We start from the raw sequence: 56211 nt of genomic DNA on the forward strand, positions 1-56211 counted from the left end.
CGCAGAAGGTCGCCGCGGGCCTGACCACCATCGAGGAAGTACTGCGGGTGACGCCGCAGAGCGAGCAGAAATAGGAAATCTCCGAGCCCGACAGGGCTCGCGGGATGACACGGGAAAGGGTTAGCTTTTCCCGCCGCCCTGCTCCTTTGGGAGCCGGGCGCCACGGAAGTCCCAATCGACCAAGGAGTGCAGCAAATGGAAACCGGCAGTGTCCTGATCCTCTTCGTCATCCTCGCGGTGGCGATCGTGTTCATGGGCTTCAAGGTGGTACCCCAGGGCAACGAGTGGACGGTGGAACGCTTCGGCCGCTACACCGGCACCCTCAAGCCGGGGCTGAACATCATCGTCCCGGTGATGGACCGCATCGGGCAGAAGATCAACATGATGGAGCGGGTGCTGGACATCCCCCCGCAGGAGGCCATCAGCGCCGACAACGCCATCGTGCAGATCGACGCGGTGTGCTTCTACCAGGTGGTCGACGCGGCGCGCGCGGCCTACGAGGTCAGCGGCCTGGAGAACGCCATCCGCAACCTGGTGATGACCAATATCCGCACCGTGCTCGGCTCCATGGAGCTGGACCACATGCTCAGCCAGCGCGACGCGATCAACGAGCGCCTGCTGCGCACCGTCGACGAGGCCACCGCGCCCTGGGGCCTGAAGGTCACCCGCATCGAGATCAAGGACATCAGCCCGCCGGCCGACCTGGTGGAAGCCATGGCCAGCCAGATGAAGGCCGAGCGCCTCAAGCGCGCGCAGATTCTCGATGCCGAGGGCAAGCGCGCCGCGGAAATCCTCACCGCCGAGGGCGAGAAGCAGGCGCAGATCCTCAAGGCCGAGGGCCAGCGCCAGGCCGCCTTCCTCGAAGCCGAGGCCCGCGAGCGCCAGGCCGAAGCCGAGGCGCGGGCGACCCAGGTGGTCTCCGAGGCCATCGCCAGCGGCAACGTGCAGGCGGTGAACTACTTCGTCGCGCAGAAATACGTCGACGCCCTCGGCCAGCTGGCCGCCTCGAACAACAGCAAGATAGTGCTGATGCCGCTGGAGGCCAGCCAGGTGATAGGCGCGGTGGGCGGCATCGGCGAGATCGTCAAGGCCACCTTCGGCGATGGCGCCCCGGGCGCCAAGGGCCGGGGCTGAGCCATGTGGGGCTATCTGCAACACCTGAGCTTCTGGGACTGGCTGGCCTTCGGCACCCTGCTGCTGATCCTCGAGGTGTTCGGCGCCGGCGGCTACCTGCTGTGGATCGGCATCGCCGCCGCGGCCACCGGCGTGCTCGCCTTCTTCGCCCCGGCCCTGGCCTGGACCTGGCAGTTCCTCGCCTTCGGCATCCTGGCGCTGCTCACCGTGGTGTTCTGGTGGCGCTACCAGCACCGCGCGGGCGCCGGCGAAGCCGCCAGCGGCCTGAACCGCCGCGGCAGCGAGCTGGTCGGACGGCAGTTCGCCCTGCACGACGCCATCATCGGCGGCCGCGGCAAGATCCGCGTCGGCGACAGCCTGTGGCTGGTCAGCGGCCCCGACCTGCCGGCCGGCGCCCAGGTGAAGGTCACCGGGCAGGATGGCGCGGTGCTGTTGGTCGAGCCGGCCTGAGGTAACGCGGCAGGTCGGCCGGGCGTTTCGGCCGACCCCGAAGCGCGCGCCAAACGGCGGATAACCTCATAGGTGTCTGCGCCCCGGCGACGGTGGGCAAGGCCCCGGGCAAGGCCTAAGATGGGCGCCTCTATCCCATGGAATGGATGTCCTCCGACGATGCTGCGCCTGCTCAAAGACGAGAAATTCCTCCTCCTCGCCCTGCTCCTGGCGGTGCTGGTCTACCCCCTGGAACACAGCCTGCTCGAAGGCGGCAAGGCCCTGGCCGGGGTAGTCGCCAGCGTCCTGCTGGCCTCGATCATCAGCGTCTCGCTGCGCGTGGCGCACCATGCCGAGATTCTTGCGGAGAAGGTCGGCGAGCCCTACGGCACCATGATCCTGACCCTCGCCGCGGTGCTGGTGGAGGTGGTCATCCTGGCCATCATGATGGGCCACAACCACTCCCCCACCCTGGCCCGCGACACCATCTACGCCGCGGTGATGCTGGACATGAACGGCATCCTCGGCCTGGCCGCGCTGCTCGGCGGCCTGAAGCACGGCGAGCAGTCGTACAACGACGACTCGGGCAAGACCTACGTGACCATGATCCTCACCGCGGTGGGCATCTCCATGGTGGTCCCGGAGCTGATCCCGGCGGCGCAGTGGAAGCTCTACTCGCTGTTCACCATCGGCTGCATGGTCATGCTCTACGGCCTGTTCCTGCGCATGCAGACCGGCCAGCACAGCTACTTCTTCGCCTACAACTACGCGGTACACGGCGAGCAGCAGCACGGCCACGAGGCCCACGGCAGCACGCGCCAGTCCATGGCCCTGCTGGTGGCCGGGGTGGTGCTGATCGGCGCACTGGCCGAGGTCATGTCCAAGGCCCTGGACGTCAGCCTGGAAGGCAGCGGCGTGCCGCCGATCGTCCCGGCGCTGCTGGTGGCGGCCATCTCCGCCAGCCCGGAAATCCTCACCGCGCTGCGCGCCGCGCTGGCCAACCGCATGCAACCGGTGGTCAATATCGCCCTGGGCGCCTCGCTGTCCACGGTGATCCTCACCGTGCCGGTGATCGAGGCCCTGGCGCTGTTCAAGGGCCAGCCGATCCAGATGGCCATGACGCCGCTGCAGACCGGCATGATGTTCATCACCCTGATGGTGGCCGGCTTCAACCTGCACGACGGCAAGACCAACGCCATCGAGGGCATGACTCACTTCGTGCTCTTCGCCACCTTCCTGATGCTGTCGTTCATGGGATTGTGACCATGCTGAAGATCTACCTCGCCGGCCCCGACGTGTTCCGCCCCGACGCCGCCGGGCACGGCGCGCAGCTCAAGGCACTGTGCGCGGAATACGGGTTCGAGGGGCTGTTCCCGCTGGACGTCCAGGTGCCGGCGGAAATCAGCGAGCCGCACCAGCAGGCGATCTGGATCTACCGCGCCAACCTGCGCCTGATCGCCGAGGCCGACTGCGTGCTGGCCAACCTGGCATCGTTCCGCGGTAGCGAGCCGGACAGCGGCACCTGCTTCGAGGTCGGCTACGCCGCGGCCCTGGGCAAGCCGCTGTACGGCTACCTGCCGGACGCCGGCAGCTACCTCGAGCGCATGCGCCGCAAGTACCCGGAATGGCTCGGCCAGCAGCCCGGCCGCGACCGCGACGGCAACGTCCTGGAAGCCTTTGGCCTGCCGCTGAACCTGATGCTGGCAGTGCCCACCCAGATCGTCTCCGGTGGCCCGCGCGAAGCCCTGGAACTGCTGCGCCAGGACCTGCAGCCGGCGGAGTAGCGCGCGCGCTGCGCGCGATTCGCGGGCAGGGCCCGCTCCTACGCGACTGCGCCGCGGCGCTTTTTCGTAGGATGGCGTTGAGCGAAGCGATACCCATCACCGTGACCGCATGGGTTTCGCAAGCTCAACCCATCCTACGAAAAGCCGTGCATCCTGGAACCGTAGGAGCGGACTCCGTCCGCGATCGGCCGGGCCCGTGCGCGGCGATCGCGGATGAATCCGCGCCTACAAAAGCCGAGGTGGCTCAGACCTTCTTCACGAACTCCGACTTCAGCTTCATGGCGCCGATGCCGTCGATCTTGCAGTCGATGTCGTGGTCGCCGTCCACCAGGCGGATGTTCTTCACCTTGGTGCCGACCTTGACCACCAGGGACGAGCCCTTGACCTTCAGGTCCTTGATCACGCTGACGGTGTCGCCGTCCTGCAGCACGTTGCCGACGGCGTCCTTGATCACCTTGGCATCGCCCTCGCCTTCGACGGCGGCATCGGCCGACCATTCATGGGCGCATTCCGGGCAGACCAGCAGCGCGCCGTCCTCGTAGGTGTATTCGGAATTGCATTTGGGGCAGGGTGGCAGGCTCATGGTCGCTATCACTGACGGTGGGAAAAGACCGTGCATTATATAAGGATTTGCCCGCCTCAGGGGTGCAATTGCTGCAGGTAGGCCGCCAGCGCCTCGATATCCCCGGCCTGCAGCTGCGACGCCACCGCCAGCATGGTCGAGCCGGCGCGGCGCGGATCCTTGTCGCGGTAGGCCTCCAGCGTCCGCTGCAGGTAGGTCGCCGGCTGCCCGGCGATGCGCGGCACGCCCTGCTGGCCGAGCCCCTGCGGACCATGGCAGGCCACGCAGACCTGCCCGAACAGCGCCTCGCCCCTGGCGCGCAGCGCATCGTCCACCGTGCCCTGGCGCGGCCGCACCGTCTGCTGGCTGTAGTACACGGCGATGTTCACCCGCTCGTCGAGGCTCAGCATCCGGGCCGCCTGGTTCATCACGAAGTCGCTGCGCTGCCCGCTGGCGTAGCGCTCGAAGGCAGTGAACAGGTAGCCCGGGGCCTGCGCGGCCAGGTTCGGGATGTAGTCGCGCCGGCTGTTGCCGTCGTCGCCGTGGCAGTTGCGGCACAGCACGATGCGCTCGTGGCCGGCGGCATAGGCCTGCTCGCGCTTGGCGGGGTCGGCCATGATGGCGTCGAAGCGCGCCTGGGCGGCCTCGTCGCCCAGGGCGGTACAACTGACGGTCAACAGCAGAGCAATCGCGAAACGCATCGCCTCCTCCCCGGAACTCGGCCTGCGGCCTGCCGTTTATAGGCGTGCGCGCGGCGAAGGGCCTGGATGCAGGTCAATGAAGCGGCGAGCCGGCCGCGCCGGAAGGTGATGGCTTTCGCAAAGGCAAAAAAAGGGGGAGCATCGTGCTCCCCCGGGGACTGAACCTTGAGACCCGTCTGTCCGTCGGTCAGCCTTCAATCTCGATCAGCACCTCGCCCGGGTTGACGCGGTCACCCTTGGCTACGTGGATCGCCTTGACGGTGCCGGCGATGGGCGCCTGCACCTCGGTTTCCATCTTCATGGCTTCGGTGATCAGCACGGCCTGGCCGGCCTTCACGCTGTCGCCTTCCTTCACCAGCACGTCGACGATGTTGCCCGGCATGGTGGTGCTGACGTCGCCCGGCGCGCTGGCGTGCTTGCGCTTGTTGCCGCCGCCGCCGATGAACTCGTTGAGCGGCTCGAACACCACCTCTTCGGGCATGCCGTCGATGGACAGGTAGAAGTGGCGCTTGCCGTCGGTCTTCACGCCGACGCCGGTGATGTCCACGCGGTAGCTCTCGCCGTGCACGTCGACCACGAACTCGGTCGGCACGCCTTCGCCGCCGGCCGCGGCCACGCCGTTGCCGGTGGGGATCGGCAGCAGTTCCTCGGGCTTCAGCGCGCCGGCCTCGCGTTCCTCGAGGAACTTGCGGCCGATGTCCGGGAACATGGCGTAGGTCAGCACGTCCTCTTCGGACTTGGCCAGCGCGCCGATCTCGCCGCGCAGCTTGTCCAGCTCGGGCTTGATCAGGTCGGCCGGGCGCACGTCGATGACTTCCTCGTTGCCGATGGCCTGGCGCCGCAGTTGCTCGTTGATCTGCCCCGGGGCCTTGCCGTAGCGGCCCTGCAGGTACAGCTTCACCTCGTTGGTGATGGTCTTGTAGCGCTCGCCGGCCAGCACGTTGAAGAACGCCTGGGTGCCGACGATCTGCGAGGTCGGGGTGACCAGGGGCGGGAAGCCCAGGTCCTCGCGCACCCGCGGGATCTCTTCGAGCACTTCGGCCATGCGGTTGAGGGCGCCCTGCTCCTTCAGCTGGTTGGCCAGGTTGGAGATCATGCCGCCGGGCACCTGGTTGACCTGCACCCGGGTGTCCACGCCGGTGAATTCGCTCTCGAACTGGTGGTACTTCTTGCGCACGGCGTGGAAGTACATGCCGACTTCCTGGATCAGCTCCAGGTCCAGGCCGGTGTCGTAGGGGGTGTTGCGCAGCGCCGCGACCATCGACTCGGTGCCCGGGTGGCTGGTGCCCCAGGCCATGCTGGAGATGGCGGTGTCGATGCGGTCGGCGCCGTTCTCCACGGCCTTGAGCTGGCACATGCTGGCCACGCCGGCGGTGTCGTGGGAGTGCACCACCACTTCCAGGGGCAGGGCGTCCTTCAGGGCCTTGACCAGGTCGCCGGTGGCGTAGGGGGTCAGCAGGCCGGCCATGTCCTTGATGGCGATGGAATCCACGCCCATGGCCGCCATGGCCTTGGCCTGGGCGACGAAGGCGTCGATGGTGTGCACCGGGCTGGTGGTGTAGCAGATGGTGCCCTGGGCGTGCTTGCCGGCGGCCTTCACCGCCTCGATGGAGACGCGCAGGTTACGCACGTCGTTCATCGCGTCGAAGATGCGGAACACGTCGATGCCGTTGACCGCGGCCTTGGCCACGAAGGCGCGCACCACGTCGTCGCTGTAGTGGCGGTAGCCCAGCAGGTTCTGCCCGCGCAGGAGCATCTGCAGGCGGGTGTTGGGCAGCGCGGCCTTGAGCTTGCGCAGGCGCTCCCACGGATCTTCCTTGAGGAAGCGCACGCAGGCGTCGAAGGTGGCGCCGCCCCAGACCTCCAGCGACCAGTAGCCGACCTTGTCGAGCTTGTCGCAGATCGGCAGCATGTCCTCGGTGCGCATGCGGGTGGCCAGCAGCGACTGGTGCGCGTCGCGCAGGATGGTATCGGTAACGGAAATTTTCTTGCTCATGTTCTGAATCCTTCCCCTACAGGCCAGCGTGGGCGGCAATGGCGGTAGCGATGGCGATGGCCAGGTGCGACGGGTTGCGCTTGATCGAGTACTGGGTCAGCTCCGGGTGGCTTTCGACGAAGCTGGTATTGAACTGGGCGCTGCGGAACTCCGGGTTCTTGAGGATTTCCTGGTAGTAGGGCGCGGTGGTCTTCACGCCTTGCACGCGCATGTCGTCCAGGGCGCGCAGGCCGCGGTCCAGGGCCTCTTCCCAGGTCAGCGCCCAGACGATCAGCTTCAGGCACATGGAGTCGTAGTACGGCGGGATGGTGTAGCCGGTGTAGATCGCCGTATCGGTGCGCACGCCGGGGCCGCCGGGCGCGTAGTAGCGGGTGATCTTGCCGAACGAGGGCAGGAAGTTGTTCTTCGGGTCCTCGGCGTTGATGCGGAACTGCAGGGCATAGCCGCGGTGCTGGATGTCTTCCTGCTTGACCGAGAGCGGCAGGCCGGAGGCCACGCGGATCTGCTCGCGGACGATGTCGATGCCGGTGATTTCCTCGGTGATGGTGTGCTCCACCTGCACCCGGGTGTTCATCTCCATGAAGTACACCTCGCCATCGGCGAGCAGGAACTCCACGGTGCCGGCGTTCTCGTAGCCCACGGCCTTGGCCGCGCGCACCGCCAGGTCGCCGATGTAGGCGCGCTGCTCGGGGGTCAGCTGCGGGCTGGGGGCGATCTCGATGAGCTTCTGGTTGCGGCGCTGGATCGAGCAGTCGCGCTCGAACAGGTGCACGGTGTTGCCGAAGGAATCGGCGAGTATCTGCGCCTCGATGTGCTTCGGGTTGACGATGCACTTCTCGAGGAAGACTTCCGCGCTGCCGAAGGCCTTGGTGGCCTCGGAGATGACGCGGGGGAAGTTCTGCTCCAGCTCCTCGCGGCTGTTGCAGCGGCGGATGCCGCGGCCGCCGCCGCCGGAGGTGGCCTTGAGCATCACCGGGTAGCCGATGCGCTCGGCCTCGGACAGCGCCTCGGCGAGGTCGGCGACGTTGCCCTCGGTGCCCGGGGTGCAGGGCACGTCGGCGGCGATCATGCTGCGCCGCGCCTCGGTCTTGTCGCCCATGCGGCGGATCACTTCCGCCGACGGGCCGATGAACTTGATCCCGCGCTCGGCGCAGATTTCCGCAAGCTCGGCGTTCTCGGAGAGGAAGCCGTAGCCCGGGTGCAGGGCGTCGCAGCCGGTTTCCACCGCCAGGTTCACCAGGGCGCGCGGGTTGAGGTAGCCGGCCAGCGGGTCGGCGCCGATGCTGTGCGCCTCGTCGGCGCGCTTCACGTGCAGGGCGTGGCGGTCGGCGTCGGAGTAGACGGCCACCGAACGGATGCCCATCTCGGCGCAGGCACGCACGATGCGGACAGCGATCTCCCCACGGTTGGCGATCAGGATTTTCTTGATCACTTGCGGTTTCCCTCGACCGGGGCTCGTGGACCCGGCACTTGAACCAATCGGCAATCCGCCGCGGAGCGATCCGCGGCGGTTCGGCGCAATGCCGGAGCAGGGTTCCGGCGTTTTTTTACCCTACGCGGGATCGAGGATTACCCAAAATCAATATTTATTGGGATAGCCATAATTTTTGACTTATAGTCGAGCGAACTGACCCGTGCGGGAGCCGGTGCGAATGCGTAAGTCCTTGATGCGAATGACACTTCGCCAACTGCAGGTGTTCCGTGCGGTGTGCGAGAGCCGTTCCTACAGCCGCGCCGCGGAGGAAATGGCGCTGACCCAGCCGGCGGTCAGCCTGCAGATCCGCCAGTTGGAGGAGCTGGTCGGCCAGCCGCTGTTCGAGTACATCGGCAAGAAGCTCTACCAGACCGACGCCGCCGACGCCCTGCTGCGCGCCAGCACCGACATCTTCCAACGCCTGGAAGTGCTGGACATGCAGCTCTCCGACCTCAAGGGCTCGCTGCAGGGCCAGCTGCGCCTGGCGGTGGAGTCCAGCGCCAAGTACATCACCCCGCACCTGTTCGCCGCCTTCCAGAAGCAGCACCCGGACGTCAGCCTGCACCTCACCGTGGTCAACCGCGCCCAGGTCATCAAGCGCCTGTCGGACAACCGCGACGACCTGGTGATCATGTCCCTGGTGCCGCAGGACATGGCCCTGGAGTTCCTGCCCTTCCTGAACAACCCGATAGTCGCGGTGGCGCCGCCCGACCACCCGCTGTGCAGCGCCGCCAAGCTGTCGCTGAAGGACCTGGAATCCTGGCCGCTGCTGATCCGCGAGCCCGGTTCGGGCACGCGCAAGGCCTGCGAGGAACACTTCCAGCAGAAGCGCGCGCACTTCCCGCAGACGCTGGAATTCGCCTCGCTGGAAGGCTCACGGGAAGGGGTATTGGCCGGCCTCGGCCTGGCCCTGCTGCCGCGCCACGCAGTGAGCCGCGAACTGCGCGCCGGGCTGCTGCGCGAACTGCCGGTGGAGGAGTTGCCGCTCTACCGCAGCTGGTGTCTGGTGCACGCCCGCGGCAAGCGCCTGAGCCCGGTGGCCCAGGCGTTCGTCGCCTTCATCCGCGAGGAGCGCGCGCTGATCAGCCAGCTGGCCGAGCGCTTTTCACCGACGCCCGCGCAGAATTGAGGTAGTTGGCGGCGATCAGGTCGGGATAATCGGACATCTCGCGGTCGAGGCGTTGCGCTTCGAGGCGCTCCTCGATGGCCCGGCGGAACTGCATGCGGCGCTGGTCCTCGAGCTTGCGGCGGGTCTTGCTGTCCAGGTGCTGGGTGTCGTCGATATGGCGTTGCATCTCGCATCTCCCAAGGCCGAAGGGCTGGAGACGCCAGGATGCGGACGACGGATGACAGTTTGAGGGCGCGGCGGTGAAGCCGCGGTGACGCCGACGAGCGGTCGGCGGCGCCTCAGGACGCCTCTTCCGGGCGCGGTTCCTCGTGGCTCTTCACCACCTTGGGCGACAGGCGCAGGCTGCGCAGGCTGCGCTTGACGCTCTTGAGGTGGTTGACCAGGTCCGGGCCGCGGGCCATGGCCACGCCCATGGCCAGCACGTCGATCACCACCAGGTGGGCGATGCGCGAGGTCAGCGGGGTGTAGATGTCGGTGTCTTCGTGGACGTCCACCGCCAGGTTCACCGTGGCCAGGTCGGCCAGCGGGGTCTGGCTGGGGCACAGGGTGATCAGGGTGGCGCCGGCCTCGCGGACCAGGTTGGCGGTCACCAGCAGGTCCTTGGAGCGGCCGGACTGCGAGATGCAGATGGCCACGTCGCTGGGCTTCAAGGTCACCGCCGACATCGCCTGCATGTGCGGGTCGGAATAGGCCGCGGCCGAGAGCAGTAGGCGGAAGAACTTGTGCTGGGCGTCCGCGGCCACCGCACCGGAGGCGCCGAAGCCGTAGAACTCCACGCGCTGGGCGTGGGCGATGGCAGCGATGGCGCGCTCCAGGGCGTGGGTGTCGAGCTTCTCGCGCACTTCCATCAGCGAATGCAGGGTGGTGTCGAAGATCTTCAGGCTGAAGTCGGTGACCGAGTCGCTTTCGCTGATCGCGAACTGGCCGAAGCTGGCGCCGGCGGCCAGGCTCTGCGCCAGCTTCAGCTTGAGGTCCTGGAAGCCGGTGCAGCCGATGGCGCGGCAGAAGCGCACGATGGTCGGCTCGCTGACGCCCACCCCGTGGGCGAGGTCGGCCATGGAGCTGTGCATGACCGAGGCGGGGTCCTGCATCACGTGATCGGCGACCTTGAGTTCCGACTTGCGAAGCAGATGACGCGACTGGGCAATGTGCTGCAACAGGTTCACTGGGCTGGACTCGGCTATGATCGGCGGAAGGGATGTAGTCTGCTTGTAGTTATACTACAAGTCAGGTGGTCACGCCCAGGCAATAAGTGGTGGAGCAGTACCTGATGATGTCCGAAACTTCCGCATTTCCCCTTTCCTGCGACATTCTGGTGTTCGGTGGCACCGGCGACCTGGCGCTGCACAAGCTGCTGCCGGCGCTCTACCACCTGCACCGCGAGGAGCGCCTGCCGGCCGACACCCGCATCCTCGCCCTGGCCCGCAGCCAGCGCTCGCAGGAGGCCTACCTGGCGCTGGCCGAGCGGCACTGCCGGGCGCAGGTCGCGCGGGCCGACTTCAGCGTCGCCGACTGGCAGAGCTTCGCCACGCGCCTGGACTACCTGGCCATGGACGCCGCGCAGAGCGCCGACTTCAGCCGCCTGCGCCAGCGCCTGAAGTTCGGCCACGAGCGCGTGCTGGTGCATTACCTGGCCACTGCCCCGGACCTCTTCGCGCCCATCGCGCAGAACCTCAAGGTCGCAGGCCTGGCCGGGCCGAACACGCGCATCGTGCTGGAGAAGCCGCTGGGCCATTCGCTGGAATCGGCGCGGGCGATCAACCAGGCCATCGGCCAGGTGTTCGACGAGTCGCGGGTGTTCCGCATCGATCACTACCTGGGCAAGGAGACGGTGCAGAACCTGCTGGCCCTGCGCTTCGCCAACACCCTGTTCGAGCCGCTGTGGCGCAGCGCCTACGTCGACCACGTGCAGATCAGCGTCAACGAGACCCTCGGCGTGGAGAACCGCGGCGCCTACTACGACCACGCCGGGGCCATGCGCGACATGGTGCAGAACCACCTGTTGCAGCTGCTGTGCCTGGTGGCCATGGAGGTGCCGGTGCACTTCGACGCCGAGTCGGTGCGCGACGAGAAGCTGAAGATCCTCCAGGCCCTGCGCCCGATCGGCGGCCTCGACGTGCAGGACCGCACCGTGCGCGGCCAGTACGGCGCCGGGCGGATCGGCGGGCAGGAGGTGCCGGCCTACTGGTTCGAGAAGAACGTGGACAACGACAGCGACACCGAGACCTTCGTCGCCCTGCGCGCCGAGATCGACAACTGGCGCTGGGCCGGCGTGCCCTTCTACCTGCGCACCGGCAAGCGCATGGCGAAGAAATGCTCGGAGATCGTCATCCAGTTCAAGCCGGTGCCCCATGCGCTGATAGGCGACGGCAGCGGCCCGGCCAACCGCCTGTGGATAAGGTTGCAGCCGGAGGAGCGCATCAGCCTGCAACTGATGACCAAGACCCCCGGCAAGGGCATGCGCCTGGAGCCGGCCGAGCTGGACCTGAACCTGGCGCAGACGGCCAGCCCCGGCAAGCGCCGCTGGGACGCCTACGAACGCCTGCTGCTGGACGTGATCCAGGGCGACTCGACGCTGTTCATGCGCCGCGACGAGGTGGAGGCCGCCTGGCGCTGGATCGACCCGATCATCGCCGGCTGGCAGGAGCACTACCAGCGCCCAAGGCCCTATCCCGCCGGAAGCAATGGCCCGGAGCAGGCGCAGATGTTGCTGGAGTTGCAGGGGCGGCGGTGGTTGGAGTGAGGTTGCTTGCGAATGGGGGTTCGCCGGCAATTTCGGTGCTTGACCTGAAGAGCGCCCTCTCCCTAACCCTCTCCCTGAAGGGAGAGGGGACTGTCCGTGCCAAGCGTCATACCGGCGCTCGCCGGCAGCCTCGGCGTTGCAATGAGCTTCGACATTACGCTTCACGCCATACGGCCCCCTCTCCCTTCAGGGCGGGGCGCGCAGCCGAGGGCTGGGGAGAGGGAACGGAGTCAATCCAAAGCTCCGCTGCAGCCTGGAAACTCCATTCGCGAGCAAGCTCGCTCCTACGAAAAACACCCGGGCATTGACCCCGCGCAGGGCACCAAACCCCCGCCCCCGCTAGAGTGCGGCGTTTTATCCACAACCGTCCCCACGCCATGCTCCAAGCCCCCGAACTGCTCTCCCCCGCCGGCTCGCTGAAAGCCATGCGCCACGCCTTCGCCTACGGCGCCGATGCCGTCTATGCCGGGCAACCGCGCTACAGCCTGCGGGTACGCAACAACGAATTCGACCTGGCCAACCTGGCCATCGGCATCGCCGAGGCCCATGCCCTGGGCAAGCGTTTCTACCTGGTGGTGAACATCGCCCCGCACAACGCCAAGCTGAAAACCTTCCTGGCCGACCTGGAACCGGTGCTGGCCCTGGGGCCGGATGCGCTGATCATGTCCGACCCGGGGATGATCATGCTGGTGCGCCAGCACTTCCCCACGGCGAACATCCACCTCTCGGTGCAGGCCAACGCGGTGAACTGGGCCAGCGTGGCCTTCTGGCGCGACCAGGGGCTGAGCCGGGTGATCCTCTCCCGCGAGCTGTCGCTGGAGGAGATCGGCGAGATCCGCGAGAAGGTCCCGGACATGGAGCTGGAGGTGTTCGTCCACGGCGCCCTGTGCATGGCCTACTCCGGGCGCTGCCTGCTGTCGGGCTACATCAATCGCCGCGACCCCAACCAGGGCACCTGCACCAACGCCTGCCGCTGGCAGTACCAGGCGCACCCGGCGCGGGAGGACGAACTGGGCCAACTGGTGCGCGAAGCCACTCTCGGCGAAGGCGCGCCCAGCGACGCGGTGTTCCTGCTGGAAGAAGGCAACCGCCCCGGCGAGTTGATGGAAGCCCACGAGGACGAGCACGGCACCTACATCATGAATTCCAAGGACCTGCGCGCCATCCAGCACGTGCAGCGCCTGGCCGAGATGGGCGTGCACTCGCTGAAGATCGAGGGCCGCACCAAGTCGCACTACTACGTGGCGCGCACCGCCCAGGCCTACCGCAAGGCCATCGACGACGCCGTGGCCGGCCGGCCCTTCGACCGTGGCCTGATGGACGAGCTGGAGTCCCTGGCCCACCGTGGCTACACCGAGGGTTTCCTGCGCCGCCATGTGCATGACGAGTATCAGAACTACCAGTACGGCAGCTCGCGGGCGGAACGGCAGCAGTTCGTCGGGGAGTTCACTGGCGGGCGGCGTGGCGACCTCGCCGAGATAAGGGTGAAGAACCGCTTCGCGGTGGGCGACAGCCTCGAACTCATGACGCCGGGTGGGAACCATACGCTGCGGCTGGAACGTCTGGAGAATGTTCGTGGTGAAGCCATCGAGGTCGCGCCGGGCGATGGGCACGTCGTGTATCTGCCGGTGCCAGAGGGGGTGGGGCTGGATTATGGGTTGCTGATGCGGGATCTGCTGGAGCGGCCGGCTAAGGCGGGATGTGGGGGGAGTTGTGGTTGCGGAGGCTCTTCGTAGGAACGAGGGGGACGCCTAGTTCTTGCTCGCGAACGGGGCTTCGGCGGCAATCTCGGCGCTTGAGCAGAAGAGCGCCCTCTCCCTAACCCTCTCCCTGAAGGGAGAGGGGACTGTTCGGCGTGCTTGGGTATTCCTGAGTCAGCCGGCAACACCGAAGGTTTCCGACTGAAACCATCACTTCTCTCGGCACGGACTAGCCCCCTCTCCCTTCAGGGAGAGGGCTGGGGAGAGGGAAAAGAGTCAACCCGAAACACTGCAGCCACCGACAAACTCCGTTCGCGAGCAAGCTCGCTCCTACAAAATCCCCCCCGACCACCAACTCACGGATTCTGCAAAAACACCACATACCCCCGGAACCACGGACTGCGCTCCAGATACTCCGGCGCCTGCCACTGCCCGTACTGCGCCAGGCCGATGCGGAACGGCAGCTGCAGGCGCGCCACCCTTGGCAGGTAACGCTGGTAGTCGGGAATCGTCCGCCGCCCCTGGTAGGTCTGCACCACCACCTCGTCCACCACGTCCTTGAGTTCATTGATGGTCGCCGGCTCCGCGTTGCTGCTCCAGTCCAGCAGGCCGGTGATGCTCAGGCGGTATTCGATCGGCAGGCGCCGGCGGAAGTCGCGCAGGAAGGCCACGTACTCGTGGAGGTAGCGGGTGCGGGCGTCGAAGTCGATCTGCACGCCCAGCAGCGGGTTGCCGGCGCGCTGCCAGCGGCGCAGCTGGGCCAGCAGGGTAGCGTAGCTGTCCTCGCTCCAGCGCAGGCTGTGGGCGCGGTATACCAGCCACACCTGGCCCGTGCGCAGGCGCGGCATGGCGATGCCCTGGGCGTGCAGGCGCGCCGGTTGTTCGGGGGCGCCGCGCGGGGCGCTGACCTGGCCTTGCAACACATACAGCGTGCGCGCCTGGCGCAGCACCGGCTGGGCCTGCACGCCGCCCCACAGCCAGAAGGCGTCGTAGTCGGCGGCGTCCACCACTCCGGCGCGGGCCGTGGCGCCCCATAGCAGCAGGCCCAGCGCCAGGCTCTTCGCGGCCAGGCCCATGGCCGCGCTACCAGTAGTACTTCAGCGATTTCGCCCAGGGCGTATCGGCGTACTGCGTCTTCAGCGTGCGGAACCAACGCTTGCGCTGCGCCGGGGCGATGTCCTGCTTGCCGCAGCCGTTGTAGCCGCTGGGCGCGTAGCAGTTGATCGCGCGGTACAGCGCGTAGGCCTTGTCGTCGCTGCCGGCCTGGTCGTCGGCTATCACCTTCAGGTAGCCGTCCAGGCGCGAGTAGGGCTCGCCCTCGAACAGCGACGGGCTGCCGCCCAGTTCGCGCACGCCGGGCTGGTTGTCCAGCGGGAAGCTGTCGAGGTTGTTGCGCAGGATGAACTCGCCGAAGCAGTTCAGCGCCTGCGGCGGCTGCGGCTCCTGCTGCAGGGCCAGGGCGAGGTCGCGGATGGCCGGGCAGTCGTAGCCGGAGCTGCCCTTGCCGCCCGGCCACTGGAACAGGCTCAGCGGCTGCCCACCGCCGTAGACGAAGCCGAGGCTGGCGCTCAGCGGCTTGGTCGAGGGCTCGGCCGGCAGCAGCACGAGGTCGTTGACGAAGTTGGCATAGCGGCCGTGCAGCAGGTCCTTGTACAGCAGGGTGAAGAGCGCGGTGTCGCGCTCCTCGGCCGGCGCCGTCTCGGACTTCACCTGCTGGCGCAGCAGTTCGGGGCCGGCGATGTGGCGCAGCAGCAGCTCGCGGATGGCCGGGGTGCGCACCGGCGAGTTCTCCGCATAGACCTTCACCAGGCGGTCGCTGCGCTCGTAGTTGAAGGCCAGCGCCAGTTCCAGCTGCTCGCGCTGCAGCGGCTGGCGGGCCAGCGGCAGCAGCTGCAGCCAGAGTTTCTCCGCGCCCAGCCAGTCGTTGCCGGCCTCCAGGGCGAAGCCGCGCAGGGTCTGCTGGCTGAAGGCGAGGTAGTCGAGCTTCTGCGGCAGGGCCTTCGGCAGCTGTTCGGCCGCCTTGGCCGGCTGTTCCTCGACGTACAGCTGCCAGGCGGCCAGCAGGTAGTCGTGCAGCCCCGGCAGCTCGGCGAACAGCGGCTTCTGCGCCTGCAGCCCGGGCAGGTCGAGGGCGCGGCCCTCGCCGGCTTCGTGGTGACGCATCTGCATCAGGTCGAGCACCGCCAGCAGGCGCGGGTCCTTGACCTCGGCCGGGTGCGCGCTGACCAGCAGCTTGTTGTCCACCTCGGCGATCAGCTGGGCCTGGTCGGCGTTGCCCTGGGCCGCTTCCGGCTGGGCGAACAGCCAGGCGTACTCCGCGGCCAGGCGCCCGGGGTCGTTCATCAGCCAGTACACGCGGCGCATCAGGCCCTTGGCCGAGGTGGCGTAGCGGCCCTGTGGATAAGCCTGCAGGTAGGCCTTGAAGTCGCTTTCGGCGACCTTCAGCGCAGCCTGGTCGACCTTGCGCAGGTCGGGGTAGCCCATGTCGTCGAAGGCGTTCTGCTGCGCCTGGTTGAGCTGGCTGCGGCCGAGCATGTAGCGCGCCGTCTCGCGCAGCCACGGCAGCCGGCTGTCGTGCAGGGCCTGGAAGCTCTTGCGCGCGGCCGGAAAGTGGCCGCTGTAGAAGGCGGCGACGCCTTGCAGGTAGCCGGCGAAGTCGCGCCCGGCGGGGGAATCCACGTCCTTGGGCAGCAGACCGGCGAGCTGCGCGTCGTCCCACTGGCAGCCCTGCAACAGGGCCAGGCGCGCCCGCGCCAGGCCCTGCCGCTCGGCGGGCGGCAGGTCGGCGGCCAGCAGCTGGGCGAGGAAGTCCTGGGCGGTGGCCGGGTTGTTGCTGCGGCAGCGGCTGCCCTCGCCGCTGGCGAAGCGCTCGCCCTCGGCCGGCACCGCGTCCGCCGGCAGGCCGATGCGCACCGCAAGCTCCGCCAGGGGCGCCGCCGGCTTGGCCGCGGCGGCCGCTGCGGGCTCCACGGTCATGGGTTCGTCGAACAGCCGCGTCAGCGGGAAGGGCACCAGGCCGTAGCCCAGCTGCTGCTCGTCATCGGACAGCGCCTTGACCGGCAGGCTGGCGCGGCCGGCATCGGCCAGCAGCAGCTGCAGGTTGACCCGGCTGTCGTTGCCGGGGCTGAGGAACGGCAGGCTGTTGCACACGTCCAGGGTGTCGCGCTTGAGGTTCCAGCTCGGGTAGCAGGAATCGTCGCTGCTGGCGTAGGCCTGCTGCGCGGCAAGCACGCCGAAGGTGAGGGCCAGGAGGGGGAGTCCACGCGGGCGCATGCAAGGTCCTTGTCCGTTGGGGCCCGCGCCTTGGCGCGGGGAATTCGCTCTTTGGGCTGGAATCTTACCTCGGCGCACAGGCACTTGCCGCATTCACACAGGCGCCGTAGGAAAAACCAGACGGCGCGCTGCGGCAGATTGTCCAGCTGCGCCGCTATTTGCTGCGGCGCAAAGAAGGTTTTCGCCCAAGGGGTTTCCCTGTGGACAACGCAATCTCGTCCATTAGGAGAAGTACCCATGGCTGACCTGGAAAAAACGCCTTTCTCGCGCCGTAGCCTGCTCGCCGGAGCCGTCGCGCTCGGCGTCGCCGGCTCGGTCCTCGGCAGCGGTCTGGCCTTCGCCAAGGAGTCGGCGCCGCTGCAGACCGGGCCGGCGCCGGACCTGTCGAAGCTGGCCAGGAGCAAGGTCGAGCTGCTCGCCCCGCCCTTCGTCCATGCCCACGAACAACGCACCAGCGCCAAGCCGCGGGTAGTGGAGTTCCGCATGGTCATCCAGGAGAAGGACCTGATCATCGACGACGACGAAACCCACGTCCACGCCATGACCTTCGACGGCTCGGTGCCCGGCCCGCTGATGGTGGTGCACCAGGACGACTACGTCGAGCTCACCCTGGTCAACCCGGCCAGCAACAGCATGGCCCACAACATCGACTTCCACGCCGCCACCGGCGCCCTGGGCGGCGGCTCGCTGACCATCGTCAACCCCGGCGAGCAGGTCAAGCTGCGCTTCAAGGCCACCCGCCCCGGCGTGTTCGTCTACCACTGCGCGCCCGGCGGGATGATGATCCCCTGGCACGTGGTCTCGGGCATGAACGGCGCGATCATGGTGCTGCCGCGCGACGGCCTGAAGGACCGCGACGGCCGCCCGCTGAAGTACGACAAGGTGTTCTACATCGGCGAGCAGGACTTCTACGTGCCGCGCGACAAGGACGGCAAGTTCAAGCGCTACGCTACGCCCGCCGAGAGCTTCAACGACACCATGCAGACCATGAAGGGGCTGATCCCCAGCCACGTGGTGTTCAACGGCCGGGTCGGCGCCCTGACCGGCAAGAACGCGCTGACCGCCAAGGTCGGCGAGACCGTGCTGATCGTCCACTCCCAGGCCAACCGCGACACCCGCCCGCACCTGATCGGCGGCCACGGCGACCACGTCTGGGCCACCGGCAAGTTCGGCAACCCGCCGGAGGAAGGCCTGGAGACCTGGTTCATCCCCGGCGGCGCCGCCGGCGCTGCGCTGTACACCTTCCGCCAGCCGGGCCTGTACGCCTACCTCAACCACAACCTGATCGAGGGCGTGGCCCTGGGCGCCACCGCGCACTTCCAGGTCGAGGGGCAATGGGACTCCGACCTGATGAGCCAGGTCGAACCGCCCTCGCCCATCAAGTGACGCCACCGGCCGGCCCGCGAGGGCCGGCCCCGCCACGAGGGAACGCCGATGCGCAAGGCGCTGATCATCGCCCTTCCGCTGCTGTTGCTGGCCATCGCCCTGGGCGCCTGGCTGCCGCGCAGCGACCCGAGCCTGGCGCCGGAGACCGTCAGCCTGACGCCGCGGGAATACCGCTTCCGCCCCGCCGGCGACTACTGGCGCGACGCCCGCCCGGTGGACGCGCCGCTGCGCAGCGAACGCCTGGTTCCGCGCTTCGCGGTGATGAAATACCAGGTCAGCCGGGCCGAATACGCCCGCTGCGTGGACGCCGGCGCCTGCCTGGCGCTGGATGGCCAGGCCGCCACGCCCGGCGCCGACCTGCCGCTCACCGGCGCCAGCCTGCTGGACGCGCAGCTCTATGCCGAGTGGCTGTCCAAGCGCACCGGCCAGCGCTGGCGCCTGCCCAGCGATGAGGAATGGGCGTTCTTCGCCGGCTCGCGCTGGGCCGACGACGCCCTGCGCATCGACGACGGCCGCAACCCGGCGCGCCGCTGGCTGGCGCGCTACCGCTTCGAGGCCGCGGCAGCCGGCGAAGGCCCGGCCCGGGCACAGCCGCGCGGCAGCCATGGCCTCAACGAACTGGGCGTGGCAGACCTTGCGGGCAACGTCTGGGAGTGGACGCAGAGCTGCCACACGCGGGTCAGCCTGGACGCCGATGGCGCGGAAAAGAGCCGCGTCGAGGCCTGCTCGATCCGCATCGCCGAGGGCCGCCACCGCGCCGCCATCAACGAATTCGTCCGCGACGCCCGCGGCGGCGGCTGCAGCGCCGGGCAACCGCCGGACAACCTGGGTTTCCGCCTGGTCAGAGAGCTGCCTTGACTTGATCCCACTCAAGTTTCGCCACCCCGCGAAACGGGTATGCTGCGGCGGGCCCCAGGGAATCCCGAGCGTGAGCGACAAGCCGACGATCAACCGCGCCTGGCTGGCGAACCTGCCACCCTTTGCCAACTGCACCCGCGAGGAACAGGACGACATCCTCCGCCCGGCCAGCGTGCTGCCGCTGCACTGCGGCGCCACTGTGTTCGAGCAGGGCGAGCCGGCCGAGCACTTCTACCTGCTGGTGCACGGCCGCCTCAAGGCCACCCAGCTGACCTGCGACGGCCAGCGCGTGCTGGTGCGCCTGGTCAACCCCGGCGACCTGTTCGGCTTCGTCCGCGCCCTGGGCCGCGAGGACTACCCCGCCAGCGCGACCGCCACCCAGGAAAGCCTGGCGCTGGCCTGGCCCACCGCGCTGTGGGAACCGCTGCTGGCGCGCCACCCCGGCTTCGCCCTGAACACCGTGCAGGCCATCGGCGTGCGCCTGCAGGAAGCCCACGTGCGCTTCTGCGAACTGGCCACCGAGGAAGTCGAACGCCGCGTCGCCCACGCCGTGCTGCGCCTGGTGCGCAGCAGCGGCCGCGCGGAATCCGAAGGCGTGCGCATCGACTTCCCGGTCAGCCGCCAGGACATCGCCGAGATGACCGGCACCACCCTGCACACCGTCTCGCGCATCCTCTGCGCCTGGGAAGGCCGCGGCCTGGTGCGCGGCGGCCGGCAGAAGCTGCTGGTGCGCAACCCGCAGCAGCTGCTGCACATCGCCGAGGGCGACGACGAACGGGAAACCGCGCACTGCGACGCTTGACCGCAATCAAGGAGCCCGGAGCACCGCCCTTCCTAGACTGGCGCCTGCCTACCGCACCGACTCCCGAGGCCCGCCGCCATGCACGACAACCTGACCGAACGCACCCTCAGCGACCTGGCCTGCAGCCTGCCCGGCAGCACCAGCCTGTTGCGCGACTACAAGCTGGACTTCTGCTGCGCCGGCCAGCGCAGCCTGCGCGAAGCCGCCAGCGAACTGGGCCTGGACGCCGAGCGCATCGCCAACGAACTGCGCGCCCTGCGCCCGGCCAGCGAAGAGCGCGACTGGCGCCAGGCGAGCAACGCCGAACTGATCGAGCACATCCTCGAGCGCTACCACCAGCGCCACCGCCAGCAGTTCCCCGCGCTGCTGCCGCTGGCCCAGCGCGTGGAGCGCACCCACGCCGCGCACCCGCACTGCCCCCACGGCCTGGTGGCGCTGCTGGAACGGATGCAGGAAGAACTCGAGTCGCACATGTGCAAGGAAGAGCACATCCTGTTCCCCTGGCTGAACCAGGGCGTGCCGCTGCTGCACGTGCAGGGGCCGATCGGGGTGATGCGCCACGAGCACGACGAACACGCCCAGTCCCTGGCCACGCTGGCCGAGCTGACCGACGACCTGACCGCCCCGGCCAACGCCTGCACCACCTGGCGCGCGCTCTACGCCGGGCTGGAGGAGCTGCGCCGCGACCTGATGCAGCACATCCACCTGGAAAACAACCTGCTGTTCGTCGGCGCCAACCGGCCGCAATGACCATTCATCGGCCGGAGGCCGGCGTGACAGCATGCCTCACCCCCCAACCCGCGCATGGCGAGCATACTGGGCGGATGTCCCCTGCCCAGGAAAGCTCCGCCATGCAGTCCCAGCGCGTCCACCAGCAGATCCTGCGCGGGCATCACCTGTTCGATGCCCTCGACGAGGCGCAGCTGGAACAGCTGCTCGCCACCTGCCAACTGCTCAACCTCGACAAGGGCGACAAGCTGTTCCACCAGGGCGAGCCGGCGCATGCGTTCTTCTTCGTGATATCCGGCGCGGTGAAGATCTTCCGGCTGACCCCGGAGGGCCAGGAGAAGGTCCTGGAAGTGGTGGTCGGCCGGCAGACCTTCGCCGAGGCCATGATGTTCATGGACACCCCCGACTACGTCGCCTCGGCCCAGGCGCTGGAGCCGACGCAGGTCTACCGCTTCGCCAACCGCACCTACCTGGAGCTGCTGCACAGCAACCCGCAGCTGCCCTTCGCCCTGCTCGGCACCCTGTGCATCCGCCTGCACCGGCGGATCAACGAGATCGAGACGCTGTCGCTGAAGAACTCCACCCACCGGGTGGTGCGCTACCTGCTGACGCTGCTCAACCGCCACGGCGACGCCGACCTGCGCTTCGACCTGCCGATGGCCAAGCAACTGGTGGCCGGGCATTTGTCGATCCAGCCGGAAACCTTCTCCCGCGTGCTGCGCCGGCTGATCGACGAACGCATCATCGACCTGCAGGGCCGCACCGTGCAGGTCCTCGACCCGCTGCGCCTGGAGCAGTTCGAATAGGCATGCGCCAGTGCCTGTACTGCCAGCAGGCCAGTCCCGACGACCAGGCCGACTGCCCGCACTGCGGCATGCCGCTGCCGGCCGAACAGGCGCTGGCCCGGCAGAAGCGGCTGCGTCGGTTCAAGCTGTTCTGCGTCGTCCTCGCGGTGTTCTGCGTGGCCATGGCGGTCTGGTTGCCGCGCTAGGCGTCCCGAAACCGGCCTGCCGGCCGGATCGCGGATGAATCCGCTCCTACAGGTAGGTTCGAAGCCCCGTAGGATGGGTTGAGCGAAGCGATACCCATCGCCACCACCGCATGGGTTTCGCAAGCTCAACCCATCCTACGAAAAGCACTCCGGCGCAGCCGGCAAGACGCTTGCTCCTACGCTGTTTCCGGGTTCGCACTGCGCCGAGGTGCTTTTCGTAGGAGCGAGCTTGCTCGCGAACGGGGTTTCCGGTGGCGCAGGTGTTGGGCTCAAGAGCGCCCTCTCCCCAACCCTCTCCCGCAAGCGGGAGAGGGGGCTGTCCTGAGTGGCCGGTAAATCGGTCGCGAACGGGTCTCGCTGCGGGGGTTGGTTCGCGAGCAAGAACTGGGCGTCCCCCTCGCTCCTACAAAGGGCTGTCCACCGCCTCACTCGCCACATCGTCCCCCTGTAGGAGCGCGCCCTGCGCGCGATTCGCGGGCAGGGCCCGCTCCAATGGCGCACGGCCTCACTCGCGGCGGCGGGTCAGCTGGCGGTACAGCTGCGGCAGGCGCAGCGGCAGCTGGGCCGGGTCGTGCAGCATCTGGTAGCCCTGGTGGCCGAACAGGTGCGGCAGGTAGTCCGCCGCCTCGCGGTCGATGGTCAGGCAGAACGGCAGCACCCCGGCGCGGCGGGCTTCCAGCACCGCCTGGCGGGTGTCCTCGATGCCGTAGCGGCCCTCGTAGCAATCCAGGTCGTTGGGCTTGCCGTCGGTGAGGATCAGCAGCAGGCGCTGGCGCTCGCCGCGTTCGAGCAGCAGTTGCGTGGCCCGGCGGATCGCCGCGCCCATGCGTGTGTAGTAGCCCGGGCGCAAGGCGCGGATGCGGCCGCGCACGGCGTCGCCGTGGCGTTCCTCGAAGCTCTTCAGCTGGGTCAGGCGCACGTGGTGCCGGCGCAGCGAGGAAAAGCCGTACAGCGCGAAACGATCGCCCACCGCCTGCAATGCTTCGCCGAACAGCAGCAGGCTGTCGCCGATCAGGTCGATGACGCGGTGGCGGTCGTCCAGGTGCGCATCGGTGGACATCGACAGGTCGGCCAGCAGCAGGCAGGCCAGGTCGCGGCGGGTTTGCCGGCGTTCGAGGAACAGGCCGGTCTCGGCGCAGGCGCCCAGGCGCCGTTCGACGCTGAAGTCCAGCCAGGCCTGCAGGTCCGGCTCGCTGCCCTGGGGCTGGCGGCGCAGCCACTGCGGTTGCTGGCGCAGGCCCTCGAACTGGCGGCGCAGGCGCCGGGCGATGGGCGCCAGGGCATCCGGCAAGGGCGCCGGCGCGGCGTCGCGCGGCAGCATCGGCTGCAGGCAGACGTGGCCGGGCAGCAGGCACTGGCGCCGGTAGTCCCACTCCGGCAGGCGGATGCCCTCGCCCAGCGGCAGGTCGTCGTATTCGGCCGCCGGCAGGTCGAGGTCCAGGCGCAGGCCGCCGCCCTTGCGCTGGCGTTGCCGAGACAGGCTCAGGTGGTCGAGGTCCTCGGCCACCCGTGCGGCGTCCAGGTCCTCGCTGTCGTCGCCGGCGCGGTCCAGCTCGACGTGCTCGGACCAGCTGAACAGGTTCTCCAGACGGAACAGCAGCAGGCCGCCGCGCCCCGGGTCCTGTTCGGTGCGCTCGCCGCGCTTGCGGGCGATGCCGTTGCGGGCGTCGCCCGTCGGCCTGCCCTGCTCGTCGCCGTCGACCAGTTCGGTGCGCTGCGGTGCCGCCAACTGCTGCGGTGGATACAGCCACAACGGCAGCGGCCAGGGCGCGCGCTCGCTGCGCGGCAGGCGGAGTACGCTGCCCGGCTCGCGCAGGGCCTGGCGCAGCGCGCGCTCCAGCACCGCCTCGGCCGGCGGCAACTGGGCCGGGTCCGGGCGCAGCGGCAGCAGCGCCTCCACCAGCCGTTCATAGCGCGGGCGCAGCAGCGGGTAGCGCTGCAACACGGCGAGGGTCCAGGCCTGGTTGTCGCCGGCCCAGTGCCGCAGCGGCTGGCTGTGCGCCGCGAGCAGCGCCAGCCAGCGGTAGAGTTCACGATTCAGTTGCGCATCGGGGTACACCGCCAGGCTGGGCGGCAGGCGCAGGGAGTCGGCGTCGAACCAGGCCACCGGCAGTTGCTGGCAGGTGCCGGCCACCTGTTGCAACAGGCTGCGGCGCACCAGCAGTTCGCGCGGGCTGGCCGCCTCCACGCCGACGCCGGCCTCGCCGCCGGTGCCGCGGAACAGCAGCAGCAGGCTGCGGCGGACCTCGTCCAGGCTCACCGCCGCGTCCTCGAAGGTCGGGCTCGCGCGGCGGGTGATGAAGCGGTGCCAGGCGCGGCCGAAGCCTTCCTCCAGTTCCAGGTGAATGGTCATCGCGGCCTCGCGAAAAAAAGGGCCCGCTGCCAGGCAGAGGGGCCCCGGGGGAGGGAACTCAACCGGCCTGCTGCGCCACGCCCACCGCGATGCGGCCGCGCTGGCGGAAGCTCAGCAGGTAGCAGATCAGCCCGATGAGGAAGCCGAAGCCGGCGTACAGGCGCAGCCAGAAGAACACCTTCAGCTGCTCCACCGTGGCCATGAACGGCATGGCCGCGCCGTCGGCCGGCATCCGCTGCAGCCACACCTGCACCACGCCGGCGGCGGTCAGCAGCAGGGTGATCAGCAGCATGGAGATGGTCATCAGCCAGAAGGCCCAGATCTCCAGGCTCTGCGCCCGGGCGTCGGCCGCCTCGCCGATCCCGCGCAGGCGCGGCATGGCGTAGCTGATCAGGGTGATCACGATCATCACGTAGGCGCCGTAGAACGCCAGGTGGCCGTGGGCCGCGGTCAGCTGGGTGCCGTGGGTGTAGTAGTTCACCGGGGCCAGGGTGTGCAGGAAGCCCCACACGCCGGCGCCGAGGAACGCGGTCACCGTGGTGCCCAGGGCCCAGAGCGAGGCGGCCTTGTTCGGGTGCTCGCGGCGACGGCGGCGCACCATGTTGAAGGCGAACAGCACCATGGCGAAGAACGGCAGCGGTTCAAGGGCCGAGAAGATCGAGCCGAGCCACAGCCACACGCCCGGCGCGCCGATCCAGAAGTAGTGGTGGCCGGTGCCGATGATGCCGGTGATCAGGGCCATGGCGATGATCACGTAGAGCCACTTCTCCACCACCTCGCGGTCGACGCCGGTGACCTTGATCAGCACGAAGGCCAGCATCGAGCCCATGATCAGCTCCCACACGCCTTCCACCCACAGGTGCACCACCCACCACCAGTAGTACTTGTCGCGGGCCAGGTTCTCCGGGTTGTAGAAGGAGAACAGGAAGAACACCGCCAGGCCCACCAGGCCGGTCATCATCACCACGCTGACCACCGTCTTGCGGCCCTTCAGCAAGGTCATGCCGATGTTGTAGAGGAAGCCCAGGGCGACCACGACTATGCCCAGCTTGGTGATGGTCGGCTGTTCGAGGAACTCCCGGCCCATGGTCGGCAGCAGCTCGTTGTGGGTCAGCCTGGCCAGCCCCGCGTAGGGCACCAGCAGGTAGCCGAGGATGGTCAGCACGCCGGCGATGGCGAACACCCAGAACAGCACGATCGCCAGTTTCGGGCTGTGCAGTTCGCGGTCGGCCTCCTCCGGCACCAGGTAGTAGGCCGCGCCCATGAAGCCGAACAGCAGCCAGACGATCAGCAGGTTGGTGTGCACCATGCGCGCGACGTTGAACGGGATGGCCGGGAACAGGAAGTCACCGACCACGTACTGCATGCCCATGACCAGGCCGAAGACGATCTGCCCGACGAACAGCATCAGGGCGAACACGAAGTACGGCTTGGCCACCGCTTGCGAAGCGAATTTCAGATGGGGATTGCCCGGGTTCATGCTCAACCCTCCTTGTTCGGCGGCCATTTGTTGGTATCGATCTTCGAGGTCCAGCGCAGGAAGGCCGCCAGGTCCGTCACCTCCTGGTCGCTGAGGTGGAACTGCGGCATCTGCCGGCGCCCGGGGATGCCCAGCGGCTGCATCTTCATCCAGGCGGCGAGGAAGCTGTCGAAGGCGGCGTCACCGCCGCGGCGGCCGATCACGTTGCCCAGCTCCGGCGCGAAGTAGGCGCCCTCGCCCAGCAGCGAATGGCAGCCGACGCAGTTGTTCTGCTCCCACACCAGCTTGCCGCGCACCACCGACTCGGTCAGCTCGGCCTGGTTGGTGCGTTTGGGGAAGGTGGTTTCGGTGTGATAGGTCAGGGCGAGAAACACCAGGAAGAAGAAAACGCCTCCCCCCAGGTATATGTTCCTCGCCATGCCCTTGGTGAAGGTGTCTGACATGGGGTCCTCCTCGGTCTCGATTTGCGGCCATTCTAGGAAGGCCCCCGGGCCGATCCGCTTGATGGCGATCAAGAAAGACCAATGCTTCCTGTCAGGTATTTATTTTCAGGGAAATCAGTAGCTTGCATGGACGGCCAGGAGGAGCACGGCGAGCGCCAGCGGCCAGCCGAGCAGCAGCCGGCGCCACAGCGCCGGGCCGTGGCCCAGCTCCATGAAGCGCAGCACGATGAGCCAGGCCTTGCCCAGCGCCAGCAGCAGGATGCTCGCCACCGGCAGCAGCGCGCTGGCGGCGTGGTTGCCGAGCCAGATGCCGGCCAGCGCCAGCGGCACCAGCAACGCCCAGGCCAGGGCCAGCGACCTCATGGCAGCGGCGCCAGCACGTAGACCAACGGGAACAGCATCACCCACACCAGGTCGACCATGTGCCAGTACAGCGCCCCGGACTCCAGCCCGCCGAGGGCGCCCTGGGCATAGGCGCCGCGCAGGCAGCGCAGGGCCATCCAGCCGAGGATCACCAGGCCCAGCCAGACGTGCAGGAAGTGGAAGCCGGTGACCAGCCAGAACAGCGTGAAGAAGGTGCTGTGCTCCAGGTCCAGCCCGCGCTGCGCCAGGTGCAGGTATTCGCCGGCCTTCAGCCAGACGTGCAGCAGCCCGAGCGCCAGCGCCGCCAGCAGCAGGAAGCCGGCGCGGCGCTGGTAGCCGCGGCGCACCAGCTCCACCGCGGCGGCGGCGAGGAAGCCGGCGGTCAGCAGGCTCAGCGTCAGGGCCAGGCCCAGGGACAGGTCCAGCGCCGCGCGGCCGGCGCGGAAGCCCTCGGCATCCAGGCGCTGGGCCACGGCGAAGACCAGGATGAGGATGGCGAAGACGCTCAGCTCGGCGAGGATGAACAGCCACATCGCCAGGTCTCCCGGCAGGCGCCGGGTGCCGGCCAGGGCCTCAGGCGAAGTGGACATCGACCAGGTCCATCAGCGCGGCGACGGTGCCCTCGTCGTCGGACAGCGGCTCGGCCAGCCCGGCGCGGCAGGCCTCGCGCGGCGCCAGCCCGGCGTGGATCAGCCGCGCGGTGAGCACCAGCAGGCGCGTCGAACAGACTTCCTCCAGCTCCTGCCGCCCCAGGCGGCGCAGGGCCACGCCCAGCTGCGCCAGGCGCTGGGCCAGCTCGCGGTCGACGTTGGCCTCGCGGGCGATGATGCCCGCCTCCACCTCCGCCGCCGGGTAATCGAAGCGCAGCGCCACGAAGCGCTGGCGGGTGCTCGGCTTCATGCCCTTGAGCAGGTTCTGGTAGCCGGGGTTGTAGGACACCACCAGCATGAAGCCGGGCGGCGCCACCAGCGACTCGCCGGTGCGCTCGATGAACAGCTCGCGGCGGTCGTCCGCCAGCGGGTGCAGTACCACCACCGTGTCCTGGCGCGCCTCGACCACCTCGTCGAGGTAGCAGATGCCGCCCTCGCGCACCGCGCGGGTCAGCGGGCCGTCCTGCCACCAGGTGCCGTCGCTGCCGATCAGGTGGCGGCCGACCAGGTCCGCCGCCGACAGGTCGTCGTGGCAGGCCACGGTGTACAACGGCCGGCCCAGGCGCTGCGCCATGTGCTGGACGAAGCGCGTCTTGCCGCAGCCGGTGGGGCCCTTGATCAGCACCGGCATGCCTTGCGCCGCGGCTTCGCCGAACAGCGTCACCTCGTTGCCGCTGGGCTGGTAGAAGAGCGGAAGTTCCTGGGCGGGGGCGTTCATGGGCGGGGGTTCTCCATCGGGTTCCACGGCTTGGCACGCTAGCCAGCGCGACGATCCGCCTCAAGCGCCGCGCCGGAAGTTCTTGATCCCCATCAAGCGTTTGCGCCACGGGCCCCTCCTAGAATCGCAGCCACCGCCGGGGGGACGCCGGCACCTGGATCCGGCGCTGCGGCGCCAAGCCTGCGAGGAAAGAGAACCATGAACAAAGCAATGGCCGTACTGCTGGCCGCCGGGTTGCTGGCACAGGCGCCAGCCTTCGCCAGCAGCGCCGAGGACCTGTTCAAGGCCAAGGCCTGCGTGGCCTGCCACACGCTGGACAAGAAACTGGTGGGCCCGGCCTTCCATGACGTGGCGAAGAAGTACGGCGACCAGTCCGACGGCGTGGCCCATGTGATGCACAGCATCCGCAAGGGCAGCCAGGGCGTCTGGGGCGCGATGCCGATGCCGCCCAACGCCGTCAGCGAGGACGAGGCCAAGACCCTTGCCGAGTGGATAGTCACGCTCAAGTAGTAGTTGTTGCGCAGGGGAGGAAACCCGATGGCCGCCGACCAGGATGCCCACTGTAGTACGGAGCCCGACGCCGGCCGCAAAGGCGCCGTCCGGTGCCTCCATCTGCTGCTGGGCTGGCTGTTGCTACTGGTCGGCCTGGCCGCCCAAGGCGCCGAACTCAGCGACCTGGAGCGCACGCGCATCACCCAGGTGTTCCCCGGCGTAGAACGCATCGGCGATGCCGAGGGCGAGTTCGGCGTGCGCCGCCTGTTCAAGGGCGACGAGCTGCTCGGCTACGCCTTCCAGAGCATCCGCGTCACCCAGATGCCGGCCTATTCCGGCAAGCCGATCAACCTGCAGGTGATCCTCGATCCCCATGCGGTGATCCGCGATGCCTATGTGCTGGAACACCACGAGCCGATCCTGCTGATCGGCATTCCCGTCGAGAAACTGCACGCCTTCACCGCCGGCTATGCCGGCGTGCGGGCCGACCAGCGCGTGGTGGTCGGCCGCTCCAGCGACGCCCGGACGACTACCATCGATGCCGTCGCCGGCGCCACTGTCACAGTCATGGTGGTCAACGAAATCGTCATGCGCGCCGCCCATACCGTGGCGGTGTCCCTGGGGCTGATCGAGGACGGCGGCAGCGTCCGGCCCAAACCCGCGCAGGTGCGCCTGGAGGCGTTCCAGCCAGCGACCTGGGCCGAGCTGACCGGCAACGGCGCGATCCGCCGCCTGCAACTGAACCGCGGGCAGATCGACGACGCCTTCAAGGGCACCGAGGCCGCCAGCGTCGGCGCGGCCGATGCGGCGCACCGGGCGGACGACTTCATCGACCTCTACACCGCCCTGCTCAACCCGCCAACCATCGGCCGCAACCTGCTGGGCGAGCGCCAGTACCAGGAGCTGATGGACTCGCTGAAGCCCGGCGAGTACGCCATCGCCGTGCTGGGCAACGGCCAGTATTCGTTCAAGGGCTCCGGCTACGTGCGCGGCGGCATCTTCGACCGGGTGCAGCTGCGCCAGTTCGGCGACATCCTCAGCTTCCGCGACCTCGACTACCAGCGCCTGTCCGACGTCTATGCCGAGGGCATGCCGGCCTTCGCCGAGATGGCCATCTTCATCGTCCGCGCCCAGCACCGCTTCGACCCCGGCACGCCGTGGAACCTGGAGCTGCTGGTGCGCCGCCAGACCGGCCCGGTGGCCAGCCTGTTCACCAGCTTCGCCCTGCCCTACCAGACGCCCGAGGCCTACCTGCTGCGGCCGCAGCCCAGCGCCGAGGAACTGGCGGCCCTGGAAGAGGCCAAGCGCCCCCTGTGGCTGCGCATCTGGTACCAGAAGAGCTTCCAGATCGGCGTGCTGCTCGGCGCCCTGGCGCTGCTCGCCACCATCCTCTTCCTGCAGGACGCCCTGACCCGCCGGCCGCACCTGCTGCACTGGGTGCGCCGCGGCTACCTGGCCTTCACCCTGGTGTTCATCGGCTGGTACTGCCTGGGCCAGCTGTCGGTGGTCAACGTGCTGACCTTCGTCCACGCGTTGTTCGAAGGCTTCCGCTGGGAGCTGTTCCTCAGCGACCCCATCCTGTTCATCCTCTGGACCTTCACCGCCGCCAGCGTGCTGCTCTGGGGACGTGGCGTGTTCTGCGGCTGGCTGTGCCCGTTCGGCGCCCTGCAGGAGCTGCTCAACGAGGCCGCGCGCAAGCTGCGGGTGCCGCAGTTCGAGTTGCCCTTCGCGGTCCACGAGCGGCTCTGGGCGATCAAGTACATCATCCTGCTGGCGCTGTTCGGCCTGTCCCTCGAATCGCTCGCCACCGCCGAGCGCGCCGCCGAGGTGGAGCCGTTCAAGACCGCCATCACCCTGGGCTTCGCCCGCCAGTGGGGCTTCGTCGCCTACGCCGGCGGCCTGCTGCTGGTCAACCTGTTCACCCGCAAGGTCTATTGCCGCTACCTCTGCCCGCTCGGCGCGGCCCTGGCCATCCCCGGCAAGGCGCGCCTGTTCGACTGGCTCAAGCGGCGCAAGGAATGCGGCCAGCCCTGCCAACTGTGCGCCCGCGAGTGCGAGATCCAGGCCATTCACCCGGACGGCCGGATCAACGCCAACGAGTGCCACTACTGCCTCGACTGCCAGCTCACCTACCACGACCAGAACAAGTGCCCACCGCTGGTGAACAAGCGCAAGAAACGTAGCAAGCCGGAACCGGCGGACGACGGCGAGCGGATTGCCGTGCGCCAACTCTGAAGCGCCAATTCTGAATAGCAACTTGGGAGGAACGGACATGAACGAGAAGAAACACCCGCAGCCCGAAGACGCCAGCGGCTTCAGCCGCCGCGACTTCCTCGGCGCCTCGGCGGTCACCGGCGCCGCGGCGCTGGTCGGCGCCAGCGCCCTGGGCGGCGCGGTGATCCCGCGCGAGGCCTGGGCCGACACGGTCAAGGCGGCGCAGGCCAAGGCCCACGTCGGCCCCGGCGAGCTGGACGAGTACTACGGCTTCTGGAGCGGCGGCCACTCCGGCGAGGTTCGGGTGATCGGCGTCCCGTCGATGCGCGAGCTGATGCGCATCCCGGTGTTCAACGTCGACTCGGCCACCGGCTGGGGCCTGACCAACGAGAGCAAGCACATCCTCGGCGACAGCGCGCGCTTCCACAACGGCGACTGCCACCACCCGCACATCTCGATGACCGACGGCAAGTACGACGGCAAGTACCTGTTCATCAACGACAAGGCCAACAGCCGTGTCGCGCGCATCCGCCTGGACATCATGAAGTGCGACAGGATCGTCACCATCCCCAACGTCCAGGCCATCCACGGCCTGCGCCTGCAGAAGGTGCCGCACACCAAGTACGTGTTCTGCAACGCCGAGTTCATCATTCCCCACCCCAACGACGGCTCCAGCTTCGACCCCGGCGCGGACAACGCCTTCACCATGTACAACGCCATCGATGCCGAGACCATGGAGGTGGCCTGGCAGGTGATAGTCGACGGCAACCTCGACAACACCGACATGGACTACACCGGCCGCTTCGCCGCCTCCACCTGCTACAACTCGGAGAAGGCGGTGGACCTGGCCGGCATGATGCGCAACGAGCGCGACTGGGTGGTGGTGTTCGACATCCCGCGCATCGAGGCCGAGATCAAGGCCAAGCGCTTCGTCACCCTGGGCGACTCCAAGGTCCCGGTGGTCGACGGCCGCAGGAAAGACGGCAAGGACAGCGTGGTGACGCGCTACATCCCGGTGCCGAAGAACCCCCACGGCCTGAACACCTCGCCGGACGGCAAGTACTTCATCGCCAACGGCAAGCTGTCGCCGACCTGCAGCATGATCGCCATCGACAAACTGCCGGACCTCTTCGCCGGCAAGCTCAAGGACCCGCGCGAGGTCGTAGTCGCCGAGCCGGAGCTGGGCCTGGGCCCGCTGCACACCACCTTCGACGGCCGCGGCAACGCCTACACCACGCTGTTCATCGACAGCCAGCTGGTGAAGTGGAACCTGGAGGACGCGGTGCGCGCCTACAAGGGCGAGAAGGTCGACTACATCCGCCAGAAGCTCGACGTGCACTACCAGCCGGGGCACAACCACGCCTCGCTCTGCGAGACCCGCGAGGCCGACGGCAAGTGGGTGGTGGTGCTGAGCAAGTTCTCCAAGGACCGCTTCCTGCTCACCGGCCCGCTGCACCCGGAGAACGACCAGCTGATCGACATCTCCGGCGACGAGATGCAACTGGTCCACGACGGCCCCACCTTCGCCGAGCCGCACGACTGCATCCTCGCCCGCCGCGACCAGATCAAGCCGCGCAAGATCTGGTCGCGCGACGACCCCTTCTTCGCCCCGACCGTGGCCCGGGCGAAGAAGGACGGCATCGACCTGCTCAAGGACAACAAGGTCATCCGCGACGGCAAGCAGGTGCGCGTGTACATGACTTCCATGGCGCCCACCTACGGGATCACCGAGTTCACCGTGAAGCAGGGCGACGAGGTCACGGTGACCATCACCAACCTCGACGAGATCGAGGACGTGACCCACGGCTTCGTCATGGTCAACCACGGCGTGAGCATGGAGATCAGCCCGCAGCAGACCTCGTCCATCACCTTCGTCGCCGACAGGCCCGGGGTGCACTGGTACTACTGCAGCTGGTTCTGCCATGCCCTGCACATGGAAATGGTCGGCCGCATGCTGGTGGAAAAGGCCTGATACGGGCCGCTGGCGCTGCCGGGCTCGGGGGCCCGGCAGCCGCCACCTGCAAACGCCCCCGGAGGATGCTTCCGCGTGCCCACTTCCCGCGCCTGCCTCGCCCTGCTGCTGACGCTGGCCAGCCCCGCGCTGGCCGCGCTGCAGCCGATCGACGAGCTGCCCCTGCGCGCGGCCGGCGAAGGACAGTGGACGCTGGCGGCCGGCACCTACGCCGGCCGCTTCCTCATCGACCGGCCCATGCGCCTGCGCTGTGAAGACGGCGCCACTTTCGACGGCCAGGGCGAGGGCAGCACCCTCACCGTGCGTAGCGCCGACGTCAGCGTCGAAGGCTGCCGGGTGCGCAACTGGGGCCGCAACCTGACCGACATGGACTCGGCGATCTTCGTCGAGAAGCGCGCCCGCGGCGTGGTCCTGCGCAACAACCGGCTGCAGGGCCCGGGCTTCGGCATCTGGCTCGACGCCAGCGAAGACGCCCAGGTGCTGGACAACCGCATCGAGGGCGATGCGCGGCTGCGCTCCCAGGACCGCGGCAACGGCATCCACCTCTACGCGGTGCGCAACGCCCTGGTGCGCGGCAACCGGGTGCGCCACACCCGCGACGGCGTCTACATCGATACCGCCAACGACAGCGCCATCGAGCACAACCGCCTGGAAGACCTGCGCTACGGCGTGCACTACATGTTCACCAACGACAGCCGGGTGATCGGCAACCTGACCCGCCACACCCGCACCGGCTACGCGCTGATGCAGAGCCGCAAGCTCAGCGTGATCGGCAACCGCTCGGTGGACGACGAGAACTACGGCATCCTGATGAACTACATCACCTATTCGACCCTCGAAGGCAACCGCGTCGAGGGCGTGCGCAGCGGCAGCGGCGTGACCGGCGAAGGCATGATCGCCGGCGCCGAGGGCAAGGCCCTGTTCATCTACAACTCGCTGTACAACCGCATCGAGGGCAACCGCCTGGCCGGCAGCGCCCTGGGCATCCACCTGACCGCGGGCTCGGAGGACAACCGCATCGCCGGCAACGCCTTCGTCGGCAACCGCCGGCAGGTGCTCTACGTGGCCAACCGCACCCAGGAATGGTCGGCCGACGGCCGCGGCAACTACTGGAGCGACTACCTGGGCTGGGACCGCGACGACGACGGCCTGGGCGACGTCTTCTACGAGCCCAACGACAACGTCGACCGCCTGCTGTGGCTGTACCCGCAGGTGCGCCTGCTGCTCGCCAGCCCATCCATCGAACTGCTGCGCTGGGTGCAGCGCGCCTTCCCGGTGACGCGCTCGCCGGGGGTGCGCGACAGCCACCCGCTGATGCGCGAACCGCAAGCGGAGGCGAGCCCATGAAGCTGCTGCAAATAGAAGGCGCGAGCCTGCGCTACGGGGCCTTCACCGCCCTGCACGGGCTCGACCTGGACCTGGCCGCCGGCGAGGTGCTCGGCCTGCTCGGCCACAACGGCGCCGGCAAGACCACCAGCATCAAGCTGATGCTCGGCCTGCTGCGCCCCGACGAAGGCCAGGTGCGGGTGTTCGGGCGCGCCGCCGACGACCCCGCGGTGCGCCGCCAGCTCGGTTTCCTCCCGGAGAACGTCACCTTCTACCCGCAGCTGACCGGCCGAGAAACCCTGCGCCACTTCGCCCGCCTGAAGGGCGCGGCCCCCGCCGAGGTGGACGCGCTGCTGGAACAGGTGGGCCTGGCCCAGGCCGCCGACCGGCGCCTGAAGACCTACTCCAAGGGCATGCGCCAGCGCCTCGGCCTGGCCCAGGCGATCCTCGGCCGGCCGCGCCTGCTGCTGCTCGACGAGCCCAGCGTGGGCCTCGACCCGCTGGCCACAGTCGAGCTCTACCGCCTGCTCGACCGCCTGCGCAACCAGGGCACCGGGGTCATCCTCTGCTCCCACGTGCTGCCCGGCGTCGAATCCCACATCGACCGCGCCGCCATCCTCGCCAACGGCCGCCTGCTGACCTGCGGCAGCCTCGCCGAGCTGCGCCGCGAAGCCGGGCTGCCGACGCGCATCCGCCTCGCCGGGCCGCGCAACGAACGCTGGCTGGCCCACTGGCGCGACAGCGGCTACAGCGTGCGCGCCCTGGACGGCGGGCGCATCGAACTGCTGGCCGCCGCAGAACGGCAGCGCCGCCTGCTGCAGGCGCTGCTGGAAGAACAGCCCGAGGGCCTGGAGGTGCTGCCGCCCTCGCTGGAGGACCTCTACCTGCACCACATGCAGGGCGCCGCGCGCGCCTGCGGAGAAACAGCATGACGCCGGTCTGGCACATCGCCCGCAAGGAACTGGCCGACGGCCTGCGCAACCGCTGGCTGCTGGCGATCAGCCTGCTGTTCGCCCTGCTCGCCGTGGGCATCGCCTGGTTCGGCGCGGCCACCGCCGGGCAGGTGGGCTTCACCTCGATCCCGGCGACCATGGCCAGCCTCGCAAGCCTGGCCACCATCCTCATGCCGCTGATCGCCCTGCTGCTGGCCTACGACGCCATCGTCGGCGAGGAGGAAGGCGGCACCCTGCTGCTCCTGCTGGCCTACCCGCTGAGCCGCGGCCAGCTGCTGCTGGGCAAGTTCCTCGGCCACGGGCTGATCCTCGCCCTGGCCACCCTGCTCGGCTTCGCCGCCGCCGCGCTGTCCATCGCCGTGCTGGTGGCGGACATCCAGCTGTCGCAGCTGCTGTGGGCCTTCGCCCGCTTCATCCTGTCCTCCACCCTGCTCGGCTGGGCCTTCCTGGCCATGGCCTACGCGCTGAGCAGCCGCGTGAGCGAGAAGTCCACCGCCGCCGGCCTGGCGCTGGGCCTGTGGTTCTTCTTCGTGCTGCTCTTCGACCTCGCCCTGCTGGCCCTGCTGGTGCTCGGCAAGGGCCGCATCAGCCCCGAACTGCTGCCCTGGCTGCTGCTGCTCAACCCCACCGACATCTACCGCCTGATCAACCTCTCCGGCCTCGGCCCGGAGATCGACGGCGTGCTGGTCCTGGGCCGCGACCTGCCGGTGCCCGGCGCCGTGCTCTGGCTGGCCCTGGCGGCCTGGACGCCGGCGGCGCTGGCCCTGGCCTACCGGCTCTTCCGGCGCCGCCCGGCCTGAACCCCCACTCCAAGGAGCCCCCGATGCCGCTGCCCCGCCTCTATCTCGCCGCCGCCCTGTTCAGCCTGCTGCTCGCCGGTTGCGGCGACGGCCGCCAGGACGCCGCCGACCTCGCCCCGGTGCCCTTCCACAACGGCGACGAATGCCACGTCTGCGGCATGCTCATCGACGGCTTCCCTGGGCCCAAGGGCGAGGCCGTGAGCGCCGGCAAGGTGCGCAAGTTCTGCTCCACCGCCGAGCTGCTCGGCTGGTGGCTGCAACCGGAGAACCGCCACGACGGCCAGCGCCTGTACGTGCACGACATGGCCCGCAGCGACTGGAACCACCCGGACGACCGCCACCTGATCGACGCCACCAGCGCCTACTACGTGGTGGGCATCCAGCGCCCCGGGGCGATGGGCGCCACCCTCGCCTCCTTCGGCAACCAGGCCGACGCCGAGCGCCTGGCCAAGGCCGAAGGCGGCCGCGTGCTGCGCTTCAGCGAGATCGACCAGGCCGTGCTGCAGGGCGTGAGCGGCGACCACGCGCACCGCTGAGCGGCCTAGCCCGGCCGCTGGCCGTGGGCCTCGAGGAAGGCGGTGAAGGCCGCCGGCGCCAGCGGCGGGCTGATCAGGTAGCCCTGGATCTCGTCGCAGCGGTGCTGGCGCAGGAAGTCCAGCTGCTCCTGGCGCTCCACGCCCTCGGCCACCACCTTCAGCTCCAGGCTGTGGACCATGGCGATGATGGCGCGGGTGATGGCGGCGTCCTCGCCCTGGGCGGACAGGTCGCGGATGAAGGTCTGGTCGATCTTCACGTAGTCCACCGGGAAGCGCTTGAGGTAGCTGAGCGAGGAATAGCCGGTGCCGAAGTCGTCGATGGCCAGCTTCACGCCCATCTCGCGCAGCTGGCGGAAGGTGGTGCTGACGCTCTCGACGTTCTCCAGCAGCTGGCTCTCGGTGATCTCCAGCTCCAGCAGCCGCGGCTCCAGGCCGGTTTCGTCGAGCACGGTGCGCACCAGGCTGACCAGGTTGCCCTGGCGCAGCTGGTGCACCGAGAGGTTCACCGACACCCGCAGCTCGGCCAGGCCGCGGGCCTGCCAGGTGCGCCCCTGGTGGCAGGCGCGGCGCAGCACGAACTCGCCGATGGCGCCGATCAGCCCGGTTTCCTCGGCCAGGGGGATGAAGTCGCCGGGCGGGATCATGCCCTGCAGCGGGTGGCGCCAGCGCACCAGGGCCTCGGCGCTGTCCAGGCGGCCGTTGGCCAGGTTCAGCTTGGGCTGGTAGTGCACCTCCAGCTGGCCGTCCTCGACGGCCTTGCGTAGCTGCACTTCCAGCTGCAGGCGCTCCAGGGTGCAGGCCTGGAGGTTGTCGGTGAAGAACTGGAAGGTGTTGCCGCCCAGGTGCTTGGCGTGCTGCATGGCCATGTTCGCCTGGCTCATCAGCGCGGAAATCTCCCGCGCGTTCTCCGGCAGCAGGCTGATGCCCAGGGAGGCGCTGAGCATCAGCTCCTCGCCGGCGACGCTCATCGGCATGCGCAGGCGCGTCAGCAGGCGGCTGGACAGGCGCGCCAGGGCCGAGAGGCTGGAATAGGAATCCACCAGCACGGCGAACTCGTCGGCCGACAGCCGGGCGATGGTGTCCGCCTCCGGCACCGCCTGGGTCAGGCGCCGGGCGATCTGCCGCAGCAACTGGTCGCCGACCTCGTGGCCGAGGCTGTCGTTGAGCAGCTTGAAGCGGTCCAGGTCGATCAGCAGCAGGGCCAGGCTGCGCCCGCTGTGCCGCGCGCGCTGGCCGGCATCGTGCAGGCGCTGCTTGAACAGGCCGCGGTTGGCCAGGCCGGTGAGCTCGTCGTAGTGCGACAGGTAGCGCAGGCGCTCCTCGGCGTCGCGGCGCGCGGTGAGGTCGGCGAAAAAGCCCACCACGTGGGACAGCTGGCCGCGGTTGTCGCGCACCATGTTCAGCTGCAGCCATTGCGGGTAGGGCTCGCCGTTCTTGCGCGTCTCCAGCAGCTCGCCCTGCCAACTGCCGGCGCGCTCCAGCTCCTCGCGGATCAGCAGGTACTGGCGGCGCGTCTCGGGGTTGCCGGAAAGGCTGGTGGCGACCTGGCCGATCACCTCTTCCGGGCGGTGCCCGGTGACGCGGCTGAAGGCCTGGTTGACCGCCAGCAGGCGGTAGTCGGCGTCGAGGATGACGATGCCCTCGCTGGCCGCCTCGAACACCGTGGCGGCCAGGCGCTGCTCCTCCTCGCGGCGCTTGCGCGCGCTGACGTCGCAGCGGGTGCCGACCATCCGCGTGACCTTGCCACGGGCGTCGCGGGCCATCACCCGGCCGCGGTCCTCGACCCACACCCAGTGGCCGTCGGCGTGGCGCACGCGGTATTCGACGCGGTAGCCGTCGGTGCGCCCGCGCAGGTGGTCGGCCAGGGCCCGGCGCAGCAGCGGCACGTCGTCCGGATGCAGCAGCGGGCGCAGGTCGGCGCGCATGCTGCGCACCGCGTCCTGGTCCAGGCCGAAGATTTCCCGCAGGCGCGAGTGGTGCACCTCGTCGGTGCGCAGGTTCCAGTCCCACAGCCCCAGCTCGCTGGCCTCCAGGGCCATGGCCAGGCGCGCCTGGCTGTCGCTCAGCTCGACGCTGCCGGCCTCGACCCGCACCTGCAGCTGGTCGCGCGCCTCGCGTAGGGCGCGTTCGGCGCTGCGGCGCTGCTCGACCTCGCGGCCCAGGTCCTGGTTGAGGGCTTCCGCGCGGCCCTTGGCCTGCTCCAGGTGGTCTACCAGCGCAAGGGTCTGGAAGCGCCGCAGCAGGCTGCCCTGGACCAGCCGGTTGACCTGCCAGGCCACCACCAGCAGGGCCGACAGCAGGATCACGCCGAGCACGCCCCAGCCCTGCTGCAGGTCGCTGCCCTTGAGCAGCAGGTAGCCGATGGAGGGCAGCAGGCAGGGCAAGGCGAAGGTCAGGAAGGCCGGCAGGCTCACGGCGTAGGCGACGCTGGCGGAGAGGATGGCCGCGGCGATCAGGCCGAACACCAGGGCCTGCTGCAGGAAGGCGTCGGGCGGCACCAGGGCGATGGCGGCGAAGGCCAGGGTCAGCCCCGAGGCGCCGGCGCCGAAGAGGAACGCCCGCTGCCAGTGCGCTTCGGCCTGGCGCTGCGGCTCGGCGTTGTGGAAGGCGGCGACCTGGATCAGCCGCATCACCGCCAGCAGCACCAGCCACACCAGCCAGCCGGACAGCAGCAGGCCGTCCTGGCTGTGCCAGAGCAGGCCGGCGCAGGCCAGGCCGTTGAGCAGCATGAGCAGGGTCGGCACCCGCGAGCCCTGGTAGAGCAGGCGGGTGCGCTCGATGGCCAGTTCGTGGGCGTATTGCTGGCGGATCTCGGCCTGGCTGAAAGGCGCGGCCGAGGTATCCAGGTATGCGGTCATAGGCGGCTTTTTCTTGTAGTGGTCGGCCTTGGCGTGGCCCGAGCATAACCGAGGCGGCAGGGTCGCCCAAGCTCGGGAAAGCGGCAATATGCCAGCAAATCGCTGAACTTTCGTCGGGCAGGTGCCGGACGGCGCTTTGGTTTGCCGGGCTTTCCCCGCCATCGGTAGAATGCCGCCCCATGAACGACGACCTCTCCCTCCTGCTCAACTCCCTCAACGACCCGCAGCGCCAGGCCGTGGCCGCGCCGCTGGGCCACCAGCGCGTGCTCGCCGGCGCCGGCTCGGGCAAGACCCGCGTGCTGGTGCACCGCATCGCCTGGCTGATCCAGGTGGAGCACGCCTCGCCCCACAGCATCCTGGCGGTGACCTTCACCAACAAGGCAGCGGCGGAGATGCGCGCGCGCATCGAGCAGTTGCTGGGCATCAACCCGGCGGGCATGTGGGTCGGCACCTTCCACGGCCTGGCCCACCGCCTGCTGCGCGCCCACTGGCGCGAGGCCGGGCTGCCCGAGGGCTTCCAGATCCTCGACAGCGACGACCAACTGCGCCTGGTCAAGCGCGTGGTGCGCGAACTGGGCCTGGACGAGCAGCGCTGGCCGCCGCGCCAGGCGCAGTGGTTCATCAACGCGCAGAAGGACGAGGGCAACCGCCCGCAGAACATCCAGGCCAGCGGCGACCTCTACCTGGCCACCATGGTCAGCGTCTACCAGGCCTACGAAGAGGCCTGCGCCCGCGCCGGGGTGGTCGACTTCGCCGAGCTGCTGCTGCGCTCGCTGGACCTGTGGCGCAACGACCCCGGCCTGCTGGCGCACTACCAGCGGCGCTTCCGGCACATCCTGGTGGACGAGTTCCAGGACACCAACGCCGTGCAATACGCCTGGCTGCGCCTGCTCGCCAAGGGCGGCGAGAGCCTGATGGTGGTGGGCGACGACGACCAGTCGATCTACGGCTGGCGCGGCGCCAAGATCGAGAACATCCAGCAGTTCGCCGACGACTTCGCCGGCACCGAGGACATCCGCCTGGAGCAGAACTACCGCTCCACCGCCACCATCCTCAAGGCCGCCAACGCCCTGATCGCCAACAACCACGGGCGCCTGGGCAAGGAACTCTGGACCGACGGGGTGGATGGCGAGCCCATCACCCTCTACGCCGGCTTCAACGAGCACGACGAGGCCCGCTACATCGTCGAGACCATCGAGGACGCCCTGCGCAAGGACGGCCTCAAGCGCAGCGAGATCGCCATCCTCTACCGCTCCAACGCACAGTCGCGGGTGCTGGAAGAGGCCCTGCTGCGGGAGAAGATCCCCTACCGCATCTACGGCGGCCAGCGCTTCTTCGAGCGCGCCGAGATCAAGAACGCCCTGGCCTACCTGCGCCTGATCCGCCTGCGCGACGACGACGCCGCGCTGGAACGGGTGGTCAACATCCCGCCGCGCGGCATCGGCGAGAAGACCGTCGAAGCCATCCGCAACGCCGCGCGGCTCAACGGCACCTCCATGTGGCGCGCGATCAACGACGTGATCGCCGCGAAAGCCGTGACCGGCCGCGCCGCCAGCGCGCTCAACGGCTTCCTCGAGACCGTCGACCTGCTGGCCCAGCAGGTCGAGGGCATGCCGCTGCACCGGATGACCCAGACGGTCATCGAGCAGTCCGGGCTGATCAGCTACCACAAGGAAGAAAAGGGCGAGAAGGGCCAGGCCCGGGTGGAGAACCTGGAGGAACTGGTCAGCGCCGCCCGCGCCTTCGAGAACCCCGAGGACGAGGACATCCCGCCGCTGGTGGCCTTCCTCGACCACACCGCGCTGGAGGCCGGCGACACCCAGGCCGACGCCTTCGAGGACAGCGTGCAGCTGATGACCCTGCACAGCGCCAAGGGCCTGGAATTCCCCCTGGTGTTCCTGGCCGGCATGGAAGAAGGCCTGTTCCCGCACAAGATGAGCCTGGAAGAGCCCGGCCGCCTGGAAGAGGAACGCCGCCTGGCCTACGTCGGCATCACCCGCGCCATGCAGCGCCTGGTGCTGACCTACGCCGAGACGCGCCGCCTGTACGGCAGCGAGACCTACAACAAGGTCTCGCGCTTCGTCCGCGAAATCCCGCCGGGCCTGATCCAGGAAGTGCGCCTGTCCAACTCGGTGAGCCGGCCGCTGTCCGGCAACCAGCGCAGCGGCAGCCTGTTCAGCGGCGCCGGCGTGCCGGAAACCCCCTTCGCCCTCGGCCAGTCGGTACGCCACCCGTTGTTCGGCGACGGGGTGATCCTCAACTTCGAAGGCTCCGGCGCCCAGGCCCGGGTGCAGGTGAACTTCGACAGCGAAGGCAGCAAGTGGCTGATGCTCGGCTACGCCAAGCTGGAGGCGGTGTAGAGCCACCTCCCCCCAACGCCAGGCATCACCTGTAGGAGCGGACTCCGTCCGCGATTTCGCGCGCAGGGCGCGCTCCTACAGGGGAGTGGCGCGGGTGGCGCAGCGTAGGAGCGGATCTCATCCGCGAATCGCGCCGGAACATCCGGCTATCGCGGACAAGGTCCGCTCCTACGCTATCCCCATACCTGTAGGAGCGGGCCCTGCCCGCGAATCGCGCGCAGGGCGCGCTCCTACAGGGGAGTGGCGTGGGTGGCGCAGCGTAGGAGCGGATCTCATCCGCGAATCGCGCCGAGACATCCGGCTATCGCGGACAGAGTCCGCTCCACACCATCCGGCAAGTCCCGTAGGATGGGTTGAGCGAAGCGATACCCATCACCACCGCGACCGCATGGGTTTCGCAAGCTCAACCCATCCTACGAAAAGCCCCTCGGCGCGGTTTCGTGGGGCGTATAGTCCGGCCGCATCGCCCCGGCACGCTCAATGCCCGCCCTTGCCCTGCTCCAGGGTTTCCAGCAGGGCGATCTGCATCCGCGAATGCAGGCGGATGAACCAGCGCCAGCCCACCGCCAGCGCCAGCGCGGCCACCAGGCCCACCACCACCAGCAGCTCGCCCGGCGGCAGGATGCTCGAGCTGAGCGCCGCCAGCAGCAGCATCATGCCGCCCAGGGACAGCAGCGGGATCATCTCGGCGATCACCCGGCGTACCCGCGCGGTGTGGCGCCCGGCGCTCTCGGCCTTCACGCCCATTTCCGCCAGCAGCATGGCCAGCGCCTTGAGCTTGCGGTAGGCGGCGATCAGGAAAGGCAGCGACAGCAGCAGCGCGGCGCCCCAGATCAGCGCCTTGTGCAGCGCCTCGTGCTCGACCCAGTTGGCCAGCCACTCGGCGATCCGCCCGGCGAAGAACGCCAGGCCGAAGAAGATGGCGATCACCAGCACCAGGTTCACCCCCACCTGCAGCAGGATGCGCCGGATCATCCCGGCCAGCACCGCCTTGTCGCCGCGCGGGCGGATGCTGCGCAGCCACTCGCCGTACAGGCCGAACACCCGCACCATGGGCGAAGGCAGGGTGCGCCCCAGGTACAGCGCCAGGGGGTCGGCGGAGCGGATCAGGTAGGGCGTCAGCAGGGTGGTGATGGCCGACACGCCGACCACCACCGGGTAGAGGAAGTCGCTGGTCACCCCCAGGCTCATGCCCAGGGCGGCGATGATGAAGGAGAACTCGCCGATCTGCGACAGGCCCATGCCCACGCGCATCGAGGTGCGCCCGTCGTTGCCGGCGATGTAGGCGCCGGTGCCGCAGGACACCAGCTTGCCCAGCACCACCACCAGGGTGATGACCAGGATCGGCGCGGCGTAGTCCACCAGCACCCGCGGGTCGATGGTCAGGCCGATGGCGACGAAGAAGATGGCGCTGAACATGTCGCGCACCGGCTCCATCAGCCGCTCGATCTGCACCAGCTGGCGCGACTCGGCCATGATCGCGCCGATCAGGAAGGCGCCCAGCACCACGCTGTATTCCAGCTTGATCACCAGCAGGCAGAAGCCGAAGCACAGGCCGAGCACCGTCACCAGCAGCATCTCGTTGCTCTCGAACTTCGCTACGTAGGCCAGCAGGCGCGGCACCAGCAGGATGCCGACGACCAGCGCGACGACCATGAACAGGCTCAGCTTGCCCACCGTGGAGACCACCTGGTCGGCCTCCACCGCACCGCTCACGGCGATGCCGGAGAACAGCGCGATGATGCCGATGCCGAGGATGTCTTCGATGATCAGCACGCCGAAGATCAGCTGGGCGAAGCGCTCGTTCTTCAGCTTCAGGTCGCCCAGCACCTTGATGATGATGGTGGTCGAGGACATCGCCAGGATGGCGCCGAGGAACAGCGAGTCCATGGTGTTCCAGTCGAACAGCCGGCCGATCTCGAAGCCGGCCCAGATCATCAGGGTGATCTCCAGGAAGGCGGCGATGAACGCCGTGGCGCCGACCTGGAACAGCTTGCGCAGGGAAAACTCCAGGCCCAGGCAGAACATCAGGAAGATCACCCCAAGCTCGGCGAGGGTCTTGATGGTCTGCTCGTCGTGCACCAGGCCGAAGGGCGGCGTGTGCGGGCCGATGATCACCCCGGCGATGATGTAGCCGAGCACCACCGGCTGCTTGAAGCGGTGGCAGAGGATGGTGACGAAACCGGCGATCAGCATGATCACCGCCAGGTCCTGGATGAAGTCGATAGCGTGCATGGCGGCGGTCCTCGCGCGATGTGGCAGTGGGGGGATCGCGCGGCCAGCGGCCCCGCTAGGGCGCCAGCCTATCAAACGGCCAGCGTCTTCGAGGCCGCTGAAAAACCCGGTTACAGACCTTCGCAGCCCTTCTGGCCCAAGACCTGGCGCGGCGCAGGGGCAATAGCCGGAAACAAAATCCGGCTGGTTCCTGGCGGCCATGCTCGGCAACATGACGCGCGTCGTATTCCAACCAAGAGAATGACCCCAATGAAGCGCTTTCTCAGCCTTGCCATGGCCTTCTGTGTCGCCGTGACGCTCAGCCTCGACGTCAATGCCGCCAAACGTTTCGGCGGCGGCAAGAGCATGGGCTCGGCGCCGAGCCACCAGACCCGCCAGGTGCAACCGAACACCGCCCCGAACACCCCCAACGCCGCCGCTCCCGCAGCCGGTGCGGCCGCAGGTGCCGCCGCCGCTGGCGGCGCATCGCGCTGGCTCGGCCCGCTGGCCGGCATCGCCGCCGGTGGCCTGCTGGCCTCCATGTTCATGGGCGACGGCTTCCAGGGCATGCAGTTCCTCGACATCTTGATCATCGCCCTGATCGCCTTCATCGCCTTCCGCTTCATCGCCTCGCGCCGCCGCCAGCAGGCCCAGGGCCAGCCGGCGATGGCCGGCCATGCGCCGCAGCCGCGCGAGATGCCGGCCGCCCAGCCGTCGCCGTTCGGCGCCAGCGCCCGCCCGGCCGCCGCCGCTCCGGCGATCAACGCGCCGAGCTGGTTCGACGAGCAACGCTTCATCGGCGCCGCCCGCGAGCACTTCCTGTCCCTGCAACAGCACTGGGACGCCAACGAGATGGACAAGATCGCCGAGTTCGTCACCCCGCAGATGCTGCAGTGGCTGAAGCAGGAACGCGCCGAACTGGGCGACGGCTACCAGTCCACCTACATCGACAACCTGCAGGTGCAACTGGAAGGCGTCGACGACCAGGCCGACAAGACCATCGCCACCCTGACCTTCAGCGGCCTCTCCAAGACCTCGCGCTTCGACCAGGGCGAAACCTTCAGCGAAAGCTGGCGCATGGAGCGCGCCCAGGGCCAGGACCAGCCCTGGCTGCTGGCAGGCATCCGCCAGAACGGCTGATGGCTTCTGCCGTAGGGCTGTTCGCTTAAGCAAGAAAGAACGCCGTTTCCCTCCACCGGGAAACGGCGTTTTCGTATCTGGGCGGTATGCATGGGCCCTGTAGGAGCGAGCTTGCTCGCGAACAGTGGTTACCGGTGACGTAGGCGCTGCCAAGAGCGCCCTCTCCCCAACCCTCTCCCTGAAGGGAGAGGGGGCTGTTCGGAGTGGGTAGGGAGTTTGGAGTCATCCTGAGACGCCTAACCCCACCTCGTCATTCCCGCGAACGCGGGAACCCAGTGACTGGCGGGTTCGCGAGCAAGCTCGCTCCTACGAAAAGCAAAAGCAAAAGCGCGTTTGCTTTTGGACTTCCAGAGAAATAGCCGAGTGCACCGAAACGCCCCTTCAGAAGGCCGAGCGAAACCCGCGCTCAGGAGGTCATGCGACATGGATGTCGCGAGAGCCCCGCGGGCTACAGGGACGTACCCTCGGGGCGGGCCTCCGTGGCGGGGGAGTTCGTGAGGGTAGCCCGACTGTGTCGGGCCCGTATGTCGGGGCAAGCCTTTTTGGTTACTTTTGTGGCGACTGACAAAAGTGACTCGCCCGAGGGGGCGAAACAAAAAGTCTCCGCAGACTCGGAGCGGCGCGCTACACCAAGCCCCCAAGCCACTGGGTTCCGCGTTCGCGGGAATGACGGGTTGGAAGGATGGTGCCTGACTTCGACACCGCTCAGGACAGCCCCCACCCCAATCCCTTCCACTCGTCCGCCAGACACCCCCAACGTGAACTTGCGCCCAGGCCCGGCTACTACTGTATAAAGCGCCCCAGTCAATCGAGAGGCCCCTGCCGTGGAAGACGTCATCGACCAATTGCGTGAACTCAACGAGCCCGTCCCTGTCCCCCTGGAGCTGCCGGACGAGGAACTGCTGGTGGAGATCGAGGAAGAGCTGCTGATCGGCCTTCCGTCGGAATTCCGCGAGTTCCTCCTGAAGGTCAGCGACGTGGTCTACGGTCGCCTGGAGCCGGTCACGGTGACCGATCCGCACTCCCATACCTACCTGCCGGAGGTGGCCGCGGTGGCCTGGGCGATGGGCCTGCCGCGCGAGCTGATACCGCTCTGCGCCGATGGCGACGACTACTATGCGGTGGCCCAGGACGGCGAGGTGGTGCTCTGGGCGGACGGCGAACTGACCGAGGAAACCTGGGACTCGGTGTGGACCTGGGCACGCGACGTATGGTTGGACACCTGAGCCCGGAGCACTGAATTTCCAAGCGGAGCGGTTGTCACAGTGGCTACCGAGCGTGTACCCAAACCTTCTGCCAAGGCCGGTCCACGATGTCCCTTGGAGACTCTATGAAGCTGAAATTCCTACTCCTCAGCGCGCTGCTGTTCGGCCTGGCCGGCTGTGCCGACAAGGCCGTGGTGATGCTGAACGACGGCAGCGAGGTCCTGGTAAAGGACCATGCCGATTTCGACAAGTACCACGACTACTACGAATTCGAGCAGCTCGACGGGCAGACGATCCTCATCCGCAAGGAAAACGTCCGCTACATCAAGACCGAGTGACGCGCCCTCAGCGCGTCACGCTCGCCCCCGACTCCAGCGCCAGCAGATTCAGCAGGTATTGGCCGAAGTAGGCCAGGTCCTGCTCGATGGCCGCCCGCGCGCCGCGGGCATCGCCCCGCCGGATGGCGTCCAGGGCCTGGCCGTGGAAGTCGTTCAGGCGCAGCGACAGGTCGGCGCCGGTGAATAGCCGGTTGAAAAAGGGCCCGACCTGCAGCCACAGCGCCTCGATCATGCGCAATAGCGTAGGGTTGCCGCAGGCGCGGTAGAGCGTCAGGTGGAAGCGGCTGTTGTGCTCCAGGTAGGCCTGCACGTCGCGCCGCCGCACGGCCTCCTCCATGGCTTCGGTACAGGCCTGCAGGACCTCGATGTCCGCCTCTTGCAGGCGCGGCACCCCGTCCTCCACCGCGAGCCCCTCCAGTGACTGGCGAATCTGCAGGATCTGCAGGAAGCGCTCGCGGGTCATCAGCGGCACCCGCAGCGAGCGCTGCGGCTCGCCCTCCAGGGCGCCTTCGGCGACCAGCCGCTGCAACGCGGCGCGCACCGGCATCGGGCTGGTGCCCCATTCGTCGGCCAGATCGCGAATCTTCAACCGCTCGCCGGGCTGGAAGCGCCCGCTGAGCAGGGCCTGGCGCAGGTTCTGGTACAGCTGCTGCTGGAGGTTCTCGGCCATGGCGTCACTCCGCGCGGGCCGGCGGCGCCGGCAGTTGGGCGAAGGTCAGGCTGCAGTTGTGCGTCATTTTCTTTTCCCTTGTTCCGATCAGGCGCGCCAACTGGCCTTGCCAGTGCGCTCCCATGAGCCATTCTGTTTTGTGATCACAAATTCTGTTGAGAAGAAAGATTAACAGGCGTCCCGCAGCATGTATTGACTTTTTTGTGATCACAAATGGAAGATGTGCGAAAAAACGAACGAGGTGTGCAAGATGACCGCCAGCGGAATCGCCCAACAGGCCGTGGACGTATTCACTGCCCGCGAACGCCAACGCTTCCTGGAGCAGAACCCGAAATCCGTGGCCCTGGCCGAGCGCGCGCGCAACTCGCTGTACGCCGGCGTGCCCATGCACTGGATGGCCGACTGGTCCACCCCCTGCCCGCTGTTCGTCGAGCGCGCCAAGGGCGCCCGCTTCTACGACGTGGACGGCCACGAGTACGTCGACTTCTGCCTGGGCGACACCGGCACCATGTTCGGCCACTCGCCGGACCCGGTGGCCCGCGCCATCGCCGAGCAGGCCAACAACGGCCTGACCACCATGCTCCCGGGCGAAGACGCCGTGGTCTGCGGCGAACTGCTGGCCGCGCGCTTCGGCCTGCCGTTCTGGCAGGTCACCGCCACCGCCACCGACTCCAACCGCTACGTGCTGCGCTGGGCCCGCGCCATCACCGGGCGCAACACCCTGCTGGTGTTCGACGGCTGCTACCACGGCACCGTCGACGACGTCATGGTGCGCTACCGCGACGGCGAGACCGTGCCGCGCTCCGGCCTGGTCGGCCAGGCCTACGACCTGACCCAGTACAGCCGCTCCATCCCCTTCAACGACGTGGCAGCGCTGGAAGCCGCGCTGGCCAGGGGCGACGTCTGCGCCCTGCTGTGCGAGCCGGCGATGACCAACATCGGCATGGTCCTGCCCGACCCGGGCTTCCTGCAGAAGTGCCGCGAGCTGACGCGCAAGTACGGCGCGCTGCTGATCATCGACGAAACCCACACCATCTCCACCGGCATCGGCGGCTGCACGAAACTGTGGGACCTCGACCCGGACTTCTTCGTGGTCGGCAAGCCGATCGCCGGCGGCGTGCCCTGCGGCATCTTCGGCTGCAGCGCGGACATGGCCGAGAAGATGCTCGCCTCGCGGCAGAAGGCCCAGGAAGACAGCCATGGCCACGGCCACAGCGGCATGGGCACCACCCTCTCGGCCAACGCCCTGGCCATGCACTGCATGCGCGCCAACCTGGAACAGGTGATGACCCAGGCCGCCTACGACCACATGCTGCCGCTGGCCAGGCGCCTGGCCGACGGCTTCCGCCGGCTGATCGCCAAGCACGGCCTGAAGTGGTCGGTGACCGAGTTGGGCGCGCGCAGCGAGTTCCAGTTCTGCCCGGTCTCGCCGCGCACCGGCGCCGAGGCCGAAGCGGCCTTCCACGACGAACTGCAGATGGCCCTGCACCTGTACCTGATCAACCGCGGCATCCTGATCACGCCGTTCCACAACATGACCCTGTGCTGCCCGGACACCAGCGAAGCCGACGTCGACCGCCTGATCGACACCCTCGACGCGGGCATCACCGAGCTGCTGGCGATTCCCGGCGCACGCGAGGCTTGATGCAACGCGTCTCTGGGCCCGCTCGAAACACCGTCGCAGGAGCGCACTCCGTCCGCGATGCTTTCCGCCGCCTGCCGGCGGATCGCGGATGAATCCGCTCCTACAAGGAACAGGAGCAGCGCCGTCGTAGGATGGGTTGAGCGAAGCGATACCCATCACCACGGCAGCATGGGTTTCGCAGGCTCAACCCATCCTACGGTGCAGCCTACAAGACAGTTGCTCCTACAAAGCGAACATCCGGCGCGCCGCGCCAACCGAGGACCGCCATGCAATTCGCCGATCGAAAGGAAGCCGAAGCCTTCCTCGCCGCGCACCCCGAGGTGCGCAGCATCGAGCTGTTCATCATCGACGCCAACGGCATCCCGCGCGGCAAGCTGCTGCACCGCGACGAGCTGCTGGCCATCTACGACAACGGCCGGCCGCTGCCCAGCTCGATCCTCGCGCTCACCGTGCAGGGCGAGGACGTCGAAGGCACCGGGCTGGTCTGGGAAGTGGCCGACGCCGACTGCTGGACCTACCCGCTGCCCGGCAGCCTGACCCTGCAACCCTGGCGCAGCTCGCCCACCGGCCAGCTGCAGGTCAGCATGCACCCGACCCAGGGCCTGCCGGCCACCCCGGCGGACCCGCGCCAGGCCCTGGTGCGCGTGGTCGAGCGGCTCAAGGCCGAGGGCCTGCACCCGGTGATGGCGGTGGAACTGGAGTTCTACCTGCTGGACAAGCAGCGCGACGCCCAGGGCCGCCCGCAGCCGGCGCTGCAGATGAACGGCGTGCGCCCGCAGGCGCCGCAGGTCTACGGCGTGTATGAGCTGGAACAGGTGCAGCCCTTCCTCGACGACCTCTACGCCGCCTGCGAGGCCCAGGGCCTGCCGGTGCGCACGGCCATCTCCGAATACGCTCCCGGCCAGCTGGAACTGACCCTGGAGCACCGCTTCGACGTGCTCCAGGCCATCGACGAAGGCGTGCGCTACAAGCGCCTGGTCAAGGGCGTGGCCAACAAGCACGGGCTGCAGGCCTGCTTCATGGCCAAGCCGTTCGGCGACCGTGCCGGCAGCGGCATGCACCTGCACGTCAGCCTGGCCGACGAACAGGGCAACAACCTCTACGCCAGCGAGCTTTCCGACCTTGAAGGTCCGCAAGGCACGCCGCTGCTGCGGCACTCCATCGGCGGCATGATGGCCACCCTGCTCGACTCCCTCGCCATCTTCTGCCCCAACGCCAACTCCTTCCGCCGCTTCCAGGCCAACAGCTACGCGCCGCTGGCCAAGAGCTGGGGGGTGAACAACCGCACCGTGTCCTTCCGCGTGCCCGGCGGCCCGGCACACAGCCGGCACATCGAGCACCGCATCTGTGGCGCCGACGCCAACCCCTACCTGGCCGCCGCGGCGATTCTCGCCGGCATCCACAAGGGCATCCGCGAACAGCTCGACCCGGGCGCGGCCATCGAGGGCAACGGCTACGAGCAGGCCCGCGAGTTCCTGCCCACCGACTGGCTCACCGCGCTGCGCGCCCTGGAGGCCTCCAGCTGGGCCCGCGAGGCGCTGGGCGAGGAGTTCCTCAAGGTGTTCCTGGCCATCAAGTGGGAGGAATACCGGCAATTCATGGGCGAGGTCGGCGAGCAGGACTGGCGCTGGTACCTGCACCACGCCTGAGCCAGCGCGACCATCAGTCGCCTACGAAAGCTCCAGCGGGATTTACGAAAAAATTACCCTGGCAAAGCGAAGATTCTGGTCTTTTCTTGGTCAGTAGAGACAGAGGGCCGCCCATGCGGCCCTCTTCCTTGCGGCGTGCCGCCACTGCCTGACGGCGCGCCGTTTCCCTATCAGGCAGGGAGATCACTCAGTCAATGAGCACACCCGTTGTTCTGATCACCGGGGCCGCCGGCGGCCTCGGCAAGGCCATCGCCAAGCGCTTCGCCCAGAGCCACTGGCGCATCGCCGCCACCGACGTCGACAAGAGCGGGCTGCACGCGCTCAACGCCCAGGTGCCGCTGGACGCCAGCGCCGTGGCCGACCTGCGCCGGGCGGACAACTGCCAGAGCCTGGTGGCGGACATCCTTGCCCGCACCGGCCGCCTGGACGCGCTGGTCAACGCCGCCGGGGTCTGGCGCGAGGGCCCGGTGGAGAACTTCAACGAGGACGACTTCGACCTGGTCCTGGGGGTCAACCTCAAGGCCGCGTTCTACATGTGCCAGGCCGCCACGCCCTACCTCAAGGACAACCGCGGCTGCATCGTGAACATCTCCAGCGACTCCGGGCGCCAGGCCTACCGCGGCTCGGCGGCCTACTGCGCGAGCAAGGCGGCGCTGACCATGCTCACCCGCACCCTGGCCCTGGAACTGGCCGCGGACGGCGTGCGCGTCAACGCCATCTCCCCGGCCGACATCGCCACGCCCATGCTCGACTACCAGGCCGAGCGCTACGGCCAGGGCAACCCCGCCGCCTACAAGCTCGGCCTGCTGCGGGATTATCCACAGGGCAAGGAAGCGCGCTTCATCCGCCCGGAAGAGGTCGCCGACCTGGTCTGGTACCTCTGCGGCCCGCAATCCGAAGCCATCACCGGCGCCGACCTGGCCATCGACTTCGGCCTCTCCGCCGGCCGCTGAGCCGCGCCGCGCGCCAATCGCCCGGCGATTGGCGCGCGCCCCTGTTCGCCGGGGCCAATGGGGGGTATAGAAAAGAGTGTGTCGCGGGGCTGGGCGCAGTGCGTCCAGTCTTGGCATCCCCCACCCGCCTTGCGAGAGCGATATGGAACCCGGTAACCACCAACTCAGCATGACCGTCCTGATGACCCCGGACATGGCCAACTTCTCCGGCAACGTCCACGGCGGCACCCTGCTCAAGTACCTCGACGAGGTCGCCTACGCCTGCGCCAGCCGCTACGCCGGCCATTACGTGGTGACCCTCTCGGTCGACCAGGTGATCTTCCGCGAGCCGATCCACGTCGGCGAACTGGTGACCTTCCTCGCCTCGGTCAACTACACCGGCCGCACCTCCATGGAGATCGGCGTGAAGGTGGTCACCGAGAACATCCGCGAGAAATCCGTGCGCCACACCAACAGCTGCTTCTTCACCATGGTGGCGCTGGACGACGAGCGCAAACCCACCGCCGTGCCGCCGCTGCAGCCGGTCACCCGGGAGGAGCGCCGGCGCTTCGCCCAGGCCCAGCAGCGTCGCCAGCTGCGCCAGGAACTTGAGCAGCGTTACCAGGCAATTCGTGAAGAATGGGACAAGGATGCCGACATTTCTTGACAAGATTTCTCAAGTGCCGCTGAAAAAGTCCGGCGCGTCAACAAGTTAACCTTGAGCGTCGGCAAGGCCGAAAGCCTCGCCAGCGCCTAGACTTGCCCAATCCGCGGGTTTGCCCCCGTGATCCACCTGCGAACCACCGCCCTCCCGGGGCGGCGGTTCCCTGCGTGCCCGGAGCCCAGACCATGCACCACACACCGCTACTGACCACCCTCGCCGTCGGCTTCGTGCTGGCCTTCATCCTCGGTGCCCTGGCCAACCGCCTGCGCATCTCGCCGCTGGTCGGCTACCTGCTGGCCGGCGTGCTGGCCGGGCCCTTCACCCCCGGCTACGTCGCCGACCAGGCGCTGTCGACGGAAATCGCCGAACTGGGGGTGATCCTGCTGATGTTCGGCGTCGGCCTGCACTTCTCGTTGAAAGACCTGCTCTCGGTGAAGGCCATCGCCATCCCCGGCGCGGTGGTGCAGATCGGCGTGGCCACCCTGCTCGGCATGGGCCTGGCCTGGATGATGGGCTGGCCGCTGGGCGGCGGCCTGGTGTTCGGCCTGGCGCTGTCGGTGGCCAGCACCGTGGTGCTGCTGCGCGCCCTGGAGCAACGCCAGCTGATCGACACCAAGCGCGGGCGCATCGCCATCGGCTGGCTGATCGTCGAAGACCTGGCCATGGTCCTCACCCTGGTGCTGCTGCCGGCGCTGGCCGGCACGCTTGGCGGCAAGGCCGAGGACGGCGCCAGCGGCGGCATCCTGCTGCCGATCCTGCTGACCCTGGGCAAGGTGGTGGCCTTCGTCGCGGTGATGATCCTCGGCGGCCGCCGCGTGGTGCCCTGGGCCCTGGAGAAGGTCGCGGCGACCGGCTCGCGCGAGCTGTTCACCCTCGCCGTGCTGGCCATCGCCCTGGGCATCGCCACCGGCTCGGCGGTGGTGTTCGGCGTGTCCTTCGCCCTCGGCGCCTTCTTCGCCGGGATGATCCTCAACGAATCCGAGCTCAGCCACGAGGCGGCGGAGAACTCGCTGCCCCTGCGCGACGCCTTCGCCGTGCTGTTCTTCGTCTCGGTGGGCATGCTGTTCAACCCGGCGATCCTGATCCAGGAGCCGCTGCCGGTGCTGGCCACCTTCCTGGTCATCGTCTTCGGCAAATCGGTGGCCGCCTACGTCATCGTGCGCCTGTTCGGCCACCCCAACAGCACCGCGCTGACCATCGCCGCCAGCCTGGCGCAGATCGGCGAGTTCTCCTTCATCCTGGTCGGCCTGGGCGTGACCCTCGAACTGCTGCCCGAGCAGGGCCGCGACCTGGTGCTGGCCGGCGCCATCCTGTCGATCCTGGTCAACCCGCTGCTGTTCATCGCCATCGAGCGCCTGCAGGCGCGCAAGGAAAGCGCCCAGCCCAGCGAGGCCCAGGCGCAGGACGAGGACCTGCCGCCGCCGGTGCGCGAGCACGAGCACGCCATCCTCATCGGCCACGGCCGCGTCGGCGAGCTGGTCAGCGCGCGCCTGCAGAAGGACGGCACGCCGCTGGTGGTGATCGAGGACAAGCGCGAGAAGGCCGCCGAACTGCGCGAGCGCGGCCTGAGCGTAGTGGTCGGCAACGCCGCCAACCCGGAAGTGCTGGCCCTGGCCAACATCACCACGGCGCGCTGGCTGCTGATCGCCATCCCCAACGGCTTCGAGGCCGGGCAGATCGCCAGCCGCGCCCGCGCGGCCAACCCCGAGCTGGACATCATCGCCCGCGCGCACTTCGACGCCGAGGTGGAATACCTGGAACAGAACGGCGCCAGCCTGGTGATCATGGGCGAACGCGAGATCGCCCAGGGCATGTACCAGCGCGTCGAGCAGCACGGCACCCCGGCGCCGCAGCCGGATGGGTTGCCGCAGTCGGCTTGAGGCCGGGGTGGCACTGGAGGTATACATCAACGAAGGTGCCATCCATGCGGCACGCCTGAATGGAGAAAGGCCATGAAGCCGTCGCTTGCACTCGAACAAAAGCGCCAGGTCGTCCGCGACCTGGCACGCCGCTATGGCACGCTCAACCCACGCGTATTCGGTTCGGTCCTGCAGGGCACCGACCAGGATGGCAGCGATCTTGACCTGTTGGTAGACGTGGCGCCCGGTACCACGCTATTCGATCTCGGCGGCCTGCAGGACGAACTGCAGGAAGTGCTGGGCGTAAGGGTCGACCTGCTGACACCCGGCGATATCCCAGTGAAATTTCGCGCCCAGTTGCTGAGCGAAGCCAGGCCGGTATGACGATCAACCGCCTGGAGGATTATCTGGAGCATATCCGCCAGGCGGCCAACGACGCCTGCACCTTCGTCGAAGGCATGGACAAAACGGCGTTCCTCGCCGACAAGCGTACCCAACAGGCGGTCATCATGAGCCTGGTGATCATCGGCGAAGCCGCCGCCAAGATCATGGACAACCATCCCGATTTCGTCGCCACCCAGTCCCAGGTGCCCTGGCGCAACATGAGGGGCATGCGCAACCGCCTGGCCCACGGTTATTTCGACATCGACCTCGGCCTGACCTGGGAAACCGTACGCAGCGCACTGCCCGCCCTGCTACAAACACTTCCTCACCTAGACGAAGAAACCTGACGCGCCGCTCCTCAGATCGCCTTCGCCTCGAAACGCACCCGCGGGTGCGCGATGCGGTCCTGGGCGCGCACCAGTTCCAGCTCGTAGCTGCCGCAGTGCTGGGTCTCCAGCAGCACTTCGTGCACCGCCGCGGCGGTGAATTCGAAGGCCGTGCAGGGCGCCTCGCCCAGCAGCAGGCGGGCCAGGAACAGGCCCGAGGTCAGGTCGCCGACGCCCACCGGCTGGCGCGGGAAGGCCAGCAGCGGGCGGCGCAGGTGCCAGGTGCCCTCGGCGCTGACCAGCAGCATCTCGAAGGCGTCCGACGGCTTGCCCGGGTAGTTCAGGTGCTTCACCAGCACCGCCTTGGGGCCGCGCGCCAGCAGGCTGCGCGCCATCTCCACGCAATCCTCCAGGGACTGCGGGCTGCGCTGGCAGAAGCTGTCCAGCTCCAGTTGGTTGGGGCACAGGTAGTCGGCCACCGCGGCGGCTTCCTGGAGCAGGAACTCGCCGACCTCCGGCGCCACTATGCAGCCCTTATCCGGATGGCCCATCACCGGGTCGCACAGGTAGATCGCCCGCGGGTTGGCCTCGCGGATGCGCGCCAGCGCCTCGAGGATCGCGCGGCCCTGGGCGGCGCTGCCCAGGTAGCCGGAAAGCACGGCGTCGCAGTTGCCCAGTTCGCCGATGGCGGCGATGCCCTCCACCAGCGCCGGAATCTGCTCCGGCGGCAGCACCTGACCGGTCCAGTGGCCATACTGGGTATGGTTGGAGAACTGCACGGTGTTCAGCGGCCAGACGTTCACCCCGACGCGGCGCATCGGGAACACGGCGGCGCTGTTGCCGGCATGGCCGAAGACGACGTGGGACTGGATGGCGAGGACGTGGGGAGTGCGCGACGACATGACGAATTCCTGCAACTGGATGTGTCAGTATGGGGCGCAAATCACCACCTGGGAACCGGCGGCTCTCGCCGCGTTCCTACAGACTCGGTAAGCTGGAGCGCCTCTTCCCGAGCGGAGCCTTGAAGTGACCTTGGGCAACCTTTTCGTATTCCTCCTGCTGGCCACGGCCGCCGCCTGGTGGTGGCGCGCCCACGGCATCCGCGAGCGCGCCCTGCAGCTGGCGCGCCAGCATTGCGCGCGGCAGGGGGTGGAGCTGCTCGACGAGAACGTCGCCCTGCGCCGCCTGCGCCTGCGCCGCGGCGCCAACGGCATGCTCTGCCTGGCCCGGGAATACGGCTTCGAGTTCACCGCCAGCGGCCAGGACCGCTACAACGGCAGCATCACCATGCTCGGCCAGCGCCCCGGCCCGATCGAACTGGAGCCTTTCCGCTTCCACCCCGAGCCCCACGAGGTGCGCGCGGTGGTGGAAATCGCCCAGGCCCTGCCGGCGCCCGCGGCCGAGCCACAGGCGCCACGGCACAAGGCCGAGGTGGTGCGATTGGACGAGTGGCGGCGCAACCACGCCGACAAGAAGGTCGGCGACTGAACCTGACCGCTCACAAGGCATAGCCTGCCCCTCAGGCAAGGGATAAGACGAAACCCAGCGGACAATGGGCGCGACTCGCTTGCCCCTCCATGAACATGCCCGCGGCTTGTGCGCCCTAGGTCAAGGTGCATAGAGAATTCGCCGTTTCCCATTCATAGCCAGGACCGTTCCGATTGCCCCTGCGCGCAGGGCCAACCCAAGGTCATCCCTCATCAAATAATGAAGAGGGATGACCCATGCTCGATACCCCCATTATCCCCATCCTCCAATGCTGGATCGACAAGCCTCGCACGGGCCTTCCAGCCGCCTCTCCGTCGACCAGCGTGCCATCTGGCAAGGAAGCCGCGTGATGGGCAGGCGCATGAATATCCACGGCAAGGGCGTGGGCCTGGCGGACGATATCACCTCCACCGGGGCGAAGTGCCTGGCCGGGCAGACCACCTTCACCAACCATGACCGAGCGGTGCTGCGGGTGGGCGACATGACCA

Annotated in this window: 52 protein-coding genes (2 of these 52 running past the window's edge); 34 read left to right on the forward strand and 18 right to left on the reverse strand. The window is 68.4% G+C overall.

The features are described 5' to 3' along the window. The 5 genes from IG194_RS11915 to IG194_RS11935 form a co-directional block, all read left to right on the forward strand. Positions 1-74: the 3' portion of a GspE/PulE family protein gene (locus tag IG194_RS11915; RefSeq protein ID WP_058487795.1), read on the forward strand. 1711 nt of this gene lie to the left of the window's left edge; only the last 74 of its 1785 coding nucleotides appear in the window; the start codon falls outside the window, past its left edge; it ends in the stop codon at positions 72-74. 121 nt (positions 75-195) lie between these two features. Continuing rightward, positions 196-1134 carry an SPFH domain-containing protein gene (locus IG194_RS11920; RefSeq protein ID WP_009614942.1) on the forward strand — a complete coding sequence of 313 codons (939 nt, stop codon included), beginning with the start codon at positions 196-198 and terminating at the stop codon, positions 1132-1134. Positions 1135-1137: 3 nt separating this feature from the next. Further along, positions 1138-1584 carry an NfeD family protein gene (locus IG194_RS11925; RefSeq protein WP_009614940.1) on the forward strand — a complete coding sequence of 149 codons (447 nt, stop codon included), beginning with the start codon at positions 1138-1140 and terminating at the stop codon, positions 1582-1584. A gap of 159 nt (positions 1585-1743) precedes the next feature. Beyond that, complete coding sequence (locus IG194_RS11930) at positions 1744-2826, forward strand: calcium:proton antiporter (protein ID WP_058487796.1); 1083 nt, start codon at positions 1744-1746, stop codon at positions 2824-2826. A 2-nt stretch (positions 2827-2828) separates the two neighbouring features. After that, positions 2829-3347 carry a nucleoside 2-deoxyribosyltransferase gene (locus IG194_RS11935; protein WP_058487797.1) on the forward strand — a complete coding sequence of 173 codons (519 nt, stop codon included), beginning with the start codon at positions 2829-2831 and terminating at the stop codon, positions 3345-3347. Positions 3348-3591: 244 nt separating this feature from the next. Here the strand turns inward: IG194_RS11935 and IG194_RS11940 are convergent, their stop codons facing one another. The 4 genes from IG194_RS11940 to IG194_RS11955 all read right to left on the reverse strand — a co-directional run bounded on the left by IG194_RS11940 (position 3592) and on the right by IG194_RS11955 (position 8038). Further along, entirely contained in the window at positions 3592-3930 is a 339-nt protein-coding gene (locus tag IG194_RS11940; protein ID WP_009614934.1) for a zinc ribbon domain-containing protein YjdM, read from the reverse strand. A 56-nt stretch (positions 3931-3986) separates the two neighbouring features. Beyond that, positions 3987-4610 (reverse strand): c-type cytochrome, encoded by a 624-nt coding sequence (locus tag IG194_RS11945; protein ID WP_064987654.1) that lies wholly within the window; start codon positions 4608-4610, stop codon positions 3987-3989. A gap of 187 nt (positions 4611-4797) precedes the next feature. Then, positions 4798-6606: a sodium-extruding oxaloacetate decarboxylase subunit alpha gene (oadA, locus tag IG194_RS11950; protein ID WP_009614930.1), complete on the reverse strand. Its 1809-nt coding sequence runs from the start codon at positions 6604-6606 to the stop codon at positions 4798-4800. A 16-nt stretch (positions 6607-6622) separates the two neighbouring features. Then, on the reverse strand, positions 6623-8038 hold the full coding sequence (locus IG194_RS11955) for an acetyl-CoA carboxylase biotin carboxylase subunit (protein ID WP_009614928.1): 1416 nt from the start codon (positions 8036-8038) through the stop codon (positions 6623-6625). Between the two features lie 235 nt (positions 8039-8273). Here IG194_RS11955 and IG194_RS11960 point away from each other — a divergent pair, with 235 nt between their 5' ends. After that, positions 8274-9209, forward strand: coding sequence for a LysR family transcriptional regulator (locus tag IG194_RS11960; protein WP_116424636.1), 936 nt, complete (start codon positions 8274-8276; stop codon positions 9207-9209). On the opposite strand, the gene IG194_RS11965 is transcribed toward IG194_RS11960, so the two are convergent. After that, positions 9163-9375, reverse strand: coding sequence for a PA3496 family putative envelope integrity protein (locus tag IG194_RS11965; RefSeq protein ID WP_043269785.1), 213 nt, complete (start codon positions 9373-9375; stop codon positions 9163-9165). The two genes, IG194_RS11960 and IG194_RS11965, sit on opposite strands and share 47 nt — an antisense overlap. Before the next feature lie 112 nt (positions 9376-9487). Beyond that, positions 9488-10375: a transcriptional regulator HexR gene (gene hexR / locus IG194_RS11970; RefSeq protein WP_043269786.1), complete on the reverse strand. Its 888-nt coding sequence runs from the start codon at positions 10373-10375 to the stop codon at positions 9488-9490. A 107-nt stretch (positions 10376-10482) separates the two neighbouring features. Between hexR and zwf the strand changes: the two genes are divergently transcribed. Together zwf and yegQ are read left to right on the forward strand one after the other, a co-directional pair. Continuing rightward, a complete protein-coding gene (gene zwf / locus IG194_RS11975; protein ID WP_225617219.1) occupies positions 10483-11952 on the forward strand; it encodes a glucose-6-phosphate dehydrogenase in 1470 nt (489 codons plus the stop codon). A 377-nt stretch (positions 11953-12329) separates the two neighbouring features. After that, positions 12330-13688 (forward strand): tRNA 5-hydroxyuridine modification protein YegQ, encoded by a 1359-nt coding sequence (gene yegQ / locus IG194_RS11980; protein ID WP_058487798.1) that lies wholly within the window; start codon positions 12330-12332, stop codon positions 13686-13688. Between the two features lie 320 nt (positions 13689-14008). Here the strand turns inward: yegQ and IG194_RS11985 are convergent, their stop codons facing one another. Both IG194_RS11985 and IG194_RS11990 read right to left on the reverse strand, forming a co-directional pair. Beyond that, positions 14009-14728, reverse strand: a complete 720-nt coding sequence (locus IG194_RS11985) for a DUF3142 domain-containing protein (RefSeq protein ID WP_058487799.1) — start codon at positions 14726-14728, stop codon at positions 14009-14011. A 7-nt stretch (positions 14729-14735) separates the two neighbouring features. After that, positions 14736-16925, reverse strand: coding sequence for a hypothetical protein (locus IG194_RS11990; RefSeq protein WP_058487800.1), 2190 nt, complete (start codon positions 16923-16925; stop codon positions 14736-14738). Positions 16926-17162: 237 nt separating this feature from the next. Here IG194_RS11990 and nirK point away from each other — a divergent pair, with 237 nt between their 5' ends. From nirK to IG194_RS12020, 6 genes are all read left to right on the forward strand, one after another. Beyond that, entirely contained in the window at positions 17163-18311 is a 1149-nt protein-coding gene (gene nirK / locus IG194_RS11995) for a copper-containing nitrite reductase (protein ID WP_009614910.1), read from the forward strand. 48 nt (positions 18312-18359) lie between these two features. Next, complete coding sequence (locus IG194_RS12000) at positions 18360-19169, forward strand: SUMF1/EgtB/PvdO family nonheme iron enzyme (RefSeq protein WP_058487801.1); 810 nt, start codon at positions 18360-18362, stop codon at positions 19167-19169. Positions 19170-19239: 70 nt separating this feature from the next. Continuing rightward, positions 19240-19971, forward strand: a complete 732-nt coding sequence (locus tag IG194_RS12005) for a Crp/Fnr family transcriptional regulator (RefSeq protein WP_082936653.1) — start codon at positions 19240-19242, stop codon at positions 19969-19971. A gap of 78 nt (positions 19972-20049) precedes the next feature. After that, positions 20050-20721, forward strand: coding sequence for an iron-sulfur cluster repair protein YtfE (gene ytfE, locus IG194_RS12010; protein ID WP_058487802.1), 672 nt, complete (start codon positions 20050-20052; stop codon positions 20719-20721). 101 nt (positions 20722-20822) lie between these two features. Then, positions 20823-21506, forward strand: coding sequence for a Crp/Fnr family transcriptional regulator (locus IG194_RS12015; RefSeq protein WP_009614901.1), 684 nt, complete (start codon positions 20823-20825; stop codon positions 21504-21506). A gap of 2 nt (positions 21507-21508) precedes the next feature. Further along, on the forward strand, positions 21509-21691 hold the full coding sequence (locus IG194_RS12020; protein WP_043314688.1) for a hypothetical protein: 183 nt from the start codon (positions 21509-21511) through the stop codon (positions 21689-21691). Positions 21692-22196: 505 nt separating this feature from the next. On the opposite strand, the gene IG194_RS12025 is transcribed toward IG194_RS12020, so the two are convergent. The 6 genes from IG194_RS12025 to IG194_RS12050 all read right to left on the reverse strand — a co-directional run bounded on the left by IG194_RS12025 (position 22197) and on the right by IG194_RS12050 (position 27698). Then, a complete protein-coding gene (locus IG194_RS12025) occupies positions 22197-24044 on the reverse strand; it encodes a nitric oxide reductase activation protein NorD (RefSeq protein ID WP_058487803.1) in 1848 nt (615 codons plus the stop codon). Positions 24045-24102: 58 nt separating this feature from the next. Continuing rightward, a complete protein-coding gene (locus tag IG194_RS12030) occupies positions 24103-25524 on the reverse strand; it encodes a cbb3-type cytochrome c oxidase subunit I (RefSeq protein ID WP_009614895.1) in 1422 nt (473 codons plus the stop codon). A gap of 2 nt (positions 25525-25526) precedes the next feature. After that, the gene (locus tag IG194_RS12035) at positions 25527-25967 is read right to left on the reverse strand and encodes a c-type cytochrome (RefSeq protein WP_043270323.1); all 441 of its coding nucleotides are present in this window, start codon (positions 25965-25967) and stop codon (positions 25527-25529) included. A gap of 114 nt (positions 25968-26081) precedes the next feature. Further along, positions 26082-26330 carry a cytochrome C oxidase subunit IV family protein gene (locus IG194_RS12040; RefSeq protein ID WP_009614890.1) on the reverse strand — a complete coding sequence of 83 codons (249 nt, stop codon included), beginning with the start codon at positions 26328-26330 and terminating at the stop codon, positions 26082-26084. After that, positions 26327-26920, reverse strand: a complete 594-nt coding sequence (locus tag IG194_RS12045) for a cytochrome c oxidase subunit 3 (RefSeq protein ID WP_043314683.1) — start codon at positions 26918-26920, stop codon at positions 26327-26329. The genes IG194_RS12040 and IG194_RS12045 overlap by 4 nt, the downstream gene beginning before the upstream one ends. Then, positions 26904-27698 carry a CbbQ/NirQ/NorQ/GpvN family protein gene (locus IG194_RS12050; protein WP_009614887.1) on the reverse strand — a complete coding sequence of 265 codons (795 nt, stop codon included), beginning with the start codon at positions 27696-27698 and terminating at the stop codon, positions 26904-26906. Before IG194_RS12050 ends, IG194_RS12045 begins: the two co-directional genes overlap by 17 nt. A gap of 198 nt (positions 27699-27896) precedes the next feature. On the opposite strand from IG194_RS12050, the gene IG194_RS12055 reads away from it, so the two are divergent. From IG194_RS12055 to IG194_RS12085, 7 genes are all read left to right on the forward strand, one after another. Next, entirely contained in the window at positions 27897-28208 is a 312-nt protein-coding gene (locus tag IG194_RS12055) for a c-type cytochrome (RefSeq protein WP_009614885.1), read from the forward strand. A gap of 117 nt (positions 28209-28325) precedes the next feature. Further along, positions 28326-30425: a transcriptional regulator NosR gene (gene nosR / locus IG194_RS12060; protein ID WP_082996374.1), complete on the forward strand. Its 2100-nt coding sequence runs from the start codon at positions 28326-28328 to the stop codon at positions 30423-30425. 37 nt (positions 30426-30462) lie between these two features. After that, positions 30463-32376 carry a TAT-dependent nitrous-oxide reductase gene (nosZ, locus tag IG194_RS12065; protein ID WP_009614880.1) on the forward strand — a complete coding sequence of 638 codons (1914 nt, stop codon included), beginning with the start codon at positions 30463-30465 and terminating at the stop codon, positions 32374-32376. A 75-nt stretch (positions 32377-32451) separates the two neighbouring features. Further along, positions 32452-33723 carry a nitrous oxide reductase family maturation protein NosD gene (locus tag IG194_RS12070; RefSeq protein ID WP_058487804.1) on the forward strand — a complete coding sequence of 424 codons (1272 nt, stop codon included), beginning with the start codon at positions 32452-32454 and terminating at the stop codon, positions 33721-33723. Continuing rightward, a complete protein-coding gene (locus IG194_RS12075; RefSeq protein WP_058487805.1) occupies positions 33720-34634 on the forward strand; it encodes an ATP-binding cassette domain-containing protein in 915 nt (304 codons plus the stop codon). Before IG194_RS12070 ends, IG194_RS12075 begins: the two co-directional genes overlap by 4 nt. After that, on the forward strand, positions 34631-35455 hold the full coding sequence (locus tag IG194_RS12080; protein WP_009614874.1) for an ABC transporter permease: 825 nt from the start codon (positions 34631-34633) through the stop codon (positions 35453-35455). Before IG194_RS12075 ends, IG194_RS12080 begins: the two co-directional genes overlap by 4 nt. 23 nt (positions 35456-35478) lie before the next feature. Continuing rightward, positions 35479-35991 (forward strand): nitrous oxide reductase accessory protein NosL, encoded by a 513-nt coding sequence (locus IG194_RS12085; protein WP_058487806.1) that lies wholly within the window; start codon positions 35479-35481, stop codon positions 35989-35991. A gap of 5 nt (positions 35992-35996) precedes the next feature. On the opposite strand, the gene IG194_RS12090 is transcribed toward IG194_RS12085, so the two are convergent. Continuing rightward, positions 35997-38849, reverse strand: a complete 2853-nt coding sequence (locus tag IG194_RS12090; protein WP_058487807.1) for an EAL domain-containing protein — start codon at positions 38847-38849, stop codon at positions 35997-35999. Between the two features lie 179 nt (positions 38850-39028). Here IG194_RS12090 and uvrD point away from each other — a divergent pair, with 179 nt between their 5' ends. Next, positions 39029-41209, forward strand: a complete 2181-nt coding sequence (gene uvrD, locus IG194_RS12095) for a DNA helicase II (RefSeq protein ID WP_058487808.1) — start codon at positions 39029-39031, stop codon at positions 41207-41209. A 477-nt stretch (positions 41210-41686) separates the two neighbouring features. Here uvrD and IG194_RS12100 read toward each other — a convergent pair whose 3' ends face one another. After that, positions 41687-43444, reverse strand: coding sequence for a cation:proton antiporter (locus IG194_RS12100; RefSeq protein WP_043314673.1), 1758 nt, complete (start codon positions 43442-43444; stop codon positions 41687-41689). A gap of 249 nt (positions 43445-43693) precedes the next feature. On the opposite strand from IG194_RS12100, the gene IG194_RS12105 reads away from it, so the two are divergent. The 3 genes from IG194_RS12105 to IG194_RS12115 all read left to right on the forward strand — a co-directional run bounded on the left by IG194_RS12105 (position 43694) and on the right by IG194_RS12115 (position 46106). Next, positions 43694-44563, forward strand: coding sequence for a Tim44 domain-containing protein (locus tag IG194_RS12105; protein ID WP_058487809.1), 870 nt, complete (start codon positions 43694-43696; stop codon positions 44561-44563). A gap of 824 nt (positions 44564-45387) precedes the next feature. Next, on the forward strand, positions 45388-45789 hold the full coding sequence (locus IG194_RS12110) for an SMI1/KNR4 family protein (RefSeq protein ID WP_009614862.1): 402 nt from the start codon (positions 45388-45390) through the stop codon (positions 45787-45789). A 104-nt stretch (positions 45790-45893) separates the two neighbouring features. Continuing rightward, positions 45894-46106, forward strand: a complete 213-nt coding sequence (locus IG194_RS12115) for a YgdI/YgdR family lipoprotein (protein WP_009614860.1) — start codon at positions 45894-45896, stop codon at positions 46104-46106. A gap of 7 nt (positions 46107-46113) precedes the next feature. Here the strand turns inward: IG194_RS12115 and IG194_RS12120 are convergent, their stop codons facing one another. Next, positions 46114-46776 carry a GntR family transcriptional regulator gene (locus tag IG194_RS12120; protein WP_058487810.1) on the reverse strand — a complete coding sequence of 221 codons (663 nt, stop codon included), beginning with the start codon at positions 46774-46776 and terminating at the stop codon, positions 46114-46116. Between the two features lie 250 nt (positions 46777-47026). Between IG194_RS12120 and IG194_RS12125 the strand changes: the two genes are divergently transcribed. The 7 genes from IG194_RS12125 (at position 47027) to IG194_RS12155 (ending at position 54256) form a co-directional block, all read left to right on the forward strand. Continuing rightward, entirely contained in the window at positions 47027-48421 is a 1395-nt protein-coding gene (locus tag IG194_RS12125) for an aspartate aminotransferase family protein (RefSeq protein WP_058489674.1), read from the forward strand. A gap of 266 nt (positions 48422-48687) precedes the next feature. Further along, the gene (locus IG194_RS12130; RefSeq protein ID WP_058487811.1) at positions 48688-50070 is read left to right on the forward strand and encodes a glutamine synthetase family protein; all 1383 of its coding nucleotides are present in this window, start codon (positions 48688-48690) and stop codon (positions 50068-50070) included. A 194-nt stretch (positions 50071-50264) separates the two neighbouring features. Next, positions 50265-51023 (forward strand): SDR family NAD(P)-dependent oxidoreductase, encoded by a 759-nt coding sequence (locus tag IG194_RS12135; RefSeq protein WP_043269825.1) that lies wholly within the window; start codon positions 50265-50267, stop codon positions 51021-51023. 142 nt (positions 51024-51165) lie between these two features. Continuing rightward, positions 51166-51669, forward strand: coding sequence for an acyl-CoA thioesterase (locus IG194_RS12140; RefSeq protein ID WP_009614849.1), 504 nt, complete (start codon positions 51166-51168; stop codon positions 51667-51669). Positions 51670-51851: 182 nt separating this feature from the next. Further along, positions 51852-53546 carry a YbaL family putative K(+) efflux transporter gene (gene ybaL / locus IG194_RS12145; protein WP_043269829.1) on the forward strand — a complete coding sequence of 565 codons (1695 nt, stop codon included), beginning with the start codon at positions 51852-51854 and terminating at the stop codon, positions 53544-53546. Positions 53547-53618: 72 nt separating this feature from the next. Next, positions 53619-53909, forward strand: coding sequence for a nucleotidyltransferase family protein (locus tag IG194_RS12150; RefSeq protein ID WP_058487812.1), 291 nt, complete (start codon positions 53619-53621; stop codon positions 53907-53909). After that, complete coding sequence (locus IG194_RS12155) at positions 53906-54256, forward strand: DUF86 domain-containing protein (protein WP_058487813.1); 351 nt, start codon at positions 53906-53908, stop codon at positions 54254-54256. The genes IG194_RS12150 and IG194_RS12155 overlap by 4 nt, the downstream gene beginning before the upstream one ends. A gap of 11 nt (positions 54257-54267) precedes the next feature. Here IG194_RS12155 and pdxY read toward each other — a convergent pair whose 3' ends face one another. Beyond that, a complete protein-coding gene (gene pdxY, locus IG194_RS12160) occupies positions 54268-55137 on the reverse strand; it encodes a pyridoxal kinase PdxY (RefSeq protein WP_058487814.1) in 870 nt (289 codons plus the stop codon). Between the two features lie 124 nt (positions 55138-55261). Here pdxY and IG194_RS12165 point away from each other — a divergent pair, with 124 nt between their 5' ends. Together IG194_RS12165 and IG194_RS12170 are read left to right on the forward strand one after the other, a co-directional pair. Then, entirely contained in the window at positions 55262-55723 is a 462-nt protein-coding gene (locus IG194_RS12165; RefSeq protein ID WP_058487815.1) for a DUF3301 domain-containing protein, read from the forward strand. Between the two features lie 349 nt (positions 55724-56072). Then, a protein-coding gene (locus IG194_RS12170) for a PAAR domain-containing protein (protein ID WP_058487816.1) crosses the window boundary here: on the forward strand, positions 56073-56211 show its start. The gene runs 1715 nt beyond the window's last position; 139 of the gene's 1854 nt are visible here — the first part of the coding sequence; it begins with the start codon at positions 56073-56075; its stop codon lies off the right edge, out of view.

Source organism: Pseudomonas sp. ADPe, assembly GCF_014843515.1.
In the GTDB taxonomy this organism is placed as follows: Bacteria; Pseudomonadota; Gammaproteobacteria; order Pseudomonadales; family Pseudomonadaceae; genus Pseudomonas; species Pseudomonas citronellolis.

Excerpts from the sequence above, each read along its gene's own strand:
- IG194_RS11920 (WP_009614942.1), top strand. The coding sequence starts at position 196 with ATGGAAACCGGCAGTGTCCTGATCCTCTTCGTCATCCTCGCGGTGGCG.
- IG194_RS11925 (WP_009614940.1), top strand. The coding sequence starts at position 1,138 with ATGTGGGGCTATCTGCAACACCTGAGCTTCTGGGACTGGCTGGCCTTC.
- IG194_RS11930 (WP_058487796.1), top strand. The coding sequence starts at position 1,744 with ATGCTGCGCCTGCTCAAAGACGAGAAATTCCTCCTCCTCGCCCTGCTC.
- IG194_RS11935 (WP_058487797.1), top strand. The coding sequence starts at position 2,829 with ATGCTGAAGATCTACCTCGCCGGCCCCGACGTGTTCCGCCCCGACGCC.
- IG194_RS11940 (WP_009614934.1), bottom strand. The coding sequence starts at position 3,930 with ATGAGCCTGCCACCCTGCCCCAAATGCAATTCCGAATACACCTACGAG.
- IG194_RS11945 (WP_064987654.1), bottom strand. The coding sequence starts at position 4,610 with ATGCGTTTCGCGATTGCTCTGCTGTTGACCGTCAGTTGTACCGCCCTG.
- oadA (WP_009614930.1), bottom strand. The coding sequence starts at position 6,606 with ATGAGCAAGAAAATTTCCGTTACCGATACCATCCTGCGCGACGCGCAC.
- IG194_RS11960 (WP_116424636.1), top strand. The coding sequence starts at position 8,274 with ATGCGAATGACACTTCGCCAACTGCAGGTGTTCCGTGCGGTGTGCGAG.
- IG194_RS11965 (WP_043269785.1), bottom strand. The coding sequence starts at position 9,375 with ATGCAACGCCATATCGACGACACCCAGCACCTGGACAGCAAGACCCGC.
- zwf (WP_225617219.1), top strand. The coding sequence starts at position 10,483 with ATGTCCGAAACTTCCGCATTTCCCCTTTCCTGCGACATTCTGGTGTTC.
- yegQ (WP_058487798.1), top strand. The coding sequence starts at position 12,330 with ATGCTCCAAGCCCCCGAACTGCTCTCCCCCGCCGGCTCGCTGAAAGCC.
- IG194_RS11985 (WP_058487799.1), bottom strand. The coding sequence starts at position 14,728 with ATGGGCCTGGCCGCGAAGAGCCTGGCGCTGGGCCTGCTGCTATGGGGC.
- IG194_RS11990 (WP_058487800.1), bottom strand. The coding sequence starts at position 16,925 with ATGCGCCCGCGTGGACTCCCCCTCCTGGCCCTCACCTTCGGCGTGCTT.
- nirK (WP_009614910.1), top strand. The coding sequence starts at position 17,163 with ATGGCTGACCTGGAAAAAACGCCTTTCTCGCGCCGTAGCCTGCTCGCC.
- IG194_RS12000 (WP_058487801.1), top strand. The coding sequence starts at position 18,360 with ATGCGCAAGGCGCTGATCATCGCCCTTCCGCTGCTGTTGCTGGCCATC.
- ytfE (WP_058487802.1), top strand. The coding sequence starts at position 20,050 with ATGCACGACAACCTGACCGAACGCACCCTCAGCGACCTGGCCTGCAGC.
- IG194_RS12015 (WP_009614901.1), top strand. The coding sequence starts at position 20,823 with ATGCAGTCCCAGCGCGTCCACCAGCAGATCCTGCGCGGGCATCACCTG.
- IG194_RS12020 (WP_043314688.1), top strand. The coding sequence starts at position 21,509 with ATGCGCCAGTGCCTGTACTGCCAGCAGGCCAGTCCCGACGACCAGGCC.
- IG194_RS12025 (WP_058487803.1), bottom strand. The coding sequence starts at position 24,044 with ATGACCATTCACCTGGAACTGGAGGAAGGCTTCGGCCGCGCCTGGCAC.
- IG194_RS12030 (WP_009614895.1), bottom strand. The coding sequence starts at position 25,524 with ATGAACCCGGGCAATCCCCATCTGAAATTCGCTTCGCAAGCGGTGGCC.
- IG194_RS12035 (WP_043270323.1), bottom strand. The coding sequence starts at position 25,967 with ATGTCAGACACCTTCACCAAGGGCATGGCGAGGAACATATACCTGGGG.
- IG194_RS12040 (WP_009614890.1), bottom strand. The coding sequence starts at position 26,330 with ATGAGGTCGCTGGCCCTGGCCTGGGCGTTGCTGGTGCCGCTGGCGCTG.
- IG194_RS12045 (WP_043314683.1), bottom strand. The coding sequence starts at position 26,920 with ATGTCCACTTCGCCTGAGGCCCTGGCCGGCACCCGGCGCCTGCCGGGA.
- IG194_RS12050 (WP_009614887.1), bottom strand. The coding sequence starts at position 27,698 with ATGAACGCCCCCGCCCAGGAACTTCCGCTCTTCTACCAGCCCAGCGGC.
- IG194_RS12055 (WP_009614885.1), top strand. The coding sequence starts at position 27,897 with ATGAACAAAGCAATGGCCGTACTGCTGGCCGCCGGGTTGCTGGCACAG.
- nosZ (WP_009614880.1), top strand. The coding sequence starts at position 30,463 with ATGAACGAGAAGAAACACCCGCAGCCCGAAGACGCCAGCGGCTTCAGC.
- IG194_RS12075 (WP_058487805.1), top strand. The coding sequence starts at position 33,720 with ATGAAGCTGCTGCAAATAGAAGGCGCGAGCCTGCGCTACGGGGCCTTC.
- IG194_RS12080 (WP_009614874.1), top strand. The coding sequence starts at position 34,631 with ATGACGCCGGTCTGGCACATCGCCCGCAAGGAACTGGCCGACGGCCTG.
- IG194_RS12085 (WP_058487806.1), top strand. The coding sequence starts at position 35,479 with ATGCCGCTGCCCCGCCTCTATCTCGCCGCCGCCCTGTTCAGCCTGCTG.
- IG194_RS12090 (WP_058487807.1), bottom strand. The coding sequence starts at position 38,849 with ATGACCGCATACCTGGATACCTCGGCCGCGCCTTTCAGCCAGGCCGAG.
- uvrD (WP_058487808.1), top strand. The coding sequence starts at position 39,029 with ATGAACGACGACCTCTCCCTCCTGCTCAACTCCCTCAACGACCCGCAG.
- IG194_RS12100 (WP_043314673.1), bottom strand. The coding sequence starts at position 43,444 with ATGCACGCTATCGACTTCATCCAGGACCTGGCGGTGATCATGCTGATC.
- IG194_RS12105 (WP_058487809.1), top strand. The coding sequence starts at position 43,694 with ATGAAGCGCTTTCTCAGCCTTGCCATGGCCTTCTGTGTCGCCGTGACG.
- IG194_RS12115 (WP_009614860.1), top strand. The coding sequence starts at position 45,894 with ATGAAGCTGAAATTCCTACTCCTCAGCGCGCTGCTGTTCGGCCTGGCC.
- IG194_RS12120 (WP_058487810.1), bottom strand. The coding sequence starts at position 46,776 with ATGGCCGAGAACCTCCAGCAGCAGCTGTACCAGAACCTGCGCCAGGCC.
- IG194_RS12125 (WP_058489674.1), top strand. The coding sequence starts at position 47,027 with ATGACCGCCAGCGGAATCGCCCAACAGGCCGTGGACGTATTCACTGCC.
- IG194_RS12130 (WP_058487811.1), top strand. The coding sequence starts at position 48,688 with ATGCAATTCGCCGATCGAAAGGAAGCCGAAGCCTTCCTCGCCGCGCAC.
- IG194_RS12135 (WP_043269825.1), top strand. The coding sequence starts at position 50,265 with ATGAGCACACCCGTTGTTCTGATCACCGGGGCCGCCGGCGGCCTCGGC.
- IG194_RS12140 (WP_009614849.1), top strand. The coding sequence starts at position 51,166 with ATGGAACCCGGTAACCACCAACTCAGCATGACCGTCCTGATGACCCCG.
- ybaL (WP_043269829.1), top strand. The coding sequence starts at position 51,852 with ATGCACCACACACCGCTACTGACCACCCTCGCCGTCGGCTTCGTGCTG.
- IG194_RS12150 (WP_058487812.1), top strand. The coding sequence starts at position 53,619 with ATGAAGCCGTCGCTTGCACTCGAACAAAAGCGCCAGGTCGTCCGCGAC.
- IG194_RS12155 (WP_058487813.1), top strand. The coding sequence starts at position 53,906 with ATGACGATCAACCGCCTGGAGGATTATCTGGAGCATATCCGCCAGGCG.
- pdxY (WP_058487814.1), bottom strand. The coding sequence starts at position 55,137 with ATGTCGTCGCGCACTCCCCACGTCCTCGCCATCCAGTCCCACGTCGTC.